Below are 55,600 nucleotides of genomic sequence, written 5' to 3'. Positions count from 1 at the left end.
TCCCGCTGCCCGACACCACGTACGCCGTCCCGCTGCGCTGGTCCGCCGAGACCCGGCTGGACATGCCGCTGGCCCGGGGCTACTTCCTCTATCCGGACACCCGGCCGGGCGCCGGCCGGGTCGCCCTCTTCACCGCGCCGCCCCGCCCCACCAGCGACTTCTTCACCACCATCCGGCAGACCGACGCGGTGCCGCCGATCACCCCGCAGGACCGGGTGGCCGCCGTGGACGACCTGCGTTACTGGCGGGCGGGCGCGGTGATCCTCGACCCGCGGCTGCGGCAGGCGGGCTCGATGTATCGGGGGATGACCGAACTGACCGGGGTCAGGCCGACCTTCACCGCCGGGGTCTGGCTCTGGGACGTACGTCCCCTGGTCGACTGAACGGGGCGGCCCGGTCAGGACTGGCGGACGCAGCAGCCCTGGCAGATCTTCGGCCGGGGCAGGGTGAAGGCCAGGCAGCAGGTGCGCCGCTGCACGGTCGGCTCGCCGGCCGGGCCGGGCACCAGCTCGACGAGGTCGCTCAGGTCGAGGGCGTCGAGCAGCGTGCCGATGGTCGCGGTCGAGGACCCGGGCAGCGCGTCCGAGGCGCGCAGGATGCCGTGCGCGATGCCGGAGGCGACCGAGCCGAGCAGCGTACGGGTGCCGATCCGGACCTCGCCCTGGATGGCGGCGATCAGCGGGGCGAAGTGGGCGTCGAGCAGCGAGGTGCGCAGCGCGTCGAGCAGCGCGGCCTCGTCGGCGACCACCCGGACACCCGGGAGGCCGGTCAGCGCCAGCGGATCGCCGGGCAGCACCGCCACCCTGGTCGAGCTGCGCAGGCCCAGCGTGAGCAGCTGGTGGTGGTCCTCGAAGTGGACCAGCACGTCGGCCGGGTCGAGCAGCGGCACCCGCCGGGCCGAGGCCCAGCCGAGCACCACGGGCAGGGCGGTCCAGTAGCTGTACGACTTCCAGGCCAGCGCGGCGCAGGCGTGCGGGGTGCCGCCCCAGCGCCGGCCCGCGGCCCGCAGAAACTCGGGGAGCAGGGTGCCGTCGACCAGCCGGGTGGCCGGGGCCCAGTGGGCCGCGCCGTCGGTGACCAGCAGGCCGGGCGCCAGCCCGGGCAGGTCGTCGGTGCCGAACATGGCGCGCAGGGTCGCGGTCACCGGGGCGAACGGGGTGGCGGCGTCCTGCCCCGGCATCACCGCAGTCACCTGGTCGTCCCCTGTCTGGTCGCCAAACCGGCCGCCGGCTGTCGCCGACCCGGACTAAGGCTAGCCTAACCACAGCTCCCGGTGGAGGGGAAGTGGTCCGGTGGACTCCGGGGAGAGGTCCCGGTCACTCCGTCGCCCGTCGCGTAGTACCCGGCGAGGTGGGCGGAAAACGCCGCCGAGCGGGGCGGCGGGCCGCGCAAGCATCGACGGACACCGCTGAATTGTCAAGGTGAATGTCGAATACGAGGCAGTTTCCGTACACGTTCGGCCACCGAACGTGAAAATGGTCTTCCCGCGTACGAGGAAGCCGATGACGACCTCACCGATCGAGCGTGCCGCCGACTCGTTCGCGGCCGAACTCGCCCGGCACCGCACCGGCCGAGGGCTGTCCAAGAAGCAGTTGGCGACTCTCATGGGCTTCGACCCGTCCTACGTCAGCCACGTCGAGGGGCGCCGGCACCGGCCCACCGAGGACTTCGCCCGCCGCGCCGAGGCCGTGCTGGAAGCCAGCGGCGCGATCTGGCAGCGCTTCCGGGAGTACGACGAACTGCGGCACGGCCGCGCCGGCGGGGCGCACCGGGACCCGCCCGTGCCCGGCCAGTGGCTGCCGCCCGGCACCGGGCTGGTGGTCGAGCGCGAGTCGGCCACGCTCACCTACACCGACGACGGCCGCTACCACTGCGCGATCCGGCGGGAGCTGTACAACGCCGGCACCGAGCCGGTCACCCGCTACCTGGTCCGGGTCGCCGTCGACCGCTACCCCAACGACCCGGGCCGCTCCAACCGGCACCACCGACAGCACCCGCTCACCTTCGCCGAGCTGCAACTGACGGCCTACCGGGACGACGGGGGCGCGCGGGAGCCGATGCACTGGCGGGCCAAGCACGACCGGGACGCGTTCAAGGAGATCTGGCTGCTCTTCGAGAACGACGAGGGGCGCTTCCCGCTCTACCCCGGCGACCGGGTCACCATCGAATACGCGTACCGGGTCGGGCGGGACAAGTGGGGCCCCTGGTTCCAGCGCGCCGTACGCCTGCCCACCCGGCACCTGGCCGTCCGCCTCGACCTCCCCGCCGACCTCGACCCCAAGGTGTGGGGCGCCGAGACCTCCCTCTCCGCCGAGGAGGGGCCGCTGCGTACCCCGATCCAGCGCAGCGACGACGGCGGCCGGGCGATCTTCGACTGGGCGACCGACGACCCGCCGTTGAACGCCCGCTACCGGATGCAGTGGCGGTTCCGCAGCCAGCCCGCCGACGTCGAGCCCGACGGCCCGGCCCCCGGCACCCGGGTGCGGGCCAGCGACCGGATGCGCGCCGTCGGCATCGTGCAGCGCGGCGACGACCTGCTCCGGCAGCCCGCCCGCCAGTTCGACCTGCCGCGCGAGGAACAGCTCGCCCGGGACGTGGTCGACCGGCTCTGCGGCCTGCTGGTCCGCCTCGACGAGCTGCACCCGTTCAGCAAGGGCGTCGGCATCGCCGCGCCGCAGCTCGGGCTCGGCTGGGCCGCCGCCCTGGTCCGCCCCGCCGACCGGGCGGCCGAACCCGTCGTGCTGCTCAACCCCCGGGTGGTGGACAGCTCCCCCGACGCCGACGAGCAGTATGAGGGCTGCCTCTCCTTCTTCGACCACCGCGGGCTGGTGCCCCGGCCACTGCGGATCGACGTCGAGCACGCCCAGTGGGACGGCAGCCGGGTCATCACGTCCTTCGAGTACGCCATGGCGCGGCTGGTCGCCCACGAGATCGACCACCTGGAGGGCCGCCTCTACGCCGACCGGATGGCCCCTGGCGTGCCGCTGGTGCCGGTCGAGGAATACCGGGAGACCGGCACCCCCTGGCGTTACTGACCGCCGGAACTCCGGTACGCGGGCCGGTTGCCGGCCCGACCCGCGTACCGGTGAACGGGGCCGGGTCGCGTGCCCCAGGGGGCAGGGGCACGCGACCCGGCTCGGGGGGAGCAAGGTCTCTCGGGGGGAGCAAGGTCTAGAGGGAGCCGAAGGTGTCATAGCGGATGTTGTCCGGCGGCACGTCGTCGGCGGCCAGCGCACGCAGGGTCGCCCGGACCATCGCGGCCGAGCCGGAGACGTAGCAGTCGTGCGTGGTCCACGGGCCGTACCGGGTGACCACCTCGGAGATGTCGCCGACTTCGCCGTCGAAGTCCGGGTCCTCGCTGCACGCCGGGGTCACCGACAGCCACGGGTGGGCGGCCACCAGCTTCTCCAGGTCGGGCAGCCCATACATCTCCGCCCGCCGGCGGGCCCCGTAGAAGACGTGCACCCAGCGGGTCCGGTTGACCCGGGTCAGCTCCTCCACCAGCGCCTTGATCGGGGCCAGCCCGACCCCGCCCGCCACGCAGAGGATGTCGCGGGTGGAGGCGCGGTCGAGGGTCATCGAGCCCATCGGCGCGGCCACCCGCAGCAGGTCGCCCGGCTTGGTCCGCCGGACCAGCGCCCCGGAGACCCAGCCCGCCGCCCCGGGCGGCGTCCGCACGTGGAACTCCAGCACGTTCTCCTCGTTCGGGGCGTTCGCCACCGAGTACGTCCGCCACACCCGCGGGTGGTAGCGGGGCGCCTCGACGCTCACGTACTGGCCGGCCTGCCAGGTCATCGGGTGCTGGAGGGCGCGCACGGTCAGCACGGCGGTGTCCGGGCCGTGCCGCTCGTGGGTGAGCACCTCGGCGTGCCAGAACGGCGGGTTGTCGTCGGCCGCCGCCCCGGCCAGCATCCGCTCGCTGATGCTGGCGTACGCCTCCCGCCACGCCTGGTCGTACTCCAGGTTCCAGCCGTCCCCGGCGGTGCTGCGCAGCGCGTCCAGCAGGGCGACGCCCATGGTCTCGTAGTGGCTCGCCTCGACGTGGAACTTCCGGTGGTCGCGGCCCAGCGCGCGCAGGTACTCGTCGAAGCTCTCCGGGTCGTCGGCCGTCTGGGTGGCGGTGACGATCGCCTCCAGGATCCGGTCACCCTGCCCGTTCATCTGCACCGGGAAGAGCATGCGCAGCCCCGGGTCGAGGAGGAACAGCCGGGCGTAGAAGTGACCGCTGAGCCGCTCCCGGTCCTCCTCGACCAGGGTCCAGCTCTCCTTCAGCAGCCGCGCAAAGTTCTCCACGAGGGCACGCTCCTTCTCCTGACGGGCGGATCGGCCCCCACAGAATCTCCACGGAGCGTGGCGCCCGGTCGCACAGAATGTGCGATCGGCTCACCTGGCCGCCGGACGTGCCGACCGCCCCCGGAGTGCGGCACAGTGGTCCGGTGACGGTTGACGAGCTCACCCGCCCGGTATCCCGCCGGACCCTGGGCACCGAGACGCTGCTCGTGCTCGGCCTCTCCCTCGGCCAGTCGGCCGTGTACGCCCTGGTCTCGCTGGTCGCCAAGCTGACCGCCACGGGTGGGCTGTCGAAGCAGACCGCCTCGCTGAACACCTCCGCGTCGGCCCGGCCATACCTCGACCTGACGTACCAGCTCCTCGGGATCCTCTTCGCGCTGCTGCCGGTGCTGCTCGCCGTACACCTGCTGGCGCGCGACCCCGGCGACCCAGCGCGGGCGCTCGGCGCCGACCTCACCCGGCCCGGGTCGGACCTGGCCCGGGGCGCGGGCCTGGCGGCGCTGATCGGTCTGCCCGGGCTGGCCCTGTTCTGGGCGGCCGCCCAGCTCGGGATCAACGCCACCCTGGTGCCGGCCGCGCTGCCGCCCCTCTGGTGGGCGGTGCCGGTGCTGATCCTGGCCGCCGTGCAGAACGCCGTGCTGGAGGAGGTAATCGTGGTCGGCTACCTGGTCACCCGGCTGCGGCAGCTCCAGTGGCGGTTCGGCGCGGTGCTCGCGGCGAGTGCCCTGCTGCGCGGCTCGTACCACCTCTACCAGGGCTTCGGCGCGTTCCTCGGCAACGCCGTGATGGGCGTGGTGTTCGGCCTGTTCTACCTGCGCACCCGGCGGGTGGGACCGCTGATCGTCGCGCACACGCTGCTCGACGTGGTCGCCTTCGTCGGCTACGCCCTCCTGCCCAAGTCCTGGTTCAGCTGGCTCTGACCGCCCTCACCAAGGCCGACCGAGCCCGCGATCTTGCACTTTGATGCCCCGACAGAAGGGACGAAAGGCGCAGGACGCGGGCCCACACCGCAAGATCGCGCAGCGGTCAGGAGCGGGGTGGGCGGTAGAGGGTGATTGCGCGGGCGGCCAGGCGTTCGGTGGCCGCCGCGTCACCCGTCGCGGCGGCGAGGGCTGCCGCGCCGGGGAGCAGCCGGGCGGCCAGCCGCAGCCCCAGCCAGCCGGCGGCCTGCGCCACCAGCGGGGTGGCCAGTCGCCAGGCCCCCTCGGCGGCCCGGGACCACGGCCCCTCCGCCGGAGCGCCCGCCGAGCGGGCCGCGTCCAGCGCGGCGCGGGCGGTGCCGGCGTCCGGGTGTACCTGCGTCAGCACCAGCAGCTCGGCCACCCGGTCCGGATGCGCCGGGTCCCGGCCGTAGACGGCGGCCAGGTGAAGCACCAGATTGGCCTGGGTCCAGAGCACCGCCGTGAGCTCCGCCACCGGCGCGAACAGCCCGGCGCCCGCCGCGAGCGCGCCGCCCGTGCCGGCGAGCCGGACGAACCGCCGGGTCACCAGCCGGGCCAGCCCGTCGGCGTCCGCGTCCGGGTAGGCGTCGCGGGTCCGCTCCACCCAGTCGGCGGCGCGCGGCCCGAGGGCGTCCACCGCGGCGAGGGCCAGCAGTTCGGGCGCGAAGCCCGGATGATCGAGTACGCCCGCGGCGACCGCCCGCCAGCCGTGCTTCTCCGCCTGTGGGCTGACCTGAGCGGTCAGCACGGGAACGATCTCCCCGGCGGCGGTCGCTGCCGGCTCGTCCTTGGCCTGCGGCTCCGGCTGATCGGCCTGCACGGCAGCGGGTTCGGTCGAGGTCTGTCCGGCGACGGGTTGGACCGCGATCTGCGCGGTTGCGGGTTCCGCCGCAGCGGGCTCGGTCTCTGCGGTGGCCGGTTCCGCTGGGACCTCAGCGGCAGTGGGCTCCGCCGGGACCGGGGTGGCAGCCGGTTCGGTCGGGACCTGCGCGGGTTCCGTGGTGCCCTGGGCGAGGGCGGGCGCGCCAGCCTCCGACTGAACGTCGGTCGGCGCGGCGGACGCCCGCCGAGCGGGTGCCGGCTTCGTCGGGGCGGTCTTCTTCGCCGGGGTGACCTTGGTGCTCTTCCGCGCCCGGCCGGCGCGCGGCAGCGCGGCGGTTCCCGGCGTTGCCTCGGCCGGCTCTGCCGCCCCTGGTCCGGCCAGGGTCGCCTCGGGCGCCTCGATCGCCTCAGGCACCTCGGTCTCCACGGGCACCGCTATCTGGGGCGCCGTCGGAGCCTCGACCGCGGCGGCGGGTTTCGCCGACTTGTCCTTCTTCGCCGACGTGTCCTTCTTCGCCGGCGCGGTCTTCTTCGCCGGCGTGGCCTTCTTTGCCGCGGGCGCGCGGCGGGGGCGCTTCGGGGCCTCCTCGATCACCGGCTCATCGGCAGCGGCGGTGGCCGGTGGCGGCGCGACCGTCGGCGTACCCGGATCGGTGCCGGCGGCGACCTCGGCGGGCGGGCGCGGGCGGGGGGCCGCCGGCCCGTCGGCGGCCGGCAGCGTGGTCTGCGCGGGGTCGGGTGGCTGGAAGAGGACGATCGGGGCGGCCTTGACCCGCCGGGGAGGCGGCGGTGCGTCGCCCGCCACGTCGGGAGCGGGCTCCGGCGTGGGCGGCGGGGTGAAGGTCGGTCGGGGGGAGCGGCTCCGCGGGGCCTTGGCGGCGGGCTCGCGACGGGGCGGATCGCTCGGCGGCTGCTCCTGCATATCGATGGAGCGTAGACCCGGGCGTGACATGGCACACGGTGAAAACGCAGGGGATGGGCGCTTCCCGGTAGTCGCTTTGCTCCGGGTGGGTGTGGGCCTGTATCCTCGGGCGCGGTGGTCTCCGGGCCACCAGGGAGACTTCGCCTAGTCTGGTCTATGGCGCCGCACTGCTAATGCGGTTGGGGTCTTAAAGCCCCTCCCGGGTTCGAATCCCGGAGTCTCCGCGCGAAAGCCGGTGTGTAGACTGGCCGAGCAGCAGGCGCCCGTAGCTCAACGGATAGAGCATCTGACTACGGATCAGAAGGTTAGGGGTTCGAGTCCCTTCGGGCGCACAGCAGGTCAAGGGCCGGTTTCCTGTCACGGGAGACCGGCCCTTGATCGTGTTGACCGCACGGCTGACCCCTACGCCTACGCGTCGAGCAGGAAGCCGAGCCGGTCCACGGCGTCCTGCTGACCCGGCGCGTGGCCTCCACGTAGATCGACTTGGTGACGGTCGGGGAGCTGTGCCCGAGCACGTCCTGAGTCCGTTCCAGCGGCACACCCTGGTCGTAAAGCAGCGTCGCGCACGAATGACGCAGATCGTGCACGCGAATACGGCGAACTGCCGCCCGCTCGCACAACTGCTCGAAATGCCGATCTTCGTGGTGAACAGCAACCCGTGGTCCCGCCAGCGGTCGCCGGCCACCTCCCGCTCCGTCGGTTGCAGTGCCCGATGGCCAGGGCAACTGGCGACACGGCGGACCGGCTACAGGCTTGGGATCAGACGCAACCACTTCCCAGCGCAGACCTTGCGATCGATACCGCGACCGACGCCACAGACGAAGCTGCCCGTTAGTACGCAAGCGCCTGACGCTGCTCGCCGGATATGTCAAGTGCCACCACATGCTATGGCAGTGAATCCGTGAGCGGTGGCCATCTGGGAATTGGACGCCGAGCCCATGAAGTGACTACCGCAGGCCGTGGTTTGCAACCACATACCAGGCGACGGCGAAGAACCCTACCAAGGCCGTTGCCAGCACCGCGATATTTCCCAGCCGCAGGCGCTTTGTCGTCTCGCCGGATGACGGCCGCTGAGGAACATCGTCGAGACAGCTCTCCAGGACCCTGAGATTCCGTAGCAGCCGTCGTCTGCTGTGGGCGGCGGTCAGCCCGGGTAGGACCGCTCGGACGCTGATCGGCCGACACCCGTGCACCAGCATGCGCACGGCCACGTTCTCCAGCGTGTCGAAGCCTTCGAAACGGTGCCTGGGCACCTCGTATAGGACGAAGGGGTTGGCCACCCGGATGGAGTCGGGTAGCACCGTGAACGTGGCGGCCGGTCCGCCAAAGTAGGCAAAGCACAGTCCACCGAAGGAAAACACCAGCGACAGCGCAAGCCCGTATTCTGGCTGCGGATGCCCTGTCATGTGCACGACCATCGCGACAACGAAGACCGGAGCAACCAGCGCGCCAATGACATACGGCAATAGGTCTGAGCGACGGTAGGTCCTACTTCCCAAACCTCGGTTGGTCATGACTCCTCATGCTGGCCCTCGGTCAGTTCGTCGGAATCTTCCGGATCCTGCTGCAGGACGCTGGCAACTCTGCGAGATCGTCGCTGCTCTGCCCGCCCGTGTGCAACTGCCGAATTGGCCTGTACTAGACGAGTGATTCCCAACTCTGGGTTGGGCGGCGTGGCGGGTTGACCAGCACAAGAAGAGAGGGCATCGATGGTTGTTTGTGAAGACAGACCTCGACACCCTCTTGACCGCACTGTACGTCCTGATCGACGACCACGTCATCCCGCCGCACCGACGTGGGCCGGGCCGACCCAAGCGGCTGTCCGACTCCGAGCTGGTATGCCTGGCTGTGGCCCAGGTGCTGCTGGGTGCCCGCTCGGAGCACCATTGGCTGCGCCTGTGCTACGGCCGGCTCGGGCATCTGTTCCCGTACCTGCCCAAACAACCCGGATACCACAAGCGGGTCAAGGCCGCCGCGCCGCTGATCTGCCGGGCCACGCTGTACCTGGCCACGCTGTGCCCGTCGTGGCGCGACGACCTGCGGTTGCTGGATGCCACCCCGGTCCCGTGCGGCACGTCTCGGCCCACCGTGCAGCGTTCGGCGTTGGCAGAGATCGCCGGGTACGGCTACTGCGCCTCCCATTCGCGCTGGTACTGGGGGTTGAAGCTGTACCTGATGACCACCGCCGAGGGAATGCCGGTGGCGTGGTGCCTGGCCAACCCCAAGATCGGAGAGCGGGAGGTGGCCGAGGAGTTGCTGGCTCACGCCCGCGAACTGGGCTCGCTGTGCAGCGGCATGGTGGTGTTGGCGGACAAGGGCCTGTCCGGCAAGCAGATCGATCGGTACGCCGCCGAGCAGGTCGGGGTGCTGCTGGCCCGCCCGGACCGCAAGGACGAGCAACGCCGCTTCGGCAACCTCGCCGGTGTCCGGCAGTGGATCGAGTCGGTCAACGACACCCTGAAAGGCCAGCTCAACCTGGAAGGACACGGTGGGCGCACCCCGGCCGGAGTGTTCGCGCGCGTCGCGCAGCGGCTCCTCGCGATGGCCGCAGCGATCTGGCACAACTGGCGGACCAACGCACCCGTCAAGCGTTCCTTGATCGCGTACGACCACTGATCAATTCGGAATCACTCGTCTAGATCAAGGCGGCCCGCAAAGCGGGCCGCGCCGGCCCGGCCCCGGCCTGCTGGCGACCTCCGGCCGGCATCGGCCGGGCCGGCCGGCCACGCATGAGGACGACCAGAACCTTGAAGACCTCGGGGCGCTGCCCCGAACCCCGGCCCTCCTCAGAGATCGGCCGGGAGCGGATCACCTCGCCGGGCACCACAAGGGCTACCAGCCTCCCCGGACGGGGCCAAGGTCGTTCGGCTGGTGAGGCGCTCCACCTTGTCCCCGTCCGGGGAGGCTGGACGGTCTACGACTGCCCGACGAGGAGATCCGCCGCAGCAGCGCGGTTGTCAAGCGTTGCCACCGGGCCCGAGCAGCAAGCTGACCTGAGCCAACGTGTCTGGCGACATAGCCCCAGGGCGGCGGAACGCGTGCCTAGTCTCGCTGACCCGCCCGGCCGGGGTCAGAGTCCAATGCTGCGGACCCCAGCAGCCTTGCTTCTCAAGGAGGGTGCGGGCCAGCGCCCCGGTGTCTCCAGCGGCGCCGCAGGCGGTCAACATCGCAGCGAGGACGTCGTCCGCGTCTAAGGGGAGTTCCGCGTCGCTCATGATCGGCAACAACAGAAGGAAGGTGTGGGGGTCAAGGCGCGGGGTCGATCCGGCTTCGGCCGCCGTATGCGCGACGGCGAGCAACTCTGGCCAGCACAGCCCAGGTCCCCTGAAGCAACCTTCGACCGTTGCCAAGGGGACTGTCGCCTTCCATTCAGGACGGTGCAGCAGGTAGTCGTACCCTCCTTCCCCGGGAAGGTTGCGGTAGATGACATGGAGCAGGTGCCCTGCCGAGAGCGGGACTGACAGCACTGGCCACTGGCGCTCATCGCTGACCCGTTCGAAGAACTGCAAGAGGTCGGCCTTGCTGACCCCGAATCCCGCACACAGCGGCTCTTCGACGCCGTTGGTGCATTGCAACAAATGGCTCGCCCAGAACAGTGGCTCGTCTACCAGGTACACCCCATCGACCAAGGGGTCGTCTTCATAGCCTGGGATCTTGTGCATCGGCCGATTCTGGCACAGATCTTTGACTCCAGCCTGACCCCAGCACGACGCCAACGGCCGCCACTAGATGAACGCTGGCACGAGCTAGCCGGGAGACGAGGCAGGTGTCGGCGGATGCGGGACGTTTTGGGAGCCATCGGGGCGAACCGTTCCGGACGAGCCCGGACCGATCCAGTTGCCGAGAGCGCGGCGACCAGGGCGACGCGGACGTTGCCGAACGGCTGCGGAGTGGTCTTGGGAATCTACGGATCAGAAGGTTAGGGGTTCGAGTCCCTTCGGGCGCACAGCAGGTGACGGGTCGTTTTCGGGAAACCGAGACGGCCCATTTGCCATGCGGTACAGCAGCAAAGTACAGCAGCGGTGATGCCGACTCCGTGCCGTTCATTCGGTCGCCGAGGCGCTTCAGCGCCTCACGGGTCTGCTTGGAGCTGACCCTGGTGTAGATCTCCATCGTGACCTTGAAATCGGCCTGCCGCAGGATCTGCATCGCCACCCGTGGGTGCGGTGGGATGGCCCGCACATTCTCGCGGGCTCAGACCATCCGTGGCGGTGGAAGCTGCGCAGGGACGACGGGGGCTGGCGCGTGTGGTCCGTCGAGCTGCCTCCGTTGTGCGGGACGCATGTGCGGACGGACCGATGCCTGCCGGCGATGAGGACCAGGGTGTGGCCCGGAGATCCTGAAGCTACGAGGGGCAGCAGGCGTTCGAGCACCTCGCCCTGTCACATCGGCTCGTGGTCTGGGCTCATAGGTACGAGTGCAACCACGCGAGGAGGACGCAATGCAGTTCAAAGACGCCGCCGAGGCCGCCGACGAAGCGACGATGCGGTCGATGCTGGCCGCCGATCCCGGGCTGCGCGATCGGCACGCAGACCTGGTTACGCGGATGGCCGAGGCTCGCAACTGGTCAACGGTCCGGCTGCTGATCGAGCATGGCTTCGACGTCAACGGTGTAACGGCCGACGGCGCGACCGCCTTGCACTATGCGGCGGCGGCTGGCGAGCTGTCGATCGCGCGCCTGCTGGTCGAGCACGGTGCCGACCACACCGCCCGCGAACCTGGGTTCAATGCGCAGCCGGCGGGCTGGGCACAGTATTTCAAGAAGCGGGAAACCCAGAAATATCTCGAATCCCTGGCCTGATACCGCGTGACCGGGCGGCGCGGCATCAGGCCCCAGGCTCGTCGAAGTAGGGCGCGCTCGCCATTCACCGCCCTGTTCGCTCGGTCAGGTGGAGGAAGGCGGACGCGAGGCGGTGGACGCGGTCGGGGTCGCGGACAACGTCGATCCTGACGATCTTGTTGCCCGCGACGGTGAAGGCCATGACTGAGAACGGCCGCCCGTCGCGGGTGATCAACGTTCCGATCGCGCCGTTGACCAGGGCGGGGCGCAGTTGGCCACCACGTGGGGCGCGGGCCTGCTTGGCCACTGCTGGCGCGCCGCGGACGACGGTTGGCGGCCGGGTGGTGCCGAAGTCGGTGCGCAGGACGACGTCGGGGTCGAGGACCTGGACGAGGGCGTCGAAGTCGCCGTTCCACGCAGCCGCGTAGAAGGCACGGACGACCTGCCGCTGGCGCGCCAGATCCGGGTCGGGTGATGGGATCTCGGCACCGTTCACTCGGCGTCGTGCCCGGCTGGCGAGTTGCCGCGCGGCGGCCGGGGTGCGGCCCACGATGCCGGCGACCTCCTCGAAGGGCAGTTCGAACATGTCGTGCAGCACGAACGCCAACCGTTCAGCAGGAGTGAGCTGGTCGAGCACGACGAGCAGGGCCAAGCTCACCGAGTCGGCCAGCAACGCCTCCTGCTCAGGGCCGAGGTCCCCGTCCGGGATGACAACCAGGTCGGGCAGGTGCGCGGCGAACGGATCCTCCCGGTGGCGTCGGCGGGAGCGCAACACATGCAGGCACTCCCGGGCGACGACAGTGGTCAACCATCCGCCGAGGTTGTCGATCTGCTCCGCGTCGGACCGACTCAGCCGTAGCCAGGCATCCTGAACAGCATCGTCCACGTCAGCCAGCGAACCGAGCATTCGGTAGGCCACCGCCCGCAGCCGAGGTCGGTGCTGCTCGAAGCGCGCGCCCAGCCACTCATGCTCATCCATCGGTCACACCATCCCATCGCCAGTGCTCACAGAAGTGAACCCTCAGACACGGCGAATGTGACACGCCTGGCCCGGCTCACCGTGACCCTCGCGTTCAACGCCGCGCTGACGCAGACGGGGGTTTCGTCGCGGCGTGGCGATTCGCGGCCTCTGGGGCGACTTCCGGAAAGATTCGCTTGTCTCGATTTCTCTAGTACCCTCCTGGTTGGGAGCCGCCAGCGGGAGCAGGCAGGCGCAGCCATACCGCCTGCTCCATCGAGATCGTTCACATCGATCGACGCTTGCCTCTCCGGGTTGGGCATCCCGGCGAGCGACACACCTGCGTCGGCGGATCAACCGGAGCATCGATGAAATTCTCACGAACAGCACGCCGTCTGGGACTTGGCGCGGTCACCGTGCTCGTCGCCGCGTTCACGATGGTCGTCGTCAACCAGGCCGGCCCGGCCTCGGCGCACGGATCCGTCACCAACCCGCCGTCCCGCAACTATGGATGCTGGGAGCGCTGGGGTTCCGACCATCTCAACCCGACCATGGCCCAGACCGACCCGATGTGCTACCAGGCCTGGCAGGCCAACCCGAACACGATGTGGAACTGGAACGGCCTGTTCCGCGAGAACGTCGGCGGCAACCACCAGGCCGCGATCCCGGACGGGCAGCTGTGCAGCGGCGGCCGCACCCAGAACGGCCTGTACGCCTCGGTCGACGCGGTCGGCGCGTGGACCGCGAAGCCGATGCCGAACAACTTCACCCTGACGCTGACCGACGGCGCCAAGCACGGTGCCGACTACCTGTTGGTCTACATCACCAAGCAGGGCTTCGACCCGACCACCCAACCCCTCACCTGGGGCAGCCTGGAACTGGTGCTCCGCACCGGCAGCTACCCGACCACCGGCCTCTACGAGGCTCAGGTGAACGCGGGCAGCCGCACCGGACGGCACGTCGTCTACACGATCTGGCAGGCGTCCCACCTCGACCAGTCGTACTACCTCTGCAGTGATGTGATCTTCGGCGGTGGCGGCACCCCGCCGCCCATCACTCCGCCTCCGACCACTCCGCCTCCGACCACTCCGCCTCCGACCACTCCGCCGCCCAGCACTCCGCCTCCGACCACCCCGCCGCCGACCGGCAACGGTGCCTGCACCGCCACCTACCGCAAGGCCAGCGAATGGTCCGGTGGCTTCGGCGCCGAGGTCACCGTACGGGCCGGGAACACCGCCATCTCCGGGTGGACGGTGAGCTGGACGTGGCCCAACGGTCAGCGCATCACCAACTTCTGGAACGCGTCGATAACCTCGAACGGATCGTCGGTCACCGCCGCGAACGCCAGTCACAACGGCACCTTGGGCGCCAACAGCAGCACGACCTTCGGATTCAACGGTTCGTGGAGCGGCACCAACTCCGCACCCACCCTCACCTGCACAGCCAGGTAACAGCACCCGTGACGGGGGTGGCGCCCAACCAGCGCCACCCCCGTTCGGTGTCGGCCCTGGAACTGGCCCGCGCATCGACGCGCCGGTCGCGACGGTGCCGAGCCAGGCCAGGGTGCCCATCACCGCGACGGCCCGGAGGCCGCCGGTGATCCAGCAGGCGAGGATGACGGCGAGGCCGCCGGCCGCGATGCCCCAGCCCCACCGGGTGGGCAGATGCCGCAGCGCCGAGCCGACCAGCACGGCCAGTGCCAGCGAGGCGATCGGGGACACCGCGGTCCGCCTAGCGAAGCATGACGTGCACGTGGCGATCGCGTACCAGCCGACCTGCCGGTACTGGTCGTTCCAGTGGCTGGAGCGTTCTACCTGGTGCTGGCCGGGCTGTTGGCCGGCTTCGGGTTCTGGGCGGCTCCAGCGTCGCCCGAGCTGAGCCTGGACACCTTTCCAGCAACCGAGAAGAAGATCCGGTACGTCCCGCCTGGATAGCTTGAGTGCGACGCAGCCGACGGGCAACGGGAGGCCGAGCCATGGAAAACTCACAGCAGCAGTTCGCGCCCCCCGTGTCGGTGACCGTGCTGGAGAAGCTGCTCGGCCGGTTGACCTCGGTCTGCATCCAGGTGGCGACGGCCGGCCTCGATCTGCCCGACCGGCTCCGGGACGGTCCGAAGCCGATCGACGAGTTGGCCGCCGAGGTGGGCGGTGACCGGGATGTGCTGCTGCTCTTCATGCGCGCGCTGACCAGCGAGTCGATCTTCCAGGAGGTCGAGCCGGGGGTGTTCGCGCACACCGAGGAGTCGCGCTGCCTGATCAGCGACGCGCCGAACTCCCTGCACGGCATCGCCGAAATGCTCGGGGCCGAGTGGGCCTGGAAGGTGTGGGAGCCGGCCGAGGTGCTGCACACCATCCGGACCGGGCAGCCCGCGTTCGAGCACGTCTTCGGCCGGGACATCTGGGACTACATGACGGCCAACCGCGACCAGTACGCGGTGTTCAGCCGTGCCCAGACCATCTTCTCCGGCCCGAAGGACGACGCGATCGTCGACGCGTACGACTTCGAGGGGGTCAAGACGATCGTCGACCTCGGCGGTGGCGAGGGCACCTTCCTGGAGAAGATCCTGCTCAAGCACCCGGGGATCGAGGGCGTCCTGTTCGACCTGCCGCCCGTGGTGGAGCGGGCCCGGGCGCGGGTCGCCGGCAGCGCCGTCGCCGACCGCTACACCTGCACGGGCGGCAGCTTCTTCGACCGGGTGCCGCCGGGCGCCGACGCGTACGTGCTCAAGCAGGTGCTGCACGACTGGAGCGACGACGAGTCGGTGGAGATCCTGCGCAAGGTCCGCGAGGTGCTGCCGCCGTCGGGCCGGATCCTGGTCGCCGCCCACCTGGTGCCCGCGCCGCCGCGCCGCCCGCTGAAGTACCTGATGGCCGGCATGTGGGTGCGGCTCAACACCCCCGGCGGCTACGAGCGGACCGAGCAGGAGTTCCGCGACGTGTTCGACCGGGCCGGCCTGGAGCTGGTCCGGATCCTCCCCACCGCCTCCACGCACAGCATCCTGGAGACCTGCCGCGCCGAGGACTGACCGGCCGAGCCGAGGGAGGTGGCGCGTGAAGGCCGCGCCCTTCGACCACCACGCCCCGACGAGCCTCGCCGAGGTGCACGACCTCCTCGCCCGCCACGGCCCGGACGCCACGCTGATCGCCGGCGGGCAGAGCCTGGTGCCGCTCATGGCGCTGCGGCTGGCCCGGCCCCGGGTGCTGGTCGACCTCAATGAGGTGGCCGGGCTGGCCGGGATTCGCGACGAGCCGGACGCGGTGACCGTCGGCGCGCTCACCCGGCAGCGGGCCGTCGAGCGGTCCCCCGTGGTGGCGACCCGGTTGCCGCTGCTCGCCGTGGCGGTCGGCCGGATCGGCCATCCGCAGGTGCGCAACCGCGGCACCGTCGGCGGCAGCCTGGCGCTCGGCCACCCCGCCGCCGAACTGCCCGCCGTCGCGCTCGCCCTGGACGCCACCCTGGTCCTCGCCGGCATCGGCGGGGCGGAGCGCGAGAGCGCGGCCGGGGACTTTTACCCCGCCACCGGAGGCACCGGGCTGCGGCCGGGCGAGGTGCTGACCCGGGTCCGGTTCCCGGTGCCGCCGGCCGGCGCCGGGTACGGCTTCCACGAACTGGGCCGCCGGTCGCGGGACTTCGCGCTGGCCGGCGCCGCCGTGGTGCTCGGCCGGGGCGTCGACGGCGAATGCGCGTACGCCCGGGTTGCGGTGCTGGGCGGCGGCCCGGCGCCGCGCCGCGTGCCCGGCGTGGAGCGGGCGCTGCGCGACGGACCGCTCGACGCCGACGCGATCGCCGAGGCCGCGGCCGGCGTCGCCGGTGAGGTCGAGCCGGTCGGCGACGTCCAGGCCGACGCCGGGTACCGCCGCGAGGTCCTCGTGACGCTGGTCCGGCGGGCCCTGTCCGACGCGGCGCGCCGCGCCGACCCGACGCACTGACCTGGGGAGCGACGCATGGAGTCCGTCGAGCTGATGGTGAACGGGGTACGCCGGGAGGGCCGGGTCGAGCCGCGCCGGACGCTGGCCGACTTCCTCCGCGAGGAGCTCGGGCTGACCGGTACGCACGTCGGCTGCGAGCAGGGCGCCTGCGGGGCCTGCACGGTGCTGCTCGACGGCGAGCCGGTCTACGCCTGCCTGCTCTTCGCGGTGCAGGCCCGGGGCCACGAGATCACGACGGTCGAAGGGCTGGCCGCCCCGGGTGAGCTGGATCCGGTGCAGGACGCCTTCCGCCGGTGCCACGCGCTGCAGTGCGGCTTCTGCACCCCGGGCATGCTGCTGGCCGCGCACGGCCTGCTCGCCGACGACCCGGACCCGGACGAGGCCGACATCCGGGGCGCGCTCGCTGGCAACATCTGCCGCTGCACCGGCTACCAGAGCATCGTGGCCGCGGTCCGTCTCGCCGCCGCGGAGCGGCGCCGGCCGGCCGCGCCGGAAGGAGCGGCGCGATGACCGGGGAGCCCGAGGAGGGCCGGATCGGCAGCCCGGCCCGGCGGATCGAGGACCCGCGCCTGCTCACCGGCCGGGGCCGGTACGTGGCCGACCTGACCGCCCCGCACCTGGCGCACGCGGCGTTCCTGCGCAGCACCGTCCCGCACGCCCGGATCACCGTGGACGCCTCGGCCGCCCGGACCGCCCCCGGGGTGATCGCCGTGTTCACCGCGGCGGATCTCGCCGGGACGCTCGGCCCGGTCCGCTTCGACGCCTCGATCCCCGGGATGACCCAGCTCGTGCACACCGCGCTGGCCGACGACCGGGTCCGGCTGGTCGGCGACCCGGTGGCCATGGTGGTGGCGGAGAGCCGCTACCTGGCCGAGGACGCGCTGGAGCTGATCGAGGTCCGGTACGACGAACTGCCCCCGATGCCGGACGTGGCCACCGCCCTCGACCCGGCCGCCCCGGCCCTGTACGACGTGGCGCCGGGCAACGTGCCGTACCACGACTCCGCGCGGTACGGCGACGTGGACGGCGCCTTCCGCAGCGCGGACCGGGTGATCGGCCGGACGCTGCGGCAGCACCGGTACATGGCCGCCCCGCTGGAGACCCGGGGCGGGCTGGCGGTCCACGAGCCGGCCGGCGGCGAGCTGACGTACCACGCCAGCGCGCACGCGCCGCACCTGATGCGGATGGTGCTCGCGGCGCACCTGCGGCTGCCGCCGCATCGGGTGCGGGTGGTGGTGCCCGACATGGGCGGCTCGTTCGGCTCGAAGTGGGGGATCACCCGGGAGGACCTGCTGGTCTGCGCCGCGGCGGTGCGCACCGGCCGGCCGGTGCGGTGGATCGAGGACCGCCGGGAGAACCTGCTGGTCGGCGGGCACGCCCGGGACGAGTCGCTGCACCTGGAGGCGGCGGTCCGGGCCGACGGCACCCTGCTCGGGCTGCGGGCGAAGCTGGTCATGGACATCGGGGCGTACTCGGTCATCCCGATGAACCCGGCGTTCTTCACCCTGGCGCTGCGGCTGCTGATCCCCGGTCCCTACCGGGTTCCCGCGTACGACTTCGAGGTCAGCACGGTCTGCACCAACAAGGGGCCGTACGTGGCGTACCGGGGTCCCTGGGCGGTGGAGACCTGGGCCCGCGAGGTGCTGCTCGACATCGTCGCCGGTGAGCTGGGGCTGGCTCCGGAGGAGATCCGGCGCCGTAACCTGGTCACCCCGGCCGAGCAGCCGTACCGGACGGCGGCCGGGTGGCGGCTGGACGGGACGCGGGCGCCGGCCACCCTGGAGCGGGCGCTGGAGCTGGCCGACCTGACCCGGTTCCGGGCCGAGCAGCGGCGTGCCCGGGAGCGGGGCGAGGTGCTGGGCTTCGGGCTGGCCACCTTCATCGAGCCCTCGCCGGGCGGCGCCGAGTTCCTCGCCATGTCCGGCGGCGGCAAGGAGACTGCCCGGGTCCGGGTCGAGCCGACCGGCGAGGTCTCCCTGTTCACCTCGCAGATCCCGCACGGGCAGGGGCACGAGACCACGCTCGCCCAGGTGGTGGCGGCCGAGTTCGGGCTGCCGTACACCGCCGTGCGGGTGGTGCACGGGGACACCGACGCCACCCCGTTCAGCATGGTGGGCACCGGTGGGAGCCGGGCCGCCACCTTCGGCAGCGGCGCGGCGGCCCGGGCCGCCCGAGCGGTGCGGGACCAGGTGCTCCGCCTGGCCAGCGGCATGCTGGGGGCCCCGGCCGACGAGCTGGAGCTGGCCGGCGGCCGGGTCTACGTGCGGGAGCGGCCGGCCACCGGGCTGAGCATGGTGCAGCTCGCCGGCATGGTCTCCCTGGCCCCCGCCTACCTGCCCCCGGACACGCCGACCGAGCTGGCGGCCACCGCCACCTACGACGGGGCGGACGGTGGGTTCGCCCAGGCCACCCACTGCTGCTGGGTACGGGTGGACCCGGGCACCGGGCAGGTGGAGATCACCCGCTACCTGGTGGTCGAGGACTGCGGCTCGATGATCAATCCGGCCGTGGTGGAGGGGCAGATCCGCGGCGGCACCGCGCAGGGGGTGGGCGGGGTGCTCTACGAGCGGCTGCACTACGACGAGGCCGCCCGGCCGCTCACCGGCACGCTCCGCGACTATCTGCTGCCCACCGCGGCGGACGTGCCGCCGATCGAGATCGTGCACCTCGGTCCGGAGCCCGGGGCCGGCCCGCCGGACCGTCGGGGGGTCGGGGAGGGGGGCGCCATCTGCGCGCCGCCGGCCATCACCAACGCGCTCTCCGACGCGTTGGGCACCGAGATCACCCAGCAGTCGGTGACGCCGTCGTTCGTGCTCGCGGCGCTGCGCAAGGCCGGCGCGACACTCTCGGACCCGCTTGACAGGTAGGAAGTTCCCTACCTATCGTCGTCGGCATGAGCATCAAGGGAATCAAGTTGATCACCGTGCCCGTGTCCGACCAGGACGCCGCCAAGCAGTTCTACGTCGAGCAGCTCGGCTTCGAGGTGTCGCAGGACTCCCAGATGGGGCCCATGCGCTGGCTCGAGGTGGCGCCCAAGGGATCGCCGGTCAGCTTCGCGCTGCTGCCGAGCGTCCTGGGTGTGCCCGTGGGTGGCCTCAAGGGGGTCCAGCTCTTCACCGACGACCTCGACGGCGACTGCGAGAGCCTGCGCGCCGCCGGCGTCAAGGTGGACGGGCCGAACGCTCGCCCGTGGGGTCGTGACGCGAACTTCTCCGACCTGGACGGCAACGGCTTCGTCCTCATGTCGGTGCCCGGCGGCCAGTAGGCCGACGCGCCCCGGCTCGGCCGCCCCGACCTCTCCCCCCGAGGTCGGGGCCCCGAGCCGGGCACGGCCCGACGGATTCCCGGTCCTCAGTTGAGAGAGTGCCATGCCATTGATGATCGAGGCCGTGGGCCTCAGCAAGTCCTTCGGGAAGGTCGTCGCCCTCAACGGGCTCGACGTGCGTCTGGAGTCCGGCCAGGTCGCCGCGATCCTCGGCCCCAACGGGGCCGGTAAGACCACCTTCCTGCGCATGATCTCCACGCTCACCCGGCCGGACGGCGGCACGCTGCGGGTCTGCGGCATCGACGTCACGGCCGAGCCGGCGCGGGTCCGCCAGCTGATCGGCCTCGCCGGGCAGCACGCCACGGTCGAGCCCGCGCTGACCGGGCGGGAGAACCTCCAGATGATCGCCCGGCTGTTCGGCCAGGACCGGCGTACCGCCCGGGCCAGCGCCGAGGAGACGCTGGAGCGGCTGCGCCTCGGCGAGGCCGGCGACCGGCTGGTCCGCACCTACTCCGGCGGCATGCGGCGCCGGCTCGACCTGGGCGCCAGCCTGGTCGGCCGTCCGCAGGTGCTGCTCCTCGACGAGCCCACCACCGGGCTCGACCCGCAGAGCCGGATCGAGCTGTGGGACACCATCCGGGCGCTCACCAGCGAGGGCACCGACGTGCTGCTCACCACGCAGTACCTGGAGGAGGCGGACCGGCTCGCCAACACCATCCTGATCATCGACCACGGGCAGGTGATCGCCTCCGGCACGGCGAAGGAGCTGAAGAGCCGGGCCGGCCGCGACATCGTGGAGATCCACGTCCGCGACCGGGAGGATCTCGATCCGGCCGTGCGGGCGCTGACCCGGATCGGCGCCGAGGCGCCGGTCGTCGACCACGGCTCGCTGATGGCCTCGGTGGCCGTCGACTCCGGCCCGGAGCGGCTCCGCGAGGCGTTGCAGGAGGTCAGCGAGCTGGGCGTGCACGTCGAGGACGTGGCCCTGCGCCGGCCCACGCTCGACGAGGTGTTCCTGTCGCTGACCGGGTCGACCCCGGCCGGCGAGCCCCGCGGCGGCGAGCCGCGGGCGCCCGAGTCCCCCGCGGGCGTCGAGCCCGAGACCGTGCCGAGGAGTGCCCGATGACCGCCGTGGCCGCGCCGCACCCGGCCAACAACGCCCGCCTTCTGCCCAGCGTCGGCGTGCTCACCGGGCGTGCCCTGCGCATCTACCGGCGCACGCCCCAACTGCTGATCCTGCGGATCGTGCAGTCGGTGGCGTTTCTGCTGATCTTCCGGTACGTGTTCGGCGGCGCGATCGGCACCGGCACGATGCGCTACGTCGACTTCATGGCGCCCGGGCTGCTCACGGTGGGCATCATGTTCGCCACCATCGGCACCGCGCTCGGGGTGGCCGAGGACCACGTCGGGGGCCTCTTCGACCGGCTGCGGTCGCTGCCCATGCCGCGCAGCGCCGTGCTCACCGGCCGGGTCCTCGCGGACCTGGCCATGACCGTCGCCGTGCTCATCCCCACCATCGCGATCGCCTTCGCGGTGGGGATGCGGGTGCACACCGACTGGGCCTCCGCACTCGGCGCGCTGGGCCTCCTGGTGCTCTTCGGGTTCGCCTTCGTCTGGATCTTCGTGGCGGTCGGGTTGCTGGCCGGCAGCGTCCAGGCGGCGCAGGGCATCTCGTTCATCGTGATGCCGATCAGCTTCGCGTCCAGCGCCTTCGTGCCGACCTCCAGCATGCCGGGCTGGCTCCAGGCGTTCACCGAGCACCAGCCGGTGACGGTGGTGGTCAACGCGGTCCGCACCCTCACCCAGGGTGCGCCCGCCGAGGCGCTGCTCGGCCACAGCACCGGCTACTACGTCACCCGGGCGCTGATCTGGATCATCGCTCTGATCGTGGTCTTCGCGGGCCTGGCCATCGCCCGCTACCGGAGCCGCTGATCGGCGGCCCCTTGCGATGGTCCGTGCCGTGCCGCCCGTCCCGTGGCGGTACGGCACGGACCGGCGTCACGTTTCTCACCCTCTGCCATAGTCGCGTCACTCGGTTGACAGGTAGGAATTTTCCTACCTATCGTCCTGTCCATGACCATCACCCAGATCAGGCTCATCACGGTCTCCGTGTCGGACCAGGACCGGGCGAAGGCGTTCTACGCCGACGTGCTGGGGTTGACGGTCGTGCAGGACCTGACCATGGGGCCGATGCGCTGGTTGCAGGTGGGTCCGGAAAAGGGCGCCACTGGTATCGTTCTGGTGCCGGGTCGCACCGGTTTCGGGCCAGGTGACCTCCAGGGAGTCCAGTTGGAGACCAACGACCTCGACGCCGACTGCGCGCGCCTGCGCGCCGCGGGCGTGGCGGTCGACGGCCCGCACGACCGGCCGTGGGGCCGCGACGCCACCTTCGTCGACCCCGACGGCAACGGCTTCGTCCTCGTCACCCGCGAATCGGGCGGTTGAGCCATGTCCTCCGCCACGGGAGTGGACGTCTTCGCGGCGCTGGCCAGCCCGGTGCGGCGCGACCTCATCCGGCTGCTGCGCGAGGGCGGCCCGCAGTCGGTGCAGGATCTGGCCGCCTCGTTCGACATGCGCCGTCCCAGCGTCTCCGAGCACCTCAAGGTGCTCCGCGATGCCGGCCTGGTGACCGAGCGGCGGGCCGGCCGCAAGCGGCTCTACCGGCTGGAGCCGGAGCCGCTCATGGACCTGCGTGACTGGCTCACCCCCTACGAGCGGTTCTGGCGCGAGCGGATGAGCGACTTCGCCGCGCTGGTCGCCGAGGAGGCCGCGACCGAGGGGAAGTCGGTGTGACCGAACCCGACAAGATCGAAGTCGACCAGTTCCTGCCGTACCCGCCTGCGCAGGTGTGGCGGATCCTGGTGGATCCCGATCTGATGGCCCGCTGGCTGATGCCCAACGACTTCAAGCCGGTGGTCGGTCACCAGTTCACCTTCCAGGCCAAGCCGATGCCGGCGCTGCACTTCGCCGGCACCATCCACTGCGAGGTCCTCGCCGTCGAGCCGGAACGGCTGCTCCAGATCACCTGGGCGGACCGCAGCGGCAGCGGGCTGGACTCGGTCGTCACCTGGCGGCTGGTGCCCGAGGGTCGGGGCACCCGGATGCTGATGGAGCACAGCGGCTTCGACCTCGACAGCCCGTTCCAGGCGGTCGCCCACCGCACCATGGGCAGCGGCTGGCGCTCCTCGGTGGTGCGCTCCATGCTCACCGTGCTGGAGCAGGAGTCCTGACCCTCCGGCGGGCCTGACCGCCGGAGCAAGGTGGAGGAAGCCTCCCCCCGTCGCCGACGCATAGCGTGGCCGTACGCCGCTGATCTCGAAAGCGGTGTCCCCGCCCGCATCGCGCCGGAACGGCAGGTGGCCCCGTGAGCAGTGACGATTCGGCCCCCGCGTACCCGTTCACCCGGGACGTCGGCCTGACCATCGACCAGCGGTACCGGCAGCTTCTGCACGAGCGGCCGGTCTCCCGGGTGACCCTCCCGTACGGCGGCGAGGCCTGGCTGGTGCTGGACCACGCGGCGAACCGGACGGTGCTGGCCGACCGCCGGTTCAGCCGCGCCAAGATCCTCGGCGCCGACCTGCCGCGGATGTTTCCCCAGCCGATGACGCAGGTGTCCCTGCTCAGCATGGATCCGCCCGACCACACCCGGATCCGCCGCCTGGTGGCGAAGCCGTTCTCCCAGCGCCGGGTCGAGCAGCTGCGACCGGAGATCGGCCGGCAAGTCGACCTGCTGCTGGACGACGTCGAGCGGGCCGGCGCCCCGGCGGACCTGATGTCGCTGGTTGCCGCCCGGCTGCCGCTCCGGGTGATCTGCCTGATCCTCGGCGTACCGGAGGAGGACCGGGCGCAGTTCGACGCCTGGTCCGAGACCGCCATGTCGATCTTCACGCGGACCCGGGCGGAGACCGCCGAGGCGCTCGGCCACCTCTCCCGCTACATCGCCGGGCTGGTCGGGCAGCGCCGGCTGCGTCCCACCGACGACCTGCTCAGCGAGCTGGTGGCGGCGCGCGACGGCACCGACCGGCTCAGCGAGGACGAGCTGGTCTTCCTCGGGGTGACCCTGCTGGTCGTCGGGCACGAGACCGCGGAGAAACAGGTCGGCAACCTGGTCCACACTCTGCTGACCCACCCTGACGAGCTGACCGAGCTGCGCAAGCGGCCGGAGCTGGTGCCCGCCGCCGTGGAGGAGCTGCTCCGCTACATCCCGGTGCAGACCGCGCACGGGGTCTTCCCCCGGGTGGCCACCGAGGACGTGCAGCTCGGCGACGTGCTGATCCGGGCCGGGGAGACGGTCTTCCCGTTCTCCTCGGTCGCCAACCGCGACCCGCGGGCCTTCGACCACCCGGACGAGCTGGACTTCGACCGGGAGTCGAACCTGCACCTCGCCTTCGGCCACGGCATCCACGCCTGTCTGGGCTCACAGCTCGCCCGGATCGAGCTCCAGGAGTTGGTCCGGCGGCTGCTCGACCGGTTCCCGGAGCTGGCGCTCGCCGTACCGGAGGCGGAGCTGGCCTGGAGCACGGAGGGATTCGTCCGAGGTCTGCGGGCGCTGCCGGTCACCTGGTGATCCGGCGGGGCCAGAAACCGATCCGACCATGGAGGCCGCAGCATGAGCACCCAGTCCGAGGCGACCGGCGCCCGCCACGCCACCTTCCCGTTCCCGCAGGACGACCCCTGCCTGCCGCCGCCGCAGTACGCCCGGCTCCGGGCCGAGGAGCCGGTGACCCAGGTCGTCCTGCCCACCGGTGACCGGGCCTGGCTGGTCACCCGGCACGCCGACGTGCTCACCGTGCTCGGCGACGAGCGCTTCAGTCGCCGCGCGCTGACCGGCCCGGACGCGCCGAAGCTGGCGCCGATCCCGCCGCTGCCGTCGCTGTTCTACCTCGACCCGCCGGACCACACCCGGGTCCGCCGGCTGGCCGCCCGGGCCTTCGACCCGGCCCGGCTGGCACGGCTGCGGCCCCGGGTCGACCGGGTCGTCGCCGCCCACCTGGACCGGCTGGCCGCGGCGGACCAGCCGGCCGACCTGCTCGCCGCGGTGGCCCGGCCGCTGCCGCTGGCCGTGGTCGCCACCGTGCTCGGGGTGCCGGACGACGAGTACGAGCCGTTCGCCGGCTGGATCCGCACCGCGTTCAGCTTCGGCGCCGTCCCGCCGGACGAGCAGATGGCGGCGATGGGCGGCCTGCAGCAGTACCTGGCCGGGCTGATCGGGAGCCGGCGCAAGGAGCCGGCCGAGGACGCGCTCGGCGACCTGGTGGCCCCGACCGGCGACGACCAGCTCGCCGATCACGAACTGGTCGCGCTGGTCTTCGATTTGATCGGCGCGGGCGACCAGCCGGTCACCGCGGAGATCGTGCACCTGGTGCTCAACCTGCTGCGCGACCCGGCCCGGCTGCCGGCCCTGCACGCCGAGCCGGAGCTGGTGCCGACCGCCGTCGAGGAGCTGCTCCGGCACTCCCAGTCCGCCGGCGGCGGCCTCGGCTCGGTGCGGATCGCGGTGGCCGACGTGGAGCTGTCCGGCGTGACCATCCCGGCCGGCGACCCGGTGATCCCCTCGTTCAACGCCGCCAACTTCGACGAGGCGGTCTTCCCCGACGCGGACCGGATCGACCTGGCGCGGCGGCGCAACCCGCACCTGACCTTCGCCCAGGGAATCCACCACTGCCTCGGCGCCCCGGTCGGGCGGATGGAGTTGACCGCCCTGCTCGCCGGCCTGGCCCGGGACTTCCCGGGCCTGCGGCTGGCGGTGCCCGAGGACCAGCTCCGGTGGCTGCCGGTGCCCGCGTTCCGGACCCCGGGCGAGATCCCCGTGCACTGGTGACCCTGCCCGCCCCGACCGACCGGCCACGAGCCCCGTCCCCTCCGAGGTGATCACCGTGAACCAGCCCACCCTGACCTCCGAAGCCCAGCAGCCGCCCGGCCCGCCGGGGCAGTTGGACATGTCCGCGCTGATGGCCTTCATGCAGCGTTTCCTCGCCGACGTGTCGGCGGCCGGCGTGGTCGTGATGTGCGCCCTCGGCAGCCGGCTCGGCCTCTTCGCCGACCTGGCCCGCTCGGGGCCGGCCACCGCCGGGGAACTCGCCCGCCGCACCGGCAACCACGAGCGGTACGTCCGCGAGTGGGCACTGGCCCTGGCCAGCGCCGGCTACCTGACCCGGGACGCCGAGGGCCGGTACGCCCTGCCGCCCGGCCCGGCCGCCGCGCTCGGCGACGAGAACGGGCCGTTCTACCTCGGCGACATGGCCCGGCTGATGCCCGCCCTGTCGGCGGTGCTGGACGGCGTGATCGAGGGCTTCCGCACCGGCTCCGGGCTGCACCCCGAGGAGTACCCGGCGGAGCTGTTTGAGACCGTCTGGCACAAGGACGCCAACCGGCTCGGCAAGGTGCTCGTCCCGCAGTGGGTGGTCGCGGTGGACGGCCTCACCGAGCAGCTCACCGTCGGCGGCCGGGTGGCGCAGGTGCACTGCGGCGACGGCCGGGCGCTGATCCTGCTCGCCCAGGCGTTCCCGAAGCTGGAACTCGTCGGGTACGACCCGGTCGAGATCAACGTCCGCCGGGCCCGCGCCGAGGCGGCCGCGGCCGGCGTGGCGGACCGGATCCGGTTCAGCACCGCCGACTCGGCCGAGGACCTCGGCGACGGACTGGCGCTGGTGCTGGCGATCGACGTGCTGCACGAGGCGCCGGACCCGGCCGCGCTGCTGCGCCGGATCCGCGGCTCCCTCCAGTCGCACGGGGTGTTCCTGCTGCTGGCCACCAATGGCGAGGACGTGCCGCTGGCCAACGCCGGGCCGGTGAGCAGCATGCTCTACGCGATCAGCACCCTCCAGCACGTGCCGCAGGGCCTCGCGACCGGCGCCGCCGACCCGGCCGGGCTGATGGGGCTGCCGCCCGCGCTGCTGCGCCGGCTGTGCGAGGAGGCCGGCTTCGCCAGCGTCGAGAAGCTGCTGGAGCCCAGTCCGTTCAACACCCTCTACGAGCTCCGGGCCTGACCGGCCAGCCGCGGCGACGAAGGGAGAACGTCACATGTCCGCCGATGTTCTGCGTACCCCGACCAGCGAGGGGCCGGCCGGGGGCGACCTGGCCGGCTACCACCGGCAGCGGCTGACCTGGCAGCCGGCCGAGGGCGAGGCCGGGACGGAGACCACCCGGGTCACCGTCCCGCTCGACTACCGGGATCCCGCCGGGCGCACCATCGAGATCGCCGTGGCCCGCCGGCCCGCCGGCGACCCCGAGCGGCGGATCGGGGTGCTGATGATCGCGCCCGACGACCCGGGCAACCGGGGCATCCCGCTGATCGGGCAGCTCGTCGGGGCGCTCCCCGCCGAAGTGCTGGACCGCTTCGACCTGGTCGCCTTCGACCACCGGTTCAGCGGCGACAGCCACCCGATCGAGGTGGACTGGACGCCCGAGGAGCGGCTCTGGGTCTTCCACCGGCCGCAGAGCCTGACCGAGGAGATCCGGTTCCAGTCCAAGGTGGCCGCCAAGGTCGCCGACGTCGCGCTGGACCTGCTGCCCTACGCCAGCACGCGAAACGTGGCCCGGGACATGGACGTCGTCCGGGCCGCCCTCGGCGAGGAGAGGATCTCCTACCTCGGCTGGTCGTACGGGACGTACCTGGGCGCGGTCTACACCCAGCTGTTCGGCGAGCGGGCCGACCGGGTGGTGCTGGACAGCGTGCTCAGCCCGGACTGGCCCTGGCGCGGGCTCTTTCTCAACGTCGCGGCCAGCACCGAGGCGGCGGTGAACCGCTGGTGCGGCTGGGCCGCGGCCCGCGACGGCGAGCTGCGCCTGGGTGACACCGCGGCGGCGGTCCGGTCCCGCTACGACGAGTTGCTGGAGCGGGCCGGGCGGGAGCCGCTGGCCGTGCCCGGGCTGCCGATGCCGCTGGACCGGTTCGCGCTGGAGTTCTTCACCGTGGTGATGCTGACCGCGGACCGCACGTACCCGCTGCTCGGCACGGTGCTGAAGGCCGCGGTGCACGGCGAGCCGGTGCCCGGCCCGGCGGTCGGCGAGCTGATGGGGCTGGTCAACCAGCGTCAGGACAGCACCCCGGCCGGTCAGCTCGCCATCCTCTGCGGGGAGTCGAGCTGGCCGCGCGACCTGGACACGTACGAGGCGGAGATGGCGAGTGTGGGCGAGGAGCTGCCGTTCATCGGGCGGACCCTGGCCTCGGTGAAGGCCGGCGCTTTCTGGCCGACCTCCCCGCTGGAGCCGCTGACCGAGATCGGGCCGGGCAACAGCGCCCGCTCGATCCTGCTGGTGCAGTCCGAGGCGGACATCTTCACCCGGGCGGTCGGGGCTTGGCGGCTGCGGGAGCTGCTGCCGGAGAACAGCCGGCTGGTGCTGGCCGCCGACACGGCTTGCCACAAGCTCTTCCCGTTCGGCGGGCACCCGGTGGTCAACGAGCTGACCACCCGGTACCTGCTCACCGGCGAGCTGCCCGAGAAGGACGTCACCGTCGAGAACCACCAGGAGTCGGCATGAGCGGGACGATCCTGGTCACCGGGGCCACCGGCCGGGTCGGGTCGGAGCTGGTCCGGCTGCTCGCCGCGGCCGGCTTCCGGCCCCGGGCCCTGGTCCGCGACGTCGAGCGCGCCCGGGAGAAGCTCGGTGACACCGCGGAACTGGTCGCCGGCGACCTGAACCGGCCGGCCGAGCTGGATGCCGCGCTGGCCGGGGTGGATCGGCTGTTCGTGCTCACCGCGACCAGCCGGGGGCAGCTCACCCAGGAGCGCAACGCGATCGACGCGGCGGTACGGGCCGAGGTGCGGCACGTGGTGAAGCTGTCGGTGGTGGACGCCGGCCGGGAGTCGCCGCTGCGCCACGGCGTCTGGCAGGGCGACGCGAACGCGCTGCTGGTGAACTCCGCGGTCGACCACACCGTCCTGCAACTGGCGTTCTTCATGCAGAACCTGTTCGGGATGGTGGCCGGGGGCGCGATCCGCAGCTCGGCCGGGGACGGCCGGATGGCGATGGTCGACGCGCGGGACGTGGCGGCCGCCGCGGCGGCCGTGCTCACCGACTGCCCCGACTGGGCGCGTAACCAGACACTGGTGCTGTCCGGGCCGGAGGCGCTCTCGTTCGACGACACGGCGAAGGTGCTGGCCGAGGCGACCGGGATTCCGGTGCGCCACCTGCCGGTGCCCCGTGAGCAGGTGGCCGCCATGCTGCGGCAGTTCGGCGCCGAGGAGTGGTACGCCGAGGACGTGGCCGTCTTCAACGACCTGATCGCCGCCGGTCGGGTCCAGGCGGTCACCGACACCGTGTGGCGGCTGACCGGCGCCGAACCCCGGTCGCTGGGCGACTTCGCCCGCGAGCACGCGGCCGTCTTCCAGCGGGCCGCCGCGCCGCCACCGGGCGGGTGGCGGGCCGGCTGACGGGCGGGACCGACGAGGAGACCCGGGCACACGCCCGGGTCTCCTCGTTGCCGCGTCGAGCCCGTACCCATGACGTGGGCCCCGCCGGATCGCCAGCGGGGCCCATCGGGGTGGCAGGTCGTCAGCCCTTGCCGGCGGTGCCGATCTCCTCGCGGTCCCACATGGACGACCAGCCGCCGGTCGCGCCCGGCTCGCCGGCCAGCAGGTCGGGGATCTTCGCGACGTCGAAGACGCCCCAGTGCTCGGCGATCCTGCCGTTCTCGAACCGGAAGGTGTTGGACCCGCCGATCTCGAACCGGCGACCGGTCGCCGGGATGCCCATGAACGGGCCGGTGTGCTCGAAGTGCAGCAGGATGGCTTGGGCCAGGATGTCGCCCTCGCACACCGACACGAGCACCTCGACCTTGCGGGTGGTGAGCACCTGGTTCGCGTGGTCGAACCGGTGCGCCACGCCGTCGCGGCTCGGCGGGTCCCACGGCGGGGCGAAATGGTCGACGAAGCCCGGCGCGAGGACGTGCTGCACCGCGGTGAGGTCGTAGTCGAACAGCACCGCCTTGCGGAAATTCCGCACGGTCTCCTCGAACTCGCGTTTGCGCTGCGCCAGATCCGGGTGGTGTCCGGTCATGTCGGTCTCTCCGTTTCCTCGAAATTGCCCGGCTGCTCAGGAAAAGGCGTTGGACAGTTCGGACGGCAGCATTCCGATCTGCACGAGGATGCCGAGCGCGTCGGCCACCCCCCAGTGGTCGACCACGACGCCGTCGACGATCCGCAGCTGCCCCATGAGGGCGCAGCTCACCGGGCGGCCGGTCGGCGGGATGCCCATGTACGCGCCGGTGTGGGTGGCGTGCACGGTCATCCGGGTGGCCACCAGTTCGCCCTCGGAGACGATGCTGTGCAGCTCCATGCGCAGGTCGGGGAAGGCGTCGAGGAACCGCCGCATCTCGGCCGCGGTGTCGTCGGCACTGATGGTGCCGGCCCGGCCGTGGTGCACCATCGTCGGGGACCAGAAGGTCATCAGGGCGTTGATGTCGCCGTTGTTCCAGGCGTCGATGAGTTGCCGCACGACGGCCTTGTTGTCAGGTGCTGACACCGCAACCTCCGAATAGATGGGTCGTACCGGGCCGCTGCGGCACCCGGGATCACCCATCGATCCTCGCCCGCGGCCGGCCCATTCCCTTATCCGGTGTTGCTGTCTTTCCGGCCGCGGAAACGGAACAGCAATCGGCGAGAACCGGCCCATCGGCCCGTCGCTCTACCGTTTCGGCAGATGAGGCGGAAAGGCGGCGACATGACGACTCGACGGGCACTCGTCGTCGGCGGCGGACCGGCCGGCCTGGCGACCGCGCTCGCCCTGCGGGATGCGGGCTGGGACGCGGTGGTCTTCGAACGCTCCGCGGACGAGGGGCCGTCCGGCGTCGCCCTCACCCTCTGGCCGAACGCGCTGCCCGCGCTCGCCGCCGTCGGCGCCGACAAGCCGGTCCGGGCGGCCGGCTGCCCGGCCGACGGCAACCAGATCCGCGCCGCCGACGGGCGGATCCTCGACGACGTGCCGGGGCCGGTGATGGCGGAACGGTTCGGCGGCCGGGGCCTCGCGCTGCTCCGCGCCGACCTGGTGGACGCGCTGCGCGCCCAACTCTCCCCCGGGATGCTGCGCACCGGCGCCCGCTGCGTCGGGTGGACTGAGGCGGGCCACCGGGTGCGCGCCCTCTTCGCCGACGGCGGCACCGAGGAGGGCGACCTCCTGGTCGGCGCGGACGGGCTGCGCTCGACGATCCGCCGGCAGCTTCTCGGCGGCGGCGTGGACCCGCTGCGCTACGCCGGCTACCCGGTCTGGCGGGGCATCGCCCGGTACGACCTCGGCACCGCACCGGGCCTGCTCACCATGGGGCGGGCCGCCCAGTTCGGGCTCTTCCCGTTGCCGGAGGGGCGCGCGTACTGGTTCGCCACCCTGCCGCTGCGCCGGGGGTGGGGCGAGCAGTTGCCGCGCCGGGTCTGGTCGGCGCGGTTCGACGGCTGGCACGCGCCGATCCCGCAGGTGCTGGCCGCCACCCCGGATGAGGACATCCTGGTCACCGACATCTACGACCGCGCGCCCGTGCCCCGGTGGAGCGCCGGCCGGGTGGTCCTGGTCGGCGACGCCGCCCACCCGAGCACCCCGAACCTGGGCCAGGGCACCTGCCAGGCGCTCGAGGACGCCGTGGTGCTGGGCCGCTGCCTGCGCGACCACGACGTGGTCCGGGCGCTGCCCCGCTACGAGGCGGCCCGCCGGCGCCGGGCCGACGGCCTGACCCGCCAGGCCCGGATGCTCGGCCGGGTCGGCCAGTGGAGCAACCCGGTGGCCTGCTGGATCCGGGAGCAGATGATCCGCCGCGCCCCGGCCGGCCCCCGGCTGCGGCAGATGGCGGAGATGTTCGCCTTCGAGTGAGGAGTGACCGATGTCGCTGCGGATGTTCCTGCGGGTGCTGGCCATCGTCGCCGTGGCGTCCGGGGAGACGCTGCGGACCCTGCCGGCGTCCCTCGTGCTGCGGGTGACCCGGGGGCCGGTGGCGGCGGCCGATCGCCGGTACCGAGGAATGGTGCGGGCGCTGCAACGACTGGGCCCGACCTTCGTGAAGTTCGGGCAGATCGCCGGTACCCGCCGGGACGCGCTGCCGCCCGCGCTCTGCGCGCGGCTCGGCACCCTCTTCGACGAGGTGCCGCCGATGTCCGCCGCGGCGGCCGGCGAGGCGCTGCGCCGGGCCCGGGCGGAGCAGCCGCGGCTGGTGCTGCGCTCGGTGGATCCGGAGCCGCTGGCCAGCGGCAGCATCGCCTCGGTCTACCGGGCGGTGCTGGACGACGGCGCCGTCGTGGCGCTGAAGCTCAAGCGACCGGGCATCGACGACCGGATGCGGGCCGACCTGCGGCTGATCGAGCTGATGGCGCGGCTGGCCGCGCGGGCGCCGAAGATGCGGGGCATGCCCATCGCCGACCTGGTCGGCTACCTCAGCGCGGCGATCCTCGGCCAGCTCGACTTCCGCCGGGAGGCGGAGAACAGCGAGCGGCTCCGCGCCGAGCTGGCGGAGCTGCCGGAGGTCCGGGTGCCCCGGCTGCACCGGGACCGGTCGGCGTCGAACTGCCTGGTCTTCGAGTACCTGCCCGACCTGGACGGGCGGACCGTCGAGCGGCTCGACGCGCGGGTGCGGGCGCACCTCGCCGAGGTGGTGCTGGCGGCCGTGCACCGGCTCTTCTTCGGTGCCGGCTTCGTCCACTGCGACCTGCACCCCGGCAACCTCTACCTGACCCGCGACGAGCGGGTGGTCGTCCTCGACGCCGGTTACTGCGTCCAGCTGCCCGACGACGTACGGGCGGCGATCGGCGAGTTCTTCGCCCGGCTGGGGGCCGGCGACGGCCGGCGGTGCGGGGAGATCGTGCTGTCCAGCGCGGTGAACGCCGGCGCCGGTCTGGACCGGGATGGTTTCGTCCGGGACGTGGCGGAGCTGGTGGCCCGGACCGCCGGCCCGGACAACGAGTTCGACATGTCGGTCTTCGGCAACGGCGTGTACGACCTCCAGCAGCGGTACGGCATCTACGCCGCCTCCGACTTCGCCTTCCCGCTGATGTCCCTGCTGGTGGTGGAGGGCACGGTGCGCGGGATCAGCCCCGACGTCGACTTCCAGCGGGTCGGCGGCCCGGCGCCCACCCCGCACGCCTGACACCCCCGCGCCGGACGCGGTGGCCTCCCCGGGCAGGGGAGGCCACCGCGGACGCGTCCCGGCTCACGACCGGGCGGCGAGGGGAAGCACCGGCAGGCCGGTGAGGATCGGCGGGTCGATGGGGCGGGCCGGGGAGAGCCGCACGGCCAGCGGGCCGGTGGTCCGGCCCGGGCGGACCACCACCGGCGTGTCGGCCACCCCGACCCAGACGTCTGGGTCGCGGGCGCCTGCCAGCACCTCGCCGACGGTGACCGCCTCCGGGTGCGCGCAGGCCAGCAGGTGCCAGGTGCCCTCGGGCGCGCCGGTGACGGCGAACGGGCCGTCGCCGGTGACGCTGGTGCAGGCGACGGGGAGCCCCTGCGCCAGCGGGGTGGGGAAGAGCCCGAGCAGCACCAGCCGGGCGTCCTCGGCGGGGGTCTGCACGGTGCCGGTGACCACGCCCCCGGGCACCTCGTCCTCCTCCGCCGGCTCGGTGTCGGCGGCGACCACGTGCTCCAGCGGCCGGTCCCCGTGGGCGGCGTCCAGCCGGCGCAGCCGGCCCGGCCCGACCCCGATCTGCTCCGTGAACTGGGTGGTGAAGGTGCCCAGGCTGCTGTAACCGACCGTGGTGCAGATGTCGGTGACGTTCATCCGGCTGGAAACCACCAGGCGGCGCGCCTCGGCCATCCGCAGCGCGGACAGGAACCGCCCCGGCGGGGTGCCGGTGACCAGCCGGAACACCCGGCTGAAGTGGAACGGGCTGAGGTACGCCACCTGGGCCAGCCGGGACAGGGTCCACGGCTCGTCGAGCCGGTCCCGCATCGCCCGGATCACCCGGGAGACCGCGTCCCGATGCTGCTGGAGGACGGTCGAGCGGCCCCGCCGGTGCGCCGGCTCGGTGCGGTCGCCCCGGACCGCGGCGCGGTCGTGGGCCATGGCGGTCACGGCAGCTCCTGCCGGGTCCGGGCGCACTCCTCGGCCAGCGCGAGCGCGGCCGTCCAGGTGGCGGCGAACCGGTGTCGCAGCGTCCGTTCCTGCAGGTCGCTGAGGCCGAGCCGATGCCAGCCCTGGTGCGAGACGGAGAGCGTGCGGCCCCGCTCGCCCGGGTCGGTCCGGACCTGGCAGACGGTGACCGTACGCGCGCCGGGGATCTCGATCGCGAAGTCGAGCGTCCGCTCCCGGTCGAGCTGCCAGTCGCGGAGGGTGAACCGGCGCGGCCCCTCCTCGTCGACCACGAAGAACCAGCCGGGGCCGGCGCCGTCGGTGGCGATGGGGAGCCAGTCGACCACCGTCTCCTCGCGCAGCGGGTGCCAGGAGCCGTTCGGCAGCACCACGCTGCCGTCGATCTCCTGTCGCCACTCGTAGCGGGAGGGGCGGCCGGTCTCCAGATAGCGGGCCAGCCGGCCGACGAAGTCCAGCCAGCCGGCCTTGAGCTGGGCCACCTCGGACCCGGGGCGGCCGGGGCAGCTGTCGTCCACGGTCAGCGTGGTGGCCTCCGCCCCGCCGGTCAGCGTCCAGCCGACCTGGCACTCGGGGCCGACGCCGAGGAAGCTCCAGCGGAACAGCAGGCGGTCGCGCGGCTCGACGTGGTCGACCTCGATGTCGAAGAAGTCGCCGTCGCCGAAGTCCACCCGGGTGCTCGCGCCGGTCGTCATGGGCGCGGACAGGTGGCCGAACCACTGGCCGACCCGGCGCGGGTCGGTGACCGCCTCCCACACCTCGCCGATCGGGGCCGGCACGCTGACCATCACGCGCACCCAGTCGTCGGGCAGTTTCAGATATCCGTCGGGCATCGTTCTCACCTCTCTCTGGAGCGGGTGGACCGGATGTCTCAGGTGCCGGCGGGCAGCAGCCGGTAGCGGGAGCTGCGCAGCGCGGGCCCGTCCGGGTCGGCCCCGGAGCGGACCACGCACTCCACGCCGTCGCCGGTGACGGTGGCCCGGACCAGCAGCGGGGCGCCGGGGCCGGCCGTCCCGTCCGGGATCAACGCGGCGCCGCCGGCCGCCGCCTCGGCCACCGCGCGCATCGCCCGATCGAGGTCGCCGCCGGCCGGCACGACCAGGGCCGCGTCCACCCCGGGTACGCCCTCCGGCCGCCCGGACCAGGCGCCCTGCGTGCCGGGGCGCTCGCCGGAGACGAGCAGCGAGTCAGGCAGGTCCTCGGCGGGCGGGGCGTCGACGAGCGCGGCGAGCAGCCGGGTGGCCGCGGCTACCCCGGTGGCCACCGGCACCGGCACCATGCCGAGTTGCCGGGCGGCGACCCGGGCCACCTGGCGGGCCATTCCGGCGCCGGACCAGAGCGACCACTCGGCGGTGCAGCAGCGGACCGCGGGGTGGGTGGCGGCGTACCGGGCGGTGGCCCGGTGCAGCAGTTCGTTGGCGAGGGCGTAGCCGGCGAGCCCCGGGTGGGCGCCGTGCGCGGTGAGCGAGCCGAAGGTGAGCACCGCCCGCAGTCGCTTGGTGCGGACCGCCGCGAGCACCGTCTCCAGGGTGGCGACCTTCGCGGCGACCAGGGCGTCGACCTCGGCGGGGCCGAGCCGTTTCCCGGTGCCGCCGGCGATCCGGCCGGCGCAGTGCACGATCGCGGTGGGCCGCAGTTCGGCCAGGGCCGCGCGAGCCGCCGCCGGGTCGGTGAGGTCCACGGTGAGCAGCCGGGCCCGCGGGCAGCGCCGGCGCAGCACGGCGAGCATCCGGCGGACGTCGGGCGGGGCGTCGTCCGGCGTACGCAGGTCGAGCAGGACCGGGACGGCGCCGGCGACGGCCAGCGCGACGGCGAGGCGGCTGCCGAGCCCGCCCAGCCCGCCGGTGACCAGGACGGTGGCCCCGGCGAAGCGCGGCGCCCGGCCGGGCAGCGGGGCGGCCTGCCAGCCGAGGGTGTGCACGGTGCCGTCGGCGGCCACGGTGAGCTCGTCGCCGGCGGCCGGCGCGGCGAGCAGTCCGGCGGCCCGGCGCAGCGCCGCCGGGGTGGGCCTGCCCAGCGCGACGGTGCCGATCGTCCGGCCGTCCCCGGCGGCGAGCCCGCGCAGCAGGCTGCCGCCGCCGGCTCCGTTGTGGACCAGGGTGAGCTGCCGCCCAGCGGCCCGTTCGTAGGCGTCGAGCAGCGCGCCGGCACCGGCCGCCGGCCACCGTCCGTCGAGGACCAGCACGTCGACCTCGGGTCCGGCCGCCGGATAGGGCTGCCGGCGCAGGTGCCGGACGAGGGGATGGTCGGCGGGTCCGGTCACCCGCCAGCGGGCTGCGCGGGGGGTGGGCCGGATGGGTGTGGGTGCGGGCCGCAGGGCCCGCAGGGCGATCCGGGAGGGGCGCGAGAGGGGCTCAGGTGACATGGGGCACCTTCCACTCAGCAACTTCATAAAGATATATCGATCGTGGTCTTGAAGCAATCAGAAGGCTGAGCAACTTGAAAGAAATATAGGGAAGGCGGAGGCCCTAGCGTCGAGGCACAGGCCAGAAAGCGCCGAAGGAGGCAGCAATGGCAATCGATCTCTGTAACAAGTCGCCGGGTGCACTCGCCGAGGGTGCCCAGGGTGCGTGGGAGGAGGCGGTCCCGGCCGAGGCCGCCCCGGTCAACCTGGACGCCCTCACCGCGGACCAGCGCGACGCGCTCAACTTCTCCTACCGGACCACGCTGCCGGCGATGGACCCGCGCTTCGTCGCCGGTGACCCGGCGGCCTGGGCGAGCGACTTCGGATACGCGCTGAACAAGGTCGCGGTCCGGCTGGACAACCGCACCAACCAGGAACTGCGCGACGCCGCGCTGAACCACCCCGACGCGGCCATGCGCGAGCAGGCCCTGTTCGAGTACGCCGACCGCGACCTGCCGGACGCGATCGAGCTGCTCGGCCAGGCCGTGCTGCACGACCCCAACCGCGAGGTCCGCTGGGACGCGCTGTGGGCCATCGAGAAGCTGGGCGGCGCCCACGCGGTGGCCAGCCTCAGCAAGTTCGCCAAGGACGCGGACCCGGAGATCGCCGAGTGGTCGCACCTGTTCCGCAGCGAGCTGCAGACGGGTGACCCGGCGTTCGACGGCCGGGCCGGCAAGTTCACCGCGGGCCGCACCTTCGACGAGACCATCTACCTGCTGATCCACTGCGACCTGTACGTGCGGCTGGACGACTCCAACCAGCACTGGGGCAAGATCTCGCTGGCTCCGCAGGGCCTGGCCCGGATCTACGGCCAGGCGCACGCCTGCCCGAACGTGGCGACCCGCGAGCGGCAGCTCGTGATCGCCAAGACCATCGACGGGCTGCACGCCGACGGCTCGCCGCACTGCGACAACTACCTGTTCCGGGGGTTCACCGACCGCACCCGCCGGGACCGGGGGAACTTCTTCTTCGAGTCGCTGGTGCCCCGGACGTTCTTCAAGTCCGGCCACGCCGACGACCCGAGCGAGGGCACCCGCCAGGCCAACATCGGCTTCGCCCGGTACGGCACCTGGCACCTCGACCCGAAGTTCCAGATCCACGACGAGGCGGCCATCCGCTACGTGCGTGGTCGATTCCAGGGCTGGGGCTACATCAACCTGGCCCGGATCGCCGGCCGCTCCATGGAGGAGATCCTCCAGCCGGGCAACGGCGTGCTCTCCACCCTGCACGACCCGGAGATCGGCCACATGACCAACGCGTTCATCCTCGGCACCTTCAAGGGGAAGCTGAACGACTGGGACGGCGACGGGGTCATCGACATGAACTCCCGCGACGTCTACTCGACCGTCGACGGCGAGATCGACATGAACCAGGACGGCGTGGCGGACCAGCCCGGCCTGACCTGCTGCGACCACACCACCCTGCTGCCGTAACGAAGGAAGAGGACACCAGAGATGAGCACCAAGAGCGTTCTTTTCGGTCGCCCGGTCCAGACCGAGGGCGTGCCGAACGTCTACGCCGGCGCCCCGGTCGTCCCGTGGACCCCGCCGGAGCCCGGCATCGACAACCTGGGCATCAACTCGATCGACACCTTCGCGGTGCCGGGCGTGGGCGAGTACACCGTCGCCTTCGACGGCTGGGTGCGGGTGGTCCGGTCGCCGTCCACCTCGGGTGACTGGGCCGACGCCGAGGTCTACACCAACCTCATCGAGATGAAGATGGTCGGTGAGTGCGAGGAGCTCGGCAAGATCACCGTCACGCTCAACCCGGACTGCCTCTCCGCCGGCCAGATCCGCACCCCGTTCGACCCGTACGCGGGTGAGGGGCCGTCGGCCAAGGCCTGCCGGATGGCGGTCGGCGCGATCTTCGACATGCCGAAGCTCGGGCTGAAGCTGATGAACCGCGAGCCGATCATCCTGACCATCGACGACGTGCGCAGCATCCCGCCGGCGGGCGCCCCGGGCAAGGGGCAGATCTACCGGATGATGCCGCTGCTCGACGTCAACGACCCGGACGGCCAGCCGGTCGCGTACCTGACCAGCCTCCGGTTCAACATGGGCGGCTACCTGCAGCCCGACCAGATGTGATTCCCCACGGTGCGGGAGGCCGGCTCCGGCCGGTCTCCCGCACCGGCGCGACCGCCCCGCCCGGTCCCAGGGCCGGGGCGCGGCAACCCGAAGGAGCGACCACAGTCGGAGGTTGGCATGCCCGTGGACGACCGGAGCGCACCCGCTCCCCGGCTGGAGCCCCGACCGGGCTTCACCGGGGTCGAGCCCGATGACTTCCCGCTGCTGCACCGCAACGGCGGCTATCCGCTGGCCCAGGACCGCTGGGAGCGGCTGGTCAGCCAGGTCCACATCCCCGCGCCCGCCGACCGGGTCTGGTCGGCGCTCACCGATCCGGAGCAGGTCGCGCAGTGGCTCGCGGTCTGCCGGGGCGGGTGGGCCACCGCCGACGGCGAGGCGATCCTCGACTTCGAGGACGGGGAGTTCTTCTTCTGCCGGATCCGCGACGTGCGGGAGCCGGCCTCCGGCGGCGAGGGCCGCCTGTCGTACCTCTGGCGCTGGGTGGGGGTGGGTCCGGCCACCGAGGTGACCTGGCAGCTCACCGCGACCCCGCACGGCACCCAGGTCACCGTCGTGGAGGAGGCGTTCAACCCGCCCTCGGACTGGCGGTCGTGGAACGGCATGGGCTGGCCCGGCATCCTCGACCAGCTCGCCGACTTCATCCGCACCGGGGTGCCTTGGCGCTGGCCGTGGCGCCGGATGGGCCCGTACGTGCAGACCGAACTGCCCGGCACCACCTTCGAGGTCTGGGGGCTGCTCACCTCGACCCCGGCCACCCAGTTCTGGCTCAGCCGCACCAGCGGCAGCCTGGACGCCGGCAGCGAGGTCGGCCTGATCCTGGGCGACGCCAGCGGGGTGGCCACCATGACGGTCACCCGGCACGTCGAGGCGTACCAGCAGTTCCCGTCGTACCTGCCGCGGCTCGAGTTCAACCTCCGGCGGCCGGGCTGGCCCGGTGAGCTGGAGGGGCACCTCTGGATCGAGCCGGCCGGGCTGGGCGGCAGCATCATCCAGGTCTTCCATTCCAACTGGGAAGCGTTGAGCACGATCGCCCCGCCGCTGGACGAACGCAAGATCCTCACCGGTTACTGGGTGGGCGCGTTCGGCCGGGCCGCGCTGCTCTGCCAGCGGGCGTTCGGGGACTCGTTCCCGGCGGCGCCGCCCGGACGGGACCTGGACATCCCGGCCGACCTGAACGGCACCGGGAACGGCCAGCGGGTCGACGCCGGCCCACACGGCTGGAGCCGGTAGGCCACGGTGGCGGCGCCGGCGGTGGGCACCCATCAGGGCCGCCGGCGGCGTCGCCACCAGGCCAGCCGGGCGCCCAGCACCACCAGCACCACGGCGTTGGCGCCCAGCGCCACCAGGGTCAGCGGATCGGGCGGCCCGGCGTGCCCGGCGTGGCCCTCGGCCGCCGCCGGAGCCGCCGCCCCGGCGTCCACCGGGGGCGGCGGGCCCGCCGGGCGGCCGACCGCGAAGGCGTACGCGCCGCTGGGCTCGGAGCCGTCGGCGAGGGTCACGTGGTACGCCACCACGTACCAGCCCTCGCCGAGCGGGGGCAGCGTCTCGCGTACCGCCGTGCCCTGGACGGTGGTGGCGCCCCGGTCGACCCGCTGCCCGGCGGCGGCGGTGACCGTGACGTGTGCGTCGCCTCGGCGGGGGCGGCTGCCGAAGGCCAGCTCCACGGCGGGCGGGGCGGTGGCGAGCACCGCCCCGCGGGCCGGCGCGGCCGCCACCACCGGGTCCTCGGGGGCCCGGAACAGCGGCCGGAGCAGCACCACCGCGCCGATCAGCAGCACCAGCACCGCCGGGACGCGGCGCAGCGCCGCGCCCCGGCGGGGAACCGCTGGCGTCATGCCGGCACCCGGTGCGGCGCGGCCCGGTCCGGCGCGGTCGCGGTGGACCGGCGACCGGAGTCCCGGAGGTAGTGGTACATGGCCACCACCATCGGCAGGAACACCACCGCGTTGTAGAACAGGTGCAGCTCGACGCGGGGGAACCAGAACTGGAGCACGCTGGTCGGCGCCGGCCGGCCGGCCAGGTGCGCGCCGGTCTGGGCCTGGATCAGCAGCAGCAGGTGCTCGATGTGGTGCCAGAACTGGATGGCCAGCGCCGCCGTCCACCAGGTGCGGGCCCGGCCGGTGAAGCCGGGTCGCAACGCCCAGAGACCGACGAGCATCACCAGCGCGTAGCCGTAGTGCAGCCACTCCGAGGTGACCAGCCAGGGGAACGGCAGGCCCAGCACGCCGCGGGCCTTGGGCACCGGCCAGCCGAGCCCCCAGATCTGCACGGCCTGGGCGATGTGTTCGGCCCAGTGCCCGAGGACCACCAGCATGAACAGCATCACGGCGGTCCGGTGGTGACGGCCGTTCAAACTGGCCAACAGCCCGGTGCGGTCGGTGTGCGGTCGGTCGGTCACGATCTTCTCCTCAGAGAGTCGGGTGCGACGGTCAGCCCGCCCGGCGTTGCGGGGCCAGGTGGGCGGTCTCGGCGGCGGCGCGCAGCAGCATCGGGCGGGCCGCCGCCTGGAAGTCGATGTCGGGGTCGAGGTCGCGGACGGTCCCCTCGATCACCAGCAGGGACAGCAGCGGAAAGACGAACTCGGACGCGGCGTACAGGCCGAAGTCCCGTTGCAGGGTGAACAGCTCGGTACCGAAGCGGGTGAGCTGGAACTCCTTGGCCGGCACCCCGGTGTTCCGCTTGACCAGCTCGGCCACCCGGCTGATGAAGCCCTCGACGTCCGCGTCCGGCGCCACCCGGACGGCGCTGTCCACCACCACCTCGCCGCACTGCCGGCCCCGGCCGAGAGCCAGGCCGAGGAAGAAGTCGGCGAACTGCCGGCGTACGGTCGGGTTCAGCCGGATGCTGAACCCGGCGTCCAGCACGACCACCCGGGGTCCCTTGAAGTAGACGTTCCCCGGGTGCAGGTCACAGTGGACGAAGCCGTCCAGGAAGAGCATCTGGTAGACGGCGCTCACCGTGCGGGCGGCCAGCCGGGGCCGGCGGGCCGGGTCGATCTCGGCGACCGGTCGGGCCACCAGGTCCGGAATGAACTCCATGGCCAGGCAGTTCGGCCGGCACAGGTCGGGCAGCGTCGCCGGGATCCAGACGTTGTCCGACCCGGCGAAGTTGCGCCGCAGCTCGGCCAGGTTGGCCCGCTCTCCTGCGAAGTCGAGCTGCCCGAGCACCGCCGCGCAGACGAAACCGGTCAGCTCGGCCAGCGGCACCCCGCGGCCCGGGGGCAGCTTCTCCGCCAGCGCCGCGGCGCCGTGGATGAGGGCCAGGTCGAGCGCCATTCGGCGGCGGATGCCCGGACGTTGCAGCTTCAGCGCCACCTCCCGGCCGTCCGGCCGGACGGCCCGGTAGACGCCGGCGATGCTGCCGCTGGCCCGCGCCGTCCGCTCGACCTCGGTGAAGTGCCGGGCCAGGTGCGGGCCGTACGCCTCGCGCAGCGCGCGACGCAGCTCCCGGTCGGACATCGGCCGGACCCGGTCGTGCAGCCGGCCCAGCTCGTCGCAGAGCAGGGGCGGCAGCAGGTCCCGCCGGGTGCCCATGATCTGACCGAACTTGACCGGCGCCGGCCCGAGCCGTTGCAGGTGCCGGACCAGCCGGCGGTAGAAGAAGCGGGCCGCCGCAGTGCGGCCGCGCAGGGGTCGCAGCACCGCCGCGCCCGCCGCCGCCGGCAGCAGGTACGCGGCGCTGCTGGCCAGCACCAGCGCGCCACGGGTGGCCATGGCGAGGCGGGACTGGCGGGGGATGGTGCGGGAGAGTCCGGCGGGGCGGTCGCCGGGGAGGGGGTTCTCCGGGAGCATCAACGCCTCCTTGCACGGGGACGGGTGTGCGTCGGGTAGTCCGAACGTGGCGCACTGTCATGGACAGGGTTCTATAGATCCCATAGCCTCTTGATGGGGGGAGGCGACATGGGCGCTGCCGTAAACACTGTCCGGATAAGGGTTCTGGGCCCGGTCGCCGCGTTCCGCGACACCACCGAGATCCCGTTGGGGCCGTCCCGGCAGCGCGCTGTCCTCGGCTACCTCGCCCTGCATCCCGGGCAGCCGGTGCCGCTCGGCGCGCTCACCGAGGCGGTCTGGGGTGATGACGCCCCGGCCAGCGGTGACCACCTCGTCCGGACGTACGTGGCCCGGCTGCGCCAGGTGCTGGAGCCGGACACCGCGCCACGTGCCCGGACCAACGTCATCGCCTCGGTGCCGGGCGGCTACCGGCTCGACGTGCCGCCGGAACGCGTCGACGCGGCGCACTTCCAGCAGCTGCTCTACCGGGCCCGCGCCCGGCAGGCGGCTGGCGCTCCGCACGAGGCCTTCGAGCTGCTCGACGCGGCGCTCGGGCTCTGGCAGGACCCGACCTTGGCCGACCTCGGCGGCCTGCTGGCGAGCCCCCGGCACCTCACCGCGCTGCGCGACGACTGGGTCGACGCCGGCCTGCGCCACGTCGCGGTGGGGCTGACCCTCGGGCAGGCGTCGGTGGTGCTGCCGGTGGCCGAGCAGCTCGCCGCCGTCGAGCCGCTTCAGGAGGCGGTGCAGGCCCGCTACCTGGAGGCGCTCACCCGCAGCGGGCAGCGGGCCGCCGCCGTGCACCACTACCTGAGCGTCCGGGCCCGGCTCCGCGCCGAGCTCGGGGTGGAGCCCGGGCCGGAGCTGCGCCGGCTGTACGCCGCCCTGCTGCACGCCGGGGACGAGCCGGAGCCGGGCGTGGAGCCGCCGTCCCCGGCCGTCCCGGCCGGGGCGGAACCCGACCGGCGGCCCGGCTGGCGCGGTCCCGGCCCGGCCATCGGCCCGCTGATCGGTCGCGAGGACGACGTCGCCCGCTGCGCCACGCTGCTGGTCGCGCACCGGCACGTCACCATCGTCGGGCCGGCCGGCTGCGGCAAGTCGGCCACCGGGCTGGCGGTCGCCGAGCGGGTCGCCGCCGCGTTCCCCGACGGGGTGGCCACGGTCGACGCCGCCGAGGCGCGGGACTGCGGCGAGGTGCTGCGCCTGCTGGCCGAGACGCTGGAGCTGCCGGGGCCGAACGCCGACCCGCTGCGCGCCGTCGGCGACCAGCGGATGCTGCTGGTGCTCAACGACGTCGAGCACCTCGGCGCCCGGGCCGGCGAGATGGTGGAGCACGCGCTGCACCGCTGTCCGCGTACGGCCATGCTGGTCACCTCCCGCCGCCGGCTCGGGCTCACCCACGAGGCGGTGTTCCGGCTGGCGCCCCTGCCGCTCCCCGACACGGACAGCCCGGACGCGCTGCCCGACAACCCGGCCGTCCGCCTCTTCGTGCACCGGGCCGGGCTGGTCCGGCCCGGCTTCCGCCTCTCCCCGGCGGACGCCGTCACCGTGGCGCGGATCTGTCGCGGGCTGGACGGCCTGCCGCTGGCGGTCGAGCTCGCCGCCGCCTGCCTCTACACCGACAGCCTCGACGGGGTGCTGCGCCGGGTCGACGACCCGCTGGACGAGCTGCGGCCGCAGCGGCGCGGCCATCCGCAGCACCACCGGTCGCTGCGCGCCGCGCTGCACCGCAGCCTGGCCGCGCTGTCCCCGGTCGACCGGGCCTGCCTGGGCCGGCTGGCCCGGCGCGCCGGTGGCGACCGGTGCTTCTCGCTCGACGAGGCGGTCGCGAGCTGCGCGGACCTGGTCCCGCCGGCCGAACTCGGGGCCGTGCTCGACCGGTTGGCCGACGAGTCCCTGCTGGACCGCCGGCCCGGGCCGGACGGCCCGCGCTTCGGGCTGCTCCGCACGGTGGCGCTGGCGGCCGCCGCCGGGCCGGGGAACGACGGGGATCATCAGGCGTTCCACGGCATGGTCGGGAACCAGCCGTAGCCGAACATGGCCGGCAGCCGGACGTCCCAGTAGAAGACCAGGAACGCGCCGAGCGCCAGGAGGCTGACCCCGACCAGCAGGGCGGCCCGGCCGGGGCGGGACAGCCACCGCTGGAAGGCGCCGCGGGTGCCGAGCACCAGCACCAGGGCCAGCACCGCCATGATCAGCACGTTGCCGAGCGACTGGAGCACCAGCACCAGCGCCCCGTAGAACGGGTTGTGGCTCTCCACCGCCTGCTCCAGCAGCATGTGGAACAGCGGGTACGGCCGGCCCACCAGGAAGCCGCCAACCAGCGCGCCCAGCGTCACCAGCCGGGCCACCGGCCGGCCGGCGAACGGGTCGGGGAGCAGGCCCAGCGCGGCCAGCCCGAGCCAGGCGAAGGCCAGCCCGATCACGCCGAACACCACGGATGCCTGGACCAGCCGGACCGGAAGGCCGTCGCCCACCGTCCCGGTGGAGAGCTGCGGCAGCCGGGAGCCGATCAGGACGGCCACGAAGCCGTACACCGCCGCCACCGACACCAGCCCGAGGGCCAGCCAGCCGAGCGGGGCCAGCGCGGCGGCGATCCGGCCGCGGCGCGGGCCGGCCGAGCACTCGGCGACGTCGGGCAGCGCGCCGAACACGGCGATGTTGCAGGCGGTGAACGTGCCGGCGAAGCCGGAGACGAAGGCGAACACCACCCCCGCCGCGGAGCCGGCGATGGCGCTCTGCTTGGCGTCGGTGCCGAGCATCGAGTTGGCGACGTTGTCGCCGATCACGTGGTCGACGAACTCGAAGGACCAGAGCACGGCGAGCAGCAGGCCGCCGAGCACGCCGGCGACCGCGGCGACCGGGCGGCGCCGGGTGGGGGTCAGTTCGGTACGGGGAGTGGAGCTGGCGAGGGCGGTCATGTGGCGGTCCTCTCCGTGGCCGGAACCATGGAATAGTGAAGGGATGGGATGCCCGAAAGGGAGCGAGCGATGGGGCTGCTGAAGGACCGACGCACCTACGACCAACAGTGCGGACTGGCCTATGCGCTGGACGTCCTCGGCGAACGCTGGACGCTGCTGATCGTCCGGGAGCTGCTGATCCGGCCCCGTCGCTACGGCGAACTCCTCGATGCTTTGCAAGGAATCGGCACCAACCTGCTGGCCGACCGGCTCGGCTTCCTCGTCGAAGCGGGACTGGTCCGGCCACTCGATCCGCACCGGCGGACCGCGGGCTACGCGCTGACCGAGCTGGGCGAGCGGATGCGGGAGCCGGTGCTGAGCCTGGCCCGCTTCGGCCTGACCTACGCCGCCCACCAGCCGCCGCCGGCCGCGTCGGTGACCCGGCCGGCCTGGGCCATCCTGGCCACCGACGCGATGCTCGACGACGCCCGTGCGCCCGGCATCGACGAGGTCTACGGCTTCGACGTCGACGGCGAGCAGTTCCACGTCGTGGTGGAGGGCGGCCGGGCGGTCCTGCACCCCACCGCGGCGCCCGAGCCGACCCTGCACGTGAAGACCGACGCGAAGACGTTCTTCCAGCTCGGGGTGCGGCGGCTGGACCCGCTGGAGGCGGTGCTCGCCGGCTCGGTGCAGGTCTCCGGGCCGCCGGCCGCCATGTCGCGCTGCCTGCGGCTGCTCGGGCTCGCCGGCAACCCGGTCGGCTGACCCGGTCAGCCGGCCCGGCACGCCGGCTCCCACACGGTCCGTTCACCGCTCGGCACGCCGATGTGGATGGAGACCTGGCCGCGCAGTCCCTGCCGGTCGCTGACCGCCATCAACAGCCCGGTCAGCGCCTCCAGGTGGCGGGCCGTCCGGATGCCCCCGGCATCCAGGGGCGCGAAGCCCAGCGCCCGGGCCAGCGCGAAGACGTCCCGCAGCGCCGCCGGATGGTCGGCGGCCACCGGCAGCGACACCGGCAGGCCGTTGACCCGGCACCGGGCCAGCACCCCGGCGGGCACCGTGTTGAACGCCTTCGCCACCCGCCAGCCCTCGCCCGGGTGGTCCGGCCCGCCGGCCCGGTCGGCGGCGAGTTCGGCCAGCAGTTCGCCGCCGGAGCGGCCGAGCGGCACCAGTGGGGGCTCGCAGAACACCGGGTTGGTCGGGTCGACCAGGGTGCGGCCCCGGCCGCGCCGGCCGGCCGGGCCGCGCAGGAACTCGACCGCGGCGGGGAACGGCACGGCGAGCACCACTAGCGCGGCCCGGTCGAGCAGGTCGGCCACCCGGCGCGGGTCGGCCCGCCCGGGCACCAGGAGGGGGTGGAGGCCGGCCTGCCGGACTGCCTCGGCCAGCCCCCGGCCCATCCGGCCCCGGCCCAGGATGCCGATCACCGGGCCACCACCGCGTACCGGCTCAGGGCCCGGCGCAGCTCGGCCGGCACCTCGACCGGTTCCAGGCCGTGCCCGCCCCGGCGCATGCAGGCCACCGTCTGCCGGCCCTGGGCGAGCAGTGTCGGCGGACCGGGCGACACCCGGACGTAGTCGAAGGACATCCCGATCCGGTGGCCGTCCAGCCGGTCGAGCATCATCCGCACCTCGACCTCGTCGAACGCGTTGCCCTCGGCGTAGAAGTCGGCGTGGCAGTCGACCGTCACGAGGGCCAGCCCGCCGGCCAGCGCGGCCATCACGCCGGGCGCGTGGTCGGCCAGGAAGTGCTCCCGGCAGTGCCCCTGCCAGTGCAGGTAGTGGGCGAAGTAGACGTTTCCCACCAGGTTCGTCTCGTCGAAGGTCACCACGTGCCGGTGGACGTAGCTGTCGGGCATCTCGTCACGCCTCCCCGTCGGGGTCCGCGGCTAGGGCCAGGCTCACCGCGACCGGCCCGGGCGTGGCCGGCACGACCGTGCCGTAGACCGCGTGCCGGCCGGCGTGCAGCGCCACCCAGCCGTCCGGCCCGGTCTCGTCGCGCAGCACCAGCGGGGCGTCCACCGCCGCGCCGGCCTTGACCAGCGCCTCCAGCGCGGTCCACACCCGGGTCCCGGCGGTGGCCGGGTCCTCGCCGGTGAGCCGGGCCAGCGCCGCGGCGACTCGGGCCGCCGCCGTGGGCAACGGTGGGGTGGGGGTGACCACCTCCCAGTCGACCCCGACCGGCCGGTCCGCCGTGGCGGTCAGCAGGTGCCCGTCCAGGTGGCTGACGCTGATTCCGCGCCACCCCAGCGGCGTGGCCGGTACGCCGGGCCGGAGCCGGCCGGTGCCGTCGGCGCGTATCTCGCCGCCGAGCAGCCAGCCGGCCAGCGCCCGGCTGCGTTCCCGGTCGGCCCGTCCGGCCGGCGCCGCGGCCAGGTCCACCCGCAGCTCCGGCCGCCAGCGGCGCAGCCGCCGGGCCACCAGTGGCCCGATCAGCTCGGCCGGCCAGACGCTGTTGTCCACCGGGCCGACCGCCCGTAGCCGCAGCCCGGTCCAGCGCTCCACCGGCGAGCCGTCCGCGTCGATGACGGTGAGGTCGAAGCGGAACTCGTCGCCCGCCTCGGCGACCTGTCGGGCGTGGACGGTCAGGGTGCCCTCCGGGCGGGCGTGGATGTCGATCCGGTCCACCCCGACCGGCAGCACCCGCCGGTCCGGCACGCAGGCCTGGAGCAGGTGCAGGAAGGCGTCCCGCACCCCCGGGTCGCCCAGTTGCAGCCGCTGGTCGTGGAACCCGCCGAACCAGGTCGCCGCCTCGGAGTGCACCTCGGCCACGCACCGGTAGGCGCTCAGCCCGTGGTAGCCGGCCACCCGCCGGAACCGGGGGCCGTGGAAGAAGGCCGGGCCGTAGAGCGGGCCGCCGGGCACCAGCAGCCCGGTCGAGGGCGGCGGCACCGGCTCGCCGGAGGTCACCGCGCCGCCGTACGTGCCGGTGAGGTGGTCCACCGCGAAGCCGGTCTCCGCGCTGCGCACCGCCGCCCGGACCGTGCCGTCCGCGCCGGTCAGCGCGGCCACCCGGACCGGCCTCGGCTCCCGGTCGCCGACCGTCACCGGGCGGGTCAGCGCCACGTCCCGGATCACCGTGGGCACCTGCTTCGCGCCGAGCGCGGCGGCGGCCTGCGCCATCGCCTCCAGCCCGAGCACCGCCGGGAGCACGGCCGCGCCGTCGATCCGGTGGTCGTCCAGGTAGGGGTCGGCGCCGAGCGAGAGCCGGGCCTCGCTGACCAGCTCCACGCAGGGCGTGCCGATCAGCCGCGACTCCAGGAAGCGCCCGTGCTCCTCGGCGCACTCGTCCCACTCCAGGGTGTCGCTCACCGGCAGCCGGCCGGCCACCAGCACCACCGGCGGCAGCGCGGGCGTGGCGAGCAGTTCCAGCAGCAGGCGGGTGCCCTCGTCCGGCGGGATCGGGCTGACCCCGCGCCGGAGCAGCCCGTCGAGCACGCCGAGCCGGACGCCCATCCCGGTCCCGGACCAGACCGACCACTCGATGCTCAGCCAGCGCACCTGCGGCACGGCGGCGGCCAGCTCCGCGCAGCGCCGGGAGAGGTACTCGTTGGCGGTGGCGTACGCGGCCTCACCGGGGAGCCCGGCCCGGCCGATCACCGAGCCGAACGCCACGGCGAAGCGCAGCTCGTCGGGGTCCAGCGCGGACACCACGTGCTCGAAGCCGTACGCCTTCGGGGTCAGGGTGCGGTCCAGCTCCTCGGCGGTCAGCTCGGTGACCGGGGCCGGTTCGTTGCGCCCGGCGGCGTGCAGCAGCCCGCGCACCGGGCCGTACTCGGTGCGGACGGCGGTGACCGCCGCGGTTACCGCCGCCGGGTCGGCCAGGTCCACCGACCGGTAGACCCCGCCCGTGCGGCGTACCGCCTCGACAACCTCCGGGTCGTCTGCGGGGCTGCGGCCGAAGAGCACCAGCCGCGCCCCGGTGGCCTCGCCGAGGGCCGCCGCGCAGGCCGCCCCGATCCCCTTCGCCCCCCCGGTCACCAGGCAGACCTCGCCCGGGCCCAGCGGGATCCGCCGGTCGGTGCGGGGCTGGCCGTCCAGCAACCGGGTCACCGGCACGGTGCGTACGCCGTCCGCGCCGTACACCACCTCCTGGTAGCCCGACCACGGCCGGGACGCCTCGACGGCGGCCAGCCGGACGCCGGCCGGGCCCGGCGGGGTCTCCACCACCAGCACCGGCGCCCCGGCCTCCACGGCCAGGCTGCGGCCGACGGCCGCGCCGACCCCGCCGTGGTGCAGCACCACCAGCGGCCGGCGGTCGGCCGCCGCGGCGCGCAGCGCGGCGGCCACGTCGGCGGTCGGGATGTCGGTCAGGCCCGGCGGCAGCGCGAGCAGCCGGCCCGCCGTCACCCCGGCTCCGCCCCGGAACGCGGTCCGCACCGCCTCGGCGTGCGGGTGTCCGGCCAGCGGGCCGACCACCTCCCAGCCGGGCGGCTCGGTCGCCGGGGCGGCGGTGGCCGGCCGGGGCACCAGGTGGTGGCGGAACACCCGGACCCAGGGGCCCACCCCGGCCGCGGGCAGCTCGTCGGCGGGTTCGTCGGCGGTCGGCAGCCCTTCGATGGCGGCGGCGAACTCGCCCACCGTGGCGTCGGCCAGGGACAGCGGGGTGGCCGGCAGCGCCCGGCCCAGCTCCCCGGCGATCTCGGCGGCGAGCTGTCCGACCCGGATCGAGTTCAGGTGCAGGTCGGCGAGGAGGCGGGTGCCCGGGCCCACTTCGGCGGCCGGCAGTTCGGCCAGGTCGGCCACCCGGGCGGCGACCAGCTCGGCGGTGCCCCGGCCGTCGGCCGCGGGGCGGGCCGCCGGGACGGGGCGCGGGTCCGGCGTCGCGGCCCGGGGCGCCGGCAGGGCCGCCGCCGGCACCTCCTGCTCGCACGGGTTGACCAGGAACTCCCGCTTCCGATCCAGGTCGAACGGGCGGGTGAACCGCGGGGCGAAGAAGGGCGTCACGTCGTCGACCGCGCCGGCGGCGAAGAGCGCCGCGGTCCCGGCGGCCACGCCGGCCGCGCTCGCCGCGCCGGCGTCCAGGCTCACCGCGGTACGCCCGGCCGCCTCGGCCAGCGCGGTGAGCATCCGCCCGGGGCCGACCTCGACCAGCAGGTCGGCGTCGAGCAGGCTCAGCGCCTCGCGGAAGCGGACCTGCCCGGTGAGCTGCCGGACCAGCACCTCGACCGGGTCCTCGTCGGCCCACCACGCCCCGGTGACCGTGGACGCCACCGGCCGCTCCGGCCGCCGCCAGGGGATCCGCCCGGCCGCCGCGCGCAGCGCCTCGGCGGCCGGGGCCATCAGCGGCGAGTGGAAGGCGTGCGAGACGGGCAGCGGCGTCGCCTCGATCCCGGCGCGCCGCGCGGCCGCGGCGACCCGGTCCAGCTCCGGCCGGGCGCCGGCCACCACCACGTGCCGCTCGCCGTTGTCCGCGGCCACCACCGCGCCGGTGCCGTCGGCCAGTTTCCGGGCGGCGGCCAGGTCGGCCCGGAGCGACAGCATTCCGGAGGGCACCTCGGTCGCGGTGGACATCGCCACGCCGCGCGCCCGGGCCAGGGCCAGCGTGTCCTCGGCGTCCACCGCGCCCGCCCAGCTCAGCGCGGCCAGCTCGCCGAGGCTGTGGCCCAGCGCGCCGACCGGCCGGGCGCCGAGCCGCTCCAGCCAGCGGATCCCGGCCAGGCTGTCGGCGATGATGGCCGGCTGGGCCACCGCCGTGTCGACCGGCTCCGCCTTCACGCGTTCCGGACCACCGCCCGGCGCGGCGGCCGAAAGATGGCCGGCGTCGATCCGCGCGTCCGCGTCGTCGAGGAGCTGCCCCAGCGCGCCCCGGTCGGCGTGCACCGGGGCGGCCTGGCCCGGAAAGAGCAGCCCCACCCGCAGCGGCTCCCCGACCACCAGGAACACCCCGCGACCCGGGTCGAGCAGGCGCCGGCCGCCTTCGGCCAGGTGCCCGAGCGCCCGGTCGAGGGCGGTGACCAGCTCGTCGGCGTCGCGGACGGCGGCGGCGAACCGGGCCGGGGCGTCCCCCCGGTGGCCGGCGGCCAGACCGGCGGCCAGGTCGGTCAGCTCGGGACGGGACAGCGCGGCCGACGCCGCCCGGAGCCGGGTCAGCAGCCCGGTCAGCGCCGCCGCGTCCGGCGCCCCGCAGACCACCAGTTCGTGGTCCGGGTGCGGCCGGCTCAGCCGCCGCACGTGCGCGCTGAGCGGCCGGGGCGCCGACGGAGCCGTCCCGCCGAGCACCACGTGCGTGTTGATCCCGCCGAAGCCCATCGCGCTGACCGAGGCGTACCGCTCGCCGGCCGGCCAGGGCCGGGCCTCGTCGGTGACCCGCAGCGCGCCCCCCTCGGCGAGCAGCGGGTGCGGCCAGCGGCAGCCGGTGGTCGGCGGCAGCACCTCCCGGTGCACGGCGAGCACCGCCTTGATCAGCCCGGCCACCCCGGCCGCCGCCTTGGTGTGCCCGATGTTCGCCTTGATGCTGCCCAGCACCGCCGGGGGCGCGGCCGGTCCGCGTACGCCGAGCAGGGCCCGCAGTTCCGCCTCGTCGCCCACGGCGGTGCCGGTGCCGTGCCCCTCCACCAGCCGCACCGCGCCGGGCTCGAGGCCGGCCCGGTCGTACGCCCGGCGCAGCGCCAGCCGCTGACCGCTCTCCTCCGGCCGGGTCAGCCCGCCGCTGCCGTCCGACGAGGACGCCCAGCCGACCAGCCGCCCGTACGGGCGCAGCCCCCGCTCCAGCGCGTACCCGGCCCGGGCGAGCACCACCACGCCGCAGCCCTCGCCCGGCAGGAACCCGGTGGGCCGGGCGTCGTACACCCGCATCTCGTCCCCGGCCAGCGCGCCGACCCGGGAGAACCCGACCAGCTCCAGCGGGTCGAGGCTGAGGTCCACCCCGCCGGCCAGCGCCACGTCGAGCTGGCCACCGGCCACCGCCTCCGCCGCGGTGATCACCGCGAGCAGCGACGAGGCGCAGGCCCCGTCCACCGTGTAGCCGGTGCCGTGGAAGTCGAACTGGTTGCAGATCCGCCCGGCGATGGTGTTGGCCAGCGCCCCGGCCAGCGTCTCGTCGCCCGGCACCGGGAACGGCGCCTTGAACCGCTGCTCGACCCGCTCCAGCAGCGCCGCCACCTCGTCGGTCGCCAGCCCCCCGTCGACCAGGCCGGCGGCCACCGCCCGGCGCACGTACGGCCAGCGGGTCCGCATCGCGGCGGCCCGGGAGAACTCCCCGGTCAGCGAGTTGCCGATGACCACGCCGACCCGGGACCGGTCGGTGCCGGCCCCCTCCGGCAGGCCGGCGTCGACCAGGGCGTCCGCGGCGGTCTCCAGCGCCAGCCAGTGGGACAGGTCCACGGCCCGGAAGGTGCTGCCCGGGATCCGGAAGCGGGCCCGGTCGAAGCGCCACCCGTCCAGCACCGCGGCCCGGCGCACCGTGGTCTGGTCGGGGCCGTCGCCGCCGTACTCGGCCAGCGGCAGCCGGCCGGCCGGCAGCGGACGGAACGCCTGCCGTCGGTTGAGGACGTTCTCCCACAGCTGGGCCGGGTTGTCCGCCGCCGGGTAGCGGCAGGCCAGACCCACGATCACCACGTCGTCGTCGACCATCACGGTCTCCTTGCTCGTACGAAAAGGGGTGGGTCACCTGGCTGCGGGCACCGGCAACTGACCCACGCCGACGGGCGCGGCCTCGGCCGGTGGGGTCCCGGCGGGCCGGTCCGCGCCGGGCGCGGGGGCGCCGTCGGCCCGGTCGCGCAGGTTGGCGCCGAGGATCACCAGGGCGCGCAGCCCGCAGACGATGACCAGCGCGAAGAACAGGCCGAAGGTGATGTGGGCGAGCACCAGCAGCCCGTAGACGGCCGCCGTGGCCAGGCCGAACATCACCTGCCGGCGCGGGGCGGCCGGCGTCGTGCCCGGGTCGGTGATCATGTAGTTGGTGAAGAGGATGAAGGCGATCCCGGTCATCGGCAGCAGCGCGGCGGCCAGGTGCGCGTCGAAGAACACCGAGCGCAGCAGCGCCTGGAGGACGAAGCCCCCGGCCCAGCCCAGGATCAGCGGCAGCCGCCGGGTCAGCTTGCCGTTGAGCATGGTGCCGGCGGCCAGGATGGCCAGCGGGATCACCACGTCGACCGGCCCGTCCACGTCCTCGCTGAAGTGGTACGGCGGGGCGATGCTGACCCAGCTGAACAGGATCAGCGTCACGCTGATGCCGAAGTTGCTCGGGTTGAGCACATGCCGCAGGCTGCCCCGGACCCGGAGCCGGATGACGTACTTGCTGCTCACCGCGACCGCGGCGGCGAACATGGTGGGCGCCAGGCTCTGGTTGCCGTAGAGCAGCATGGCGCAGGCCAGACCGGCGATGTGCGCGGGCAGCAGGAAGTTCAGCAGCGCCACGGGCCCGCCGAGGTAGCGCTCGGGGCGCCCGGTGGCGCGCGCCTCGACGGTCTCCAGCAGCAGGTCCACCGCGTACGCGGTGAGCACCGCCACGACCGGCGTGACGTACGCCTGCTCGAAGCCGAGCAGCAGGTGCCCGACGATGTTGAAGACGGTGATGGACAGCGCGAACCGGCGCAGCGCCGTGATCCGTGGGTCCGGTCGGTTCGCCGTACGGGGAGTGGCCTGTTCGGACACGGTCGACCTCCTGTGGCTCGACGGTCGGCTACGCGGTCGGGGTGAGCACGAGGCTGTGCCACCCGGGGTTCAGGGACCTGGTCATGGCGTGCTGGCCGGCGGCGTCGCGCCAGGTCACCGTGACGGTGGCCGGGCCGGACGAGTCGCCGAGCCCGAAGAGCAGGTCGGGGGAGTTGCCGCCGGTGTGACCGTTGGCGGGGTATAGCTGGGCGGTCAGCGGGGTGCCGTCGGCGCGGCGCACCTGGACCGTCGCGCCGACCGCGGGCCGGGGCCGGCCGCCCGGGCCGGTGGCCGGGAGCAGCAGTTGCAGGCCGAGGTGGGCCCGGGCCGGGCCGGTGTTGTGCAGGAACTGCGACCGGGCCCACTGGTTGGCCACCACCAGGTCGAGCCGCCCGTCGTGGTCGACGTCGCCGACGGCCAGGCCGCGGGTGGTGGCGTGCTGCCGGAAGGCGAGCCGGTCGGAGACGTCCACGTAGCGGCCGTCGTCGCCCCGGACGAAGAACGGGTTGCGCTGGTGCCCGGCGATGTCGTCGCCGTCGCGGAAGTTCGGCCAGGCGTACGGGTACTGGAGGAACAGGTCGTTGCCCATGGCCAGCTCCTGCAGCTCGGCCCAGCGGTTCACCCGGCCGCGCAGGAAGCCCAGCGCCTGGACAATCTCGTCGGTGCCGTCGCCGTCGAAGTCGGCCACCTTGATGTCCCAGGCCCACCCGGTGCGGGCCAGCCCCAGCCGCTGGCTCTCGTCCCGGTAGGGGGCGTGGTCGGTGAGCGGGGCGGCGTCGGTGCTGACGAACGCGAAGTTGCTCTCCTGGAGCGCGTACGGGGTGGTGATGTTGCTGACCAGGATGTCCGGCCGCAGGTCGGCGTTGAGGTCGGTGAAGGTGACGCCCATGCTCTTGAACGAGTCGTTGCCGAGCACCTTGGACTTCGGCATGTCCGCGTCGCGCCGCCCGGGCAGCTCGGTGAACCGGATCCGGCCGGGCTGCGAGACGTTGTGCAGCAGGTAGTCCCGGCCGAAGTCGTTGGCCACGTACACCTCGGGCAGGTTGTCGCCGTCCAGGTCCTGGCCGCCGATGGCCAGGGTCCACGAGCGGGCCTGCTCGTCGGTGAGCGCCGCGGAGGCGTCCGCGTACGCGGGGCGGGCCGGGCCGCCGGCGACCGGGGTCAGCCCGGTGAAGCGCAGGATCCGGTTGCGTCCGCCGTTGCGGGCCCAGGACATCGAGTCCTGCATCCGCATCCGCGGATCGTCCTTGGCGGCCGGATCGAGCACCCGCGCCCCGTCCGGGAAGTAGTTGCCGACCACGATGTCGAGGTGGCCGTCGCCGTCCAGGTCGAGCACGTTGGCGGTGGTGCTGTTCCACAGCTCGGTGGGGCGGTCGGTGACGTCGACGGCGGTGAACGCGGCCGGCCCGAACGGCACGTCGGCGCGTTGCAGGTAAGCCAGCGGTGCCCGGCCCCAGAAGTAGACCAGCACGTCGAGCCGGCCGTCCTCGTTCAGGTCGGCGGTCGCGCAGCCCATGGGCGCGGTGTTCCGCGCGTCGTACGGCACTCCGGCGGGCCGCAGCGGGAAGGCCGGGTAGCGGGCGGCCCGGTCCGGGGTCGGGGTGACGCTCACCGAGTCGTCCCGCGGGTCGACCAGGCAGGTGTCGTTGGGCAGGCCGTCCCCGTCGAGGTCGGCCAGCGCCGCCCCGGCGCCGACGGAGGAGATCCAGGCCCGCAGGTGTTCCAGGGCGGGTTCCACGGTCCGCTGGGTGCGGGCGCCGGCCGGGTCGGCGTTCAGGTCGTCGACCGTGAAGGCGAACCGCCCGGCGAGCGTCCGGCGGTCGGCGGCGCTCGCGTCCGGCAGCCGGCTGGCCAGCCCGAGGGTGGTGGCGATCAGGACGGCCAGCAGCGGGGCGATGATCCTGCGGGCGCGATGGGGACTGGGCAT

The 55,600-nt window shown here is 73.6% G+C and carries 50 protein-coding genes, 2 tRNA genes and 1 pseudogene (1 of these 53 cut by a window edge); 31 read left to right on the top strand and 22 right to left on the bottom strand.

Translation table 11 applies throughout. From position 1 onward, the window contains the following. Window positions 1-383 carry the 3' portion of a hypothetical protein gene (locus tag AC0OLQ_RS00265; protein ID WP_484529724.1) on the top strand. Its footprint begins 1,429 nt before the window's first position, so 383 of the gene's 1,812 nt are visible here — the last part of the coding sequence; its start codon lies off the left edge, out of view; it ends in the stop codon at window positions 381-383. A 14-nt stretch (window positions 384-397) separates the two neighbouring features. On the opposite strand, the gene AC0OLQ_RS00260 is transcribed toward AC0OLQ_RS00265, so the two are convergent. Continuing rightward, the gene (locus tag AC0OLQ_RS00260) at window positions 398-1,180 is read right to left on the bottom strand and encodes a hypothetical protein (protein ID WP_484532515.1); all 783 of its coding nucleotides are present in this window, start codon (window positions 1,178-1,180) and stop codon (window positions 398-400) included. A 322-nt stretch (window positions 1,181-1,502) separates the two neighbouring features. Here AC0OLQ_RS00260 and AC0OLQ_RS00255 point away from each other — a divergent pair, with 322 nt between their 5' ends. Beyond that, window positions 1,503-3,035: a peptide deformylase gene (locus AC0OLQ_RS00255; RefSeq protein ID WP_484529723.1), complete on the top strand. Its 1,533-nt coding sequence runs from the start codon at window positions 1,503-1,505 to the stop codon at window positions 3,033-3,035. A gap of 136 nt (window positions 3,036-3,171) precedes the next feature. Here the strand turns inward: AC0OLQ_RS00255 and AC0OLQ_RS00250 are convergent, their stop codons facing one another. Further along, complete coding sequence (locus tag AC0OLQ_RS00250) at window positions 3,172-4,293, bottom strand: globin domain-containing protein (RefSeq protein ID WP_484529722.1); 1,122 nt, start codon at window positions 4,291-4,293, stop codon at window positions 3,172-3,174. A 143-nt stretch (window positions 4,294-4,436) separates the two neighbouring features. Here AC0OLQ_RS00250 and AC0OLQ_RS00245 point away from each other — a divergent pair, with 143 nt between their 5' ends. Next, window positions 4,437-5,210 (top strand): CPBP family intramembrane glutamic endopeptidase, encoded by a 774-nt coding sequence (locus AC0OLQ_RS00245; protein WP_484529721.1) that lies wholly within the window; start codon window positions 4,437-4,439, stop codon window positions 5,208-5,210. A 106-nt stretch (window positions 5,211-5,316) separates the two neighbouring features. On the opposite strand, the gene AC0OLQ_RS00240 is transcribed toward AC0OLQ_RS00245, so the two are convergent. Then, window positions 5,317-6,975, bottom strand: coding sequence for a hypothetical protein (locus AC0OLQ_RS00240; RefSeq protein WP_484529720.1), 1,659 nt, complete (start codon window positions 6,973-6,975; stop codon window positions 5,317-5,319). Between the two features lie 133 nt (window positions 6,976-7,108). Here AC0OLQ_RS00240 and AC0OLQ_RS00235 point away from each other — a divergent pair. Continuing rightward, window positions 7,109-7,199, top strand: a tRNA-Ser gene (locus AC0OLQ_RS00235). Window positions 7,200-7,234: 35 nt separating this feature from the next. Next, window positions 7,235-7,307 (top strand) — tRNA-Arg (locus AC0OLQ_RS00230). Here AC0OLQ_RS00230 and AC0OLQ_RS00225 read toward each other — a convergent pair. Then, complete coding sequence (locus AC0OLQ_RS00225; RefSeq protein ID WP_484529719.1) at window positions 7,281-7,859, bottom strand: tyrosine-type recombinase/integrase; 579 nt, start codon at window positions 7,857-7,859, stop codon at window positions 7,281-7,283. The two genes, AC0OLQ_RS00230 and AC0OLQ_RS00225, sit on opposite strands and share 27 nt — an antisense overlap. 63 nt (window positions 7,860-7,922) lie before the next feature. After that, entirely contained in the window at window positions 7,923-8,489 is a 567-nt protein-coding gene (locus tag AC0OLQ_RS00220; protein ID WP_484529718.1) for a hypothetical protein, read from the bottom strand. A 205-nt stretch (window positions 8,490-8,694) separates the two neighbouring features. Between AC0OLQ_RS00220 and AC0OLQ_RS00215 the strand changes: the two genes are divergently transcribed. Further along, window positions 8,695-9,591, top strand: coding sequence for an IS982 family transposase (locus AC0OLQ_RS00215; protein ID WP_484532264.1), 897 nt, complete (start codon window positions 8,695-8,697; stop codon window positions 9,589-9,591). A gap of 341 nt (window positions 9,592-9,932) precedes the next feature. Here the strand turns inward: AC0OLQ_RS00215 and AC0OLQ_RS00210 are convergent, their stop codons facing one another. Further along, window positions 9,933-10,637 (bottom strand): hypothetical protein, encoded by a 705-nt coding sequence (locus AC0OLQ_RS00210; protein ID WP_484529717.1) that lies wholly within the window; start codon window positions 10,635-10,637, stop codon window positions 9,933-9,935. Between the two features lie 379 nt (window positions 10,638-11,016). Continuing rightward, window positions 11,017-11,139, bottom strand: a pseudogene (locus tag AC0OLQ_RS00205) (site-specific integrase); the annotation flags it as partial. A gap of 277 nt (window positions 11,140-11,416) precedes the next feature. Here AC0OLQ_RS00205 and AC0OLQ_RS00200 point away from each other — a divergent pair. Then, entirely contained in the window at window positions 11,417-11,776 is a 360-nt protein-coding gene (locus AC0OLQ_RS00200) for an ankyrin repeat domain-containing protein (protein WP_357343713.1), read from the top strand. A gap of 64 nt (window positions 11,777-11,840) precedes the next feature. Here the strand turns inward: AC0OLQ_RS00200 and AC0OLQ_RS00195 are convergent, their stop codons facing one another. After that, window positions 11,841-12,734, bottom strand: a complete 894-nt coding sequence (locus tag AC0OLQ_RS00195) for a sigma-70 family RNA polymerase sigma factor (RefSeq protein ID WP_484529716.1) — start codon at window positions 12,732-12,734, stop codon at window positions 11,841-11,843. 347 nt (window positions 12,735-13,081) lie between these two features. Between AC0OLQ_RS00195 and AC0OLQ_RS00190 the strand changes: the two genes are divergently transcribed. From AC0OLQ_RS00190 to AC0OLQ_RS00110, 17 genes are all read left to right on the top strand, one after another. Next, window positions 13,082-14,164 (top strand): lytic polysaccharide monooxygenase auxiliary activity family 9 protein, encoded by a 1,083-nt coding sequence (locus tag AC0OLQ_RS00190; protein ID WP_484529715.1) that lies wholly within the window; start codon window positions 13,082-13,084, stop codon window positions 14,162-14,164. 345 nt (window positions 14,165-14,509) lie between these two features. Beyond that, complete coding sequence (locus AC0OLQ_RS00185) at window positions 14,510-14,647, top strand: hypothetical protein (RefSeq protein WP_484529714.1); 138 nt, start codon at window positions 14,510-14,512, stop codon at window positions 14,645-14,647. Window positions 14,648-14,688: 41 nt separating this feature from the next. Then, window positions 14,689-15,738: a methyltransferase gene (locus AC0OLQ_RS00180; RefSeq protein WP_484529713.1), complete on the top strand. Its 1,050-nt coding sequence runs from the start codon at window positions 14,689-14,691 to the stop codon at window positions 15,736-15,738. Between the two features lie 25 nt (window positions 15,739-15,763). Then, a complete protein-coding gene (locus AC0OLQ_RS00175) occupies window positions 15,764-16,642 on the top strand; it encodes an FAD binding domain-containing protein (RefSeq protein ID WP_484529712.1) in 879 nt (292 codons plus the stop codon). Between the two features lie 15 nt (window positions 16,643-16,657). Further along, on the top strand, window positions 16,658-17,152 hold the full coding sequence (locus tag AC0OLQ_RS00170; RefSeq protein ID WP_357343700.1) for a (2Fe-2S)-binding protein: 495 nt from the start codon (window positions 16,658-16,660) through the stop codon (window positions 17,150-17,152). After that, window positions 17,149-19,509 carry a xanthine dehydrogenase family protein molybdopterin-binding subunit gene (locus tag AC0OLQ_RS00165; protein ID WP_484529711.1) on the top strand — a complete coding sequence of 787 codons (2,361 nt, stop codon included), beginning with the start codon at window positions 17,149-17,151 and terminating at the stop codon, window positions 19,507-19,509. Before AC0OLQ_RS00170 ends, AC0OLQ_RS00165 begins: the two co-directional genes overlap by 4 nt. Before the next feature lie 26 nt (window positions 19,510-19,535). Further along, entirely contained in the window at window positions 19,536-19,907 is a 372-nt protein-coding gene (locus AC0OLQ_RS00160) for a VOC family protein (protein ID WP_357343695.1), read from the top strand. Between the two features lie 112 nt (window positions 19,908-20,019). Continuing rightward, window positions 20,020-21,033, top strand: coding sequence for an ATP-binding cassette domain-containing protein (locus tag AC0OLQ_RS00155; protein ID WP_484529710.1), 1,014 nt, complete (start codon window positions 20,020-20,022; stop codon window positions 21,031-21,033). Further along, the gene (locus tag AC0OLQ_RS00150) at window positions 21,030-21,839 is read left to right on the top strand and encodes an ABC transporter permease (RefSeq protein WP_484529709.1); all 810 of its coding nucleotides are present in this window, start codon (window positions 21,030-21,032) and stop codon (window positions 21,837-21,839) included. The genes AC0OLQ_RS00155 and AC0OLQ_RS00150 overlap by 4 nt, the downstream gene beginning before the upstream one ends. Window positions 21,840-21,980: 141 nt before the next feature. Continuing rightward, window positions 21,981-22,352 (top strand): VOC family protein, encoded by a 372-nt coding sequence (locus AC0OLQ_RS00145; protein WP_091316676.1) that lies wholly within the window; start codon window positions 21,981-21,983, stop codon window positions 22,350-22,352. 3 nt (window positions 22,353-22,355) lie between these two features. Beyond that, window positions 22,356-22,700: an ArsR/SmtB family transcription factor gene (locus tag AC0OLQ_RS00140; protein WP_484529708.1), complete on the top strand. Its 345-nt coding sequence runs from the start codon at window positions 22,356-22,358 to the stop codon at window positions 22,698-22,700. Then, window positions 22,697-23,137 carry an SRPBCC family protein gene (locus tag AC0OLQ_RS00135; RefSeq protein WP_357343687.1) on the top strand — a complete coding sequence of 147 codons (441 nt, stop codon included), beginning with the start codon at window positions 22,697-22,699 and terminating at the stop codon, window positions 23,135-23,137. The genes AC0OLQ_RS00140 and AC0OLQ_RS00135 overlap by 4 nt, the downstream gene beginning before the upstream one ends. Window positions 23,138-23,271: 134 nt before the next feature. After that, a complete protein-coding gene (locus AC0OLQ_RS00130) occupies window positions 23,272-24,474 on the top strand; it encodes a cytochrome P450 (RefSeq protein WP_484529707.1) in 1,203 nt (400 codons plus the stop codon). A 42-nt stretch (window positions 24,475-24,516) separates the two neighbouring features. Then, window positions 24,517-25,728 carry a cytochrome P450 gene (locus tag AC0OLQ_RS00125; RefSeq protein ID WP_484529706.1) on the top strand — a complete coding sequence of 404 codons (1,212 nt, stop codon included), beginning with the start codon at window positions 24,517-24,519 and terminating at the stop codon, window positions 25,726-25,728. A gap of 55 nt (window positions 25,729-25,783) precedes the next feature. Next, on the top strand, window positions 25,784-26,896 hold the full coding sequence (locus AC0OLQ_RS00120; protein WP_484529705.1) for a class I SAM-dependent methyltransferase: 1,113 nt from the start codon (window positions 25,784-25,786) through the stop codon (window positions 26,894-26,896). Window positions 26,897-26,930: 34 nt separating this feature from the next. After that, the gene (locus AC0OLQ_RS00115; protein ID WP_484529704.1) at window positions 26,931-28,391 is read left to right on the top strand and encodes an alpha/beta fold hydrolase; all 1,461 of its coding nucleotides are present in this window, start codon (window positions 26,931-26,933) and stop codon (window positions 28,389-28,391) included. Next, window positions 28,388-29,284, top strand: a complete 897-nt coding sequence (locus AC0OLQ_RS00110) for an NmrA family NAD(P)-binding protein (protein WP_484529703.1) — start codon at window positions 28,388-28,390, stop codon at window positions 29,282-29,284. Before AC0OLQ_RS00115 ends, AC0OLQ_RS00110 begins: the two co-directional genes overlap by 4 nt. Window positions 29,285-29,405: 121 nt before the next feature. Here the strand turns inward: AC0OLQ_RS00110 and AC0OLQ_RS00105 are convergent, their stop codons facing one another. Together AC0OLQ_RS00105 and AC0OLQ_RS00100 are read right to left on the bottom strand one after the other, a co-directional pair. Further along, a complete protein-coding gene (locus AC0OLQ_RS00105; RefSeq protein ID WP_357073795.1) occupies window positions 29,406-29,909 on the bottom strand; it encodes an ester cyclase in 504 nt (167 codons plus the stop codon). 36 nt (window positions 29,910-29,945) lie between these two features. Beyond that, a complete protein-coding gene (locus AC0OLQ_RS00100) occupies window positions 29,946-30,374 on the bottom strand; it encodes an ester cyclase (RefSeq protein ID WP_357343675.1) in 429 nt (142 codons plus the stop codon). A gap of 198 nt (window positions 30,375-30,572) precedes the next feature. Between AC0OLQ_RS00100 and AC0OLQ_RS00095 the strand changes: the two genes are divergently transcribed. Together AC0OLQ_RS00095 and AC0OLQ_RS00090 are read left to right on the top strand one after the other, a co-directional pair. Continuing rightward, a complete protein-coding gene (locus AC0OLQ_RS00095) occupies window positions 30,573-31,709 on the top strand; it encodes an FAD-dependent monooxygenase (protein ID WP_484529702.1) in 1,137 nt (378 codons plus the stop codon). Window positions 31,710-31,719: 10 nt separating this feature from the next. Further along, entirely contained in the window at window positions 31,720-32,976 is a 1,257-nt protein-coding gene (locus tag AC0OLQ_RS00090) for an ABC1 kinase family protein (protein WP_484529701.1), read from the top strand. A gap of 63 nt (window positions 32,977-33,039) precedes the next feature. Here AC0OLQ_RS00090 and AC0OLQ_RS00085 read toward each other — a convergent pair whose 3' ends face one another. Genes AC0OLQ_RS00085 through AC0OLQ_RS00075 form a run of 3 tightly spaced genes read right to left on the bottom strand, consistent with a single transcriptional unit; the run spans window position 33,040 to window position 36,280 of the window. Continuing rightward, window positions 33,040-33,891 (bottom strand): helix-turn-helix domain-containing protein, encoded by an 852-nt coding sequence (locus AC0OLQ_RS00085; RefSeq protein WP_484532514.1) that lies wholly within the window; start codon window positions 33,889-33,891, stop codon window positions 33,040-33,042. A gap of 5 nt (window positions 33,892-33,896) precedes the next feature. After that, on the bottom strand, window positions 33,897-34,748 hold the full coding sequence (locus AC0OLQ_RS00080; RefSeq protein ID WP_484529700.1) for an SRPBCC family protein: 852 nt from the start codon (window positions 34,746-34,748) through the stop codon (window positions 33,897-33,899). A 38-nt stretch (window positions 34,749-34,786) separates the two neighbouring features. Further along, complete coding sequence (locus tag AC0OLQ_RS00075) at window positions 34,787-36,280, bottom strand: KR domain-containing protein (RefSeq protein WP_484529699.1); 1,494 nt, start codon at window positions 36,278-36,280, stop codon at window positions 34,787-34,789. A 146-nt stretch (window positions 36,281-36,426) separates the two neighbouring features. Here AC0OLQ_RS00075 and AC0OLQ_RS00070 point away from each other — a divergent pair, with 146 nt between their 5' ends. From AC0OLQ_RS00070 to AC0OLQ_RS00060, 3 genes are all read left to right on the top strand, one after another. Further along, complete coding sequence (locus tag AC0OLQ_RS00070) at window positions 36,427-37,752, top strand: HEAT repeat domain-containing protein (protein WP_484529698.1); 1,326 nt, start codon at window positions 36,427-36,429, stop codon at window positions 37,750-37,752. A 21-nt stretch (window positions 37,753-37,773) separates the two neighbouring features. Continuing rightward, window positions 37,774-38,406, top strand: coding sequence for a DUF6073 family protein (locus AC0OLQ_RS00065; protein WP_357343664.1), 633 nt, complete (start codon window positions 37,774-37,776; stop codon window positions 38,404-38,406). Between the two features lie 117 nt (window positions 38,407-38,523). Next, window positions 38,524-39,636: an SRPBCC family protein gene (locus tag AC0OLQ_RS00060; RefSeq protein ID WP_484529697.1), complete on the top strand. Its 1,113-nt coding sequence runs from the start codon at window positions 38,524-38,526 to the stop codon at window positions 39,634-39,636. A 32-nt stretch (window positions 39,637-39,668) separates the two neighbouring features. Here the strand turns inward: AC0OLQ_RS00060 and AC0OLQ_RS00055 are convergent, their stop codons facing one another. The 3 genes from AC0OLQ_RS00055 to AC0OLQ_RS00045 are packed head-to-tail and all read right to left on the bottom strand — an operon-like array spanning window position 39,669 to window position 42,197. Then, window positions 39,669-40,241 (bottom strand): copper resistance CopC family protein, encoded by a 573-nt coding sequence (locus AC0OLQ_RS00055; protein WP_484529696.1) that lies wholly within the window; start codon window positions 40,239-40,241, stop codon window positions 39,669-39,671. Next, window positions 40,238-40,804 (bottom strand): hypothetical protein, encoded by a 567-nt coding sequence (locus AC0OLQ_RS00050; protein WP_484529695.1) that lies wholly within the window; start codon window positions 40,802-40,804, stop codon window positions 40,238-40,240. Before AC0OLQ_RS00050 ends, AC0OLQ_RS00055 begins: the two co-directional genes overlap by 4 nt. A 31-nt stretch (window positions 40,805-40,835) precedes the next feature. Beyond that, window positions 40,836-42,197: an ABC1 kinase family protein gene (locus tag AC0OLQ_RS00045; RefSeq protein ID WP_484529694.1), complete on the bottom strand. Its 1,362-nt coding sequence runs from the start codon at window positions 42,195-42,197 to the stop codon at window positions 40,836-40,838. 108 nt (window positions 42,198-42,305) lie between these two features. On the opposite strand from AC0OLQ_RS00045, the gene AC0OLQ_RS00040 reads away from it, so the two are divergent. After that, window positions 42,306-44,207 carry an AfsR/SARP family transcriptional regulator gene (locus tag AC0OLQ_RS00040; protein WP_484529693.1) on the top strand — a complete coding sequence of 634 codons (1,902 nt, stop codon included), beginning with the start codon at window positions 42,306-42,308 and terminating at the stop codon, window positions 44,205-44,207. Here the strand turns inward: AC0OLQ_RS00040 and AC0OLQ_RS00035 are convergent. Further along, window positions 44,171-45,097 carry a hypothetical protein gene (locus tag AC0OLQ_RS00035; protein WP_484529692.1) on the bottom strand — a complete coding sequence of 309 codons (927 nt, stop codon included), beginning with the start codon at window positions 45,095-45,097 and terminating at the stop codon, window positions 44,171-44,173. The two genes, AC0OLQ_RS00040 and AC0OLQ_RS00035, sit on opposite strands and share 37 nt — an antisense overlap. A 69-nt stretch (window positions 45,098-45,166) precedes the next feature. Between AC0OLQ_RS00035 and AC0OLQ_RS00030 the strand changes: the two genes are divergently transcribed. Next, window positions 45,167-45,841 carry a winged helix-turn-helix transcriptional regulator gene (locus AC0OLQ_RS00030; protein ID WP_357343651.1) on the top strand — a complete coding sequence of 225 codons (675 nt, stop codon included), beginning with the start codon at window positions 45,167-45,169 and terminating at the stop codon, window positions 45,839-45,841. A 5-nt stretch (window positions 45,842-45,846) separates the two neighbouring features. Here the strand turns inward: AC0OLQ_RS00030 and AC0OLQ_RS00025 are convergent, their stop codons facing one another. From AC0OLQ_RS00025 to AC0OLQ_RS00005, 5 genes are read right to left on the bottom strand one after another with little or no spacing between them, the layout of a single operon-like run. Beyond that, window positions 45,847-46,503, bottom strand: a complete 657-nt coding sequence (locus tag AC0OLQ_RS00025; RefSeq protein WP_484529691.1) for an NADPH-dependent F420 reductase — start codon at window positions 46,501-46,503, stop codon at window positions 45,847-45,849. After that, window positions 46,500-46,934, bottom strand: a complete 435-nt coding sequence (locus AC0OLQ_RS00020; protein ID WP_484529690.1) for an acyl-CoA thioesterase — start codon at window positions 46,932-46,934, stop codon at window positions 46,500-46,502. Before AC0OLQ_RS00020 ends, AC0OLQ_RS00025 begins: the two co-directional genes overlap by 4 nt. A 4-nt stretch (window positions 46,935-46,938) precedes the next feature. Next, window positions 46,939-52,650, bottom strand: coding sequence for an SDR family NAD(P)-dependent oxidoreductase (locus AC0OLQ_RS00015; protein ID WP_484529689.1), 5,712 nt, complete (start codon window positions 52,648-52,650; stop codon window positions 46,939-46,941). A gap of 33 nt (window positions 52,651-52,683) precedes the next feature. Continuing rightward, on the bottom strand, window positions 52,684-53,673 hold the full coding sequence (locus AC0OLQ_RS00010) for an enediyne biosynthesis protein UnbU (protein ID WP_484529688.1): 990 nt from the start codon (window positions 53,671-53,673) through the stop codon (window positions 52,684-52,686). 28 nt (window positions 53,674-53,701) lie between these two features. Further along, window positions 53,702-55,600, bottom strand: a complete 1,899-nt coding sequence (locus AC0OLQ_RS00005; RefSeq protein ID WP_484529687.1) for a CRTAC1 family protein — start codon at window positions 55,598-55,600, stop codon at window positions 53,702-53,704.

The organism is Micromonospora sp. Utrum1 (assembly GCF_057197805.1).
This window is presented reverse-complemented; position numbering and strand designations above follow the sequence as displayed.

What these genes read in the sequence shown, in the direction of transcription:
- AC0OLQ_RS00260 (WP_484532515.1), bottom strand. Translation starts at nt 1,180, where the DNA reads ATGCCGGGGCAGGACGCCGCCACCCCGTTCGCCCCGGTGACCGCGACC.
- AC0OLQ_RS00255 (WP_484529723.1), top strand. Translation starts at nt 1,503, where the DNA reads ATGACGACCTCACCGATCGAGCGTGCCGCCGACTCGTTCGCGGCCGAA.
- AC0OLQ_RS00240 (WP_484529720.1), bottom strand. Translation starts at nt 6,975, where the DNA reads ATGCAGGAGCAGCCGCCGAGCGATCCGCCCCGTCGCGAGCCCGCCGCC.
- AC0OLQ_RS00225 (WP_484529719.1), bottom strand. Translation starts at nt 7,859, where the DNA reads ATGTGGTGGCACTTGACATATCCGGCGAGCAGCGTCAGGCGCTTGCGT.
- AC0OLQ_RS00220 (WP_484529718.1), bottom strand. Translation starts at nt 8,489, where the DNA reads ATGACCAACCGAGGTTTGGGAAGTAGGACCTACCGTCGCTCAGACCTA.
- AC0OLQ_RS00210 (WP_484529717.1), bottom strand. Translation starts at nt 10,637, where the DNA reads ATGCACAAGATCCCAGGCTATGAAGACGACCCCTTGGTCGATGGGGTG.
- AC0OLQ_RS00200 (WP_357343713.1), top strand. Translation starts at nt 11,417, where the DNA reads ATGCAGTTCAAAGACGCCGCCGAGGCCGCCGACGAAGCGACGATGCGG.
- AC0OLQ_RS00195 (WP_484529716.1), bottom strand. Translation starts at nt 12,734, where the DNA reads ATGGATGAGCATGAGTGGCTGGGCGCGCGCTTCGAGCAGCACCGACCT.
- AC0OLQ_RS00190 (WP_484529715.1), top strand. Translation starts at nt 13,082, where the DNA reads ATGAAATTCTCACGAACAGCACGCCGTCTGGGACTTGGCGCGGTCACC.
- AC0OLQ_RS00180 (WP_484529713.1), top strand. Translation starts at nt 14,689, where the DNA reads ATGGAAAACTCACAGCAGCAGTTCGCGCCCCCCGTGTCGGTGACCGTG.
- AC0OLQ_RS00170 (WP_357343700.1), top strand. Translation starts at nt 16,658, where the DNA reads ATGGAGTCCGTCGAGCTGATGGTGAACGGGGTACGCCGGGAGGGCCGG.
- AC0OLQ_RS00165 (WP_484529711.1), top strand. Translation starts at nt 17,149, where the DNA reads ATGACCGGGGAGCCCGAGGAGGGCCGGATCGGCAGCCCGGCCCGGCGG.
- AC0OLQ_RS00160 (WP_357343695.1), top strand. Translation starts at nt 19,536, where the DNA reads ATGAGCATCAAGGGAATCAAGTTGATCACCGTGCCCGTGTCCGACCAG.
- AC0OLQ_RS00155 (WP_484529710.1), top strand. Translation starts at nt 20,020, where the DNA reads ATGATCGAGGCCGTGGGCCTCAGCAAGTCCTTCGGGAAGGTCGTCGCC.
- AC0OLQ_RS00150 (WP_484529709.1), top strand. Translation starts at nt 21,030, where the DNA reads ATGACCGCCGTGGCCGCGCCGCACCCGGCCAACAACGCCCGCCTTCTG.
- AC0OLQ_RS00145 (WP_091316676.1), top strand. Translation starts at nt 21,981, where the DNA reads ATGACCATCACCCAGATCAGGCTCATCACGGTCTCCGTGTCGGACCAG.
- AC0OLQ_RS00140 (WP_484529708.1), top strand. Translation starts at nt 22,356, where the DNA reads ATGTCCTCCGCCACGGGAGTGGACGTCTTCGCGGCGCTGGCCAGCCCG.
- AC0OLQ_RS00125 (WP_484529706.1), top strand. Translation starts at nt 24,517, where the DNA reads ATGAGCACCCAGTCCGAGGCGACCGGCGCCCGCCACGCCACCTTCCCG.
- AC0OLQ_RS00115 (WP_484529704.1), top strand. Translation starts at nt 26,931, where the DNA reads ATGTCCGCCGATGTTCTGCGTACCCCGACCAGCGAGGGGCCGGCCGGG.
- AC0OLQ_RS00110 (WP_484529703.1), top strand. Translation starts at nt 28,388, where the DNA reads ATGAGCGGGACGATCCTGGTCACCGGGGCCACCGGCCGGGTCGGGTCG.
- AC0OLQ_RS00105 (WP_357073795.1), bottom strand. Translation starts at nt 29,909, where the DNA reads ATGACCGGACACCACCCGGATCTGGCGCAGCGCAAACGCGAGTTCGAG.
- AC0OLQ_RS00095 (WP_484529702.1), top strand. Translation starts at nt 30,573, where the DNA reads ATGACGACTCGACGGGCACTCGTCGTCGGCGGCGGACCGGCCGGCCTG.
- AC0OLQ_RS00090 (WP_484529701.1), top strand. Translation starts at nt 31,720, where the DNA reads ATGTCGCTGCGGATGTTCCTGCGGGTGCTGGCCATCGTCGCCGTGGCG.
- AC0OLQ_RS00085 (WP_484532514.1), bottom strand. Translation starts at nt 33,891, where the DNA reads ATGGCCCACGACCGCGCCGCGGTCCGGGGCGACCGCACCGAGCCGGCG.
- AC0OLQ_RS00080 (WP_484529700.1), bottom strand. Translation starts at nt 34,748, where the DNA reads ATGCCCGACGGATATCTGAAACTGCCCGACGACTGGGTGCGCGTGATG.
- AC0OLQ_RS00075 (WP_484529699.1), bottom strand. Translation starts at nt 36,280, where the DNA reads ATGTCACCTGAGCCCCTCTCGCGCCCCTCCCGGATCGCCCTGCGGGCC.
- AC0OLQ_RS00070 (WP_484529698.1), top strand. Translation starts at nt 36,427, where the DNA reads ATGGCAATCGATCTCTGTAACAAGTCGCCGGGTGCACTCGCCGAGGGT.
- AC0OLQ_RS00065 (WP_357343664.1), top strand. Translation starts at nt 37,774, where the DNA reads ATGAGCACCAAGAGCGTTCTTTTCGGTCGCCCGGTCCAGACCGAGGGC.
- AC0OLQ_RS00060 (WP_484529697.1), top strand. Translation starts at nt 38,524, where the DNA reads ATGCCCGTGGACGACCGGAGCGCACCCGCTCCCCGGCTGGAGCCCCGA.
- AC0OLQ_RS00055 (WP_484529696.1), bottom strand. Translation starts at nt 40,241, where the DNA reads ATGACGCCAGCGGTTCCCCGCCGGGGCGCGGCGCTGCGCCGCGTCCCG.
- AC0OLQ_RS00045 (WP_484529694.1), bottom strand. Translation starts at nt 42,197, where the DNA reads ATGCTCCCGGAGAACCCCCTCCCCGGCGACCGCCCCGCCGGACTCTCC.
- AC0OLQ_RS00040 (WP_484529693.1), top strand. Translation starts at nt 42,306, where the DNA reads ATGGGCGCTGCCGTAAACACTGTCCGGATAAGGGTTCTGGGCCCGGTC.
- AC0OLQ_RS00035 (WP_484529692.1), bottom strand. Translation starts at nt 45,097, where the DNA reads ATGACCGCCCTCGCCAGCTCCACTCCCCGTACCGAACTGACCCCCACC.
- AC0OLQ_RS00030 (WP_357343651.1), top strand. Translation starts at nt 45,167, where the DNA reads ATGGGGCTGCTGAAGGACCGACGCACCTACGACCAACAGTGCGGACTG.
- AC0OLQ_RS00020 (WP_484529690.1), bottom strand. Translation starts at nt 46,934, where the DNA reads ATGCCCGACAGCTACGTCCACCGGCACGTGGTGACCTTCGACGAGACG.
- AC0OLQ_RS00015 (WP_484529689.1), bottom strand. Translation starts at nt 52,650, where the DNA reads ATGGTCGACGACGACGTGGTGATCGTGGGTCTGGCCTGCCGCTACCCG.
- AC0OLQ_RS00005 (WP_484529687.1), bottom strand. Translation starts at nt 55,600, where the DNA reads ATGCCCAGTCCCCATCGCGCCCGCAGGATCATCGCCCCGCTGCTGGCC.